Genomic DNA, 57,671 nt, shown 5'->3' with positions numbered 1-57,671 from the left:
TATAATTCAACTTCGTCTTTCATATATTTCACTCTATCAAAGGTAATAAACACTATTTTAAAAAAGCTTCCAAATTGAGTTTAATTTGGGGCTTATGTTTTTTATCTTCATTAAAAAATATTTGTTAATTAATTATTGTCATTGCTATGATGCTTTATTGCTTTAGCCACTTGTAGAAATGGCATTTTTAGTTCATGATATTCATGATTTCTAATTTTATTATGAAAAGAATTATTGAAGGGCGAATAGATATCTACCTCGGATAGCCAAATCATAGTTTCATAACCAACCCGACCCATTTCTGGCTCTAAACCCATAGGCATCTCTAGTAAATAAACCCAGCTACCCGACTGAGGCCGGTAATTTTTGATGATGCCTTCTTTGCCGATAAACTCTACCTTTTGACCGCTATGAAACTTAGGTAGTGATAAAAGACTTGCATTCATTACTCGTAATTCCTTCGACTAATAGACTGATAAATAACCTTATAGCTAATATAAAACTTGCGGTTATCCGTCACAGGTTTCAATGTATTCTCTGTCAGTCGTTTTAATAGTAAGTTTGACTTTTTATATCTAAAGTCGTAATTTTCATTAAATCTATTAAATTTTTCAAAAAAAACTTTCAAAATCAGAAACTTTACTACTTAATTTATTTCCAATGCCTACACTTATCGCACTACCTATTTTATTGGAAAAACTCTGAGATAGAAAACGCGATCGCTCCATCATTAAAAGCGATCGCGTGAGGTTTATGAATTGAATTATTATCAATCTTACACATAATCAAAAAGCTTTTATCCTACCCAAGGTTGAGATAATATCTATATCATCAGAGTGAAATTTATAATACTTATTTACCAAAACTAACAATCAAAGAAATTACTTCTGCTACTATGATTTATAAAATAGTTGTTACAATAATATGTATTCAAGATAACAAATTAATATTTTGTTTTAGAAAAATACTGTTTTAATACTTAAAACCAGGCAATTGTTTATATAAATTTAGCGTGAAATATTTACTCTAAGTTACCAAATAAGCTGAATTGATTAATTTTAATAGTATTAATAATTATTTTAATTGTACTGTGTACGAAACCGAACAGACAAAAACAACTATACTTGCATGGTTTTCAATATAAATATTTATTTGTGTTACATAAGTTAATAATCTATTTTAGATAAAATAAAAATATAGTGCTTAAGACTTAATCAAGAAAGTAATTTTATATTTATTTTGGTAGATGAAAAAATTAGACATAAAACAGTATTTTCTTAAGTAGTGAACCAGTCAAGCCAAGTATTGATTATACCGATTCGATATTGAAAAGCAGCAAAATATATTGCAAGCTTTTGCCTGAAAGTAAGCTTGATGCTGCCTTACAAAGAAAAGGTATTAGCGTTTAGCTAGTCAGAATTAATAATTTAAATAACGAGACAAACTATGGCAAGTGAAAAATCTCAAGTCAAAAACAACGGTGTCAGCAATGTTATTTCGTCGAAGCAGCGTAAAACAAAGCGATCGCAGCTAGCCCAAACGCAATCATCGAGTACATCACTGTTGGATTTAACTTCGTCTAATAAAAAAGTTCAATCAACAGAAACTTTTAAAGATACACCTGATATAGTTTGCTTATCTCATTTACGTTGGAATTTCGTCTATCAAAGGCCACAACATCTTCTTAGTCGCTGCGCTCAAGGAAAGCGAGTCTTCTTTATTGAGGAGGCAATTTTCTCTGAAGAACCGTTGGCAAGGTTAGATGTAAACCAAGATTCTAATGGAGTAGTTGTGGTTGTGCCACACCTACAACAAGGTTTAAGCGAAGAAGCAATCAACGCAGATTTACAAGTACTAATTAATAATTTATTTGCAGAGCATAATATCAACAAATACATTTGTTGGTATTACACACCAATGGCGATCGCTTTCACGCGCCACTTGCAACCCCAAGCTGTGGTGTACGATTGCATGGATGAATTATCTGCATTCCAGGGAGCATCACCCACTTTAAAGAATTACGAAGCCGAACTATTCAAGCGTGCAGACTTAGTATTTACAGGGGGACAAAGCCTTTACGAAAGTAAAGTGAACCAGCATCCCAACGTTTATGCCTTTCCCAGCAGTGTAGATGTCCCCCACTTTGGCCAGGCGAGAAATCTTCAAGAACCAGAAGATCAAGCTCATATTCCCCATCCTCGCCTTGGATTCTTTGGCGTAATTGACGAACGGATGGATATTGAACTGCTTGCTGGTATTGCCGAAGCCCGTCCCGACTGGCATCTAGTAATTATTGGGCCAGTTGTCAAAATCGATCCCGCAGCTTTGCCCCAGCATGAAAATATCCATTATCTTGGTGGCAGAGACTATAAACAGCTACCTGCCTATTTAGCAGGGTGGGACTTAGCAATGTTGCCATTTGCGCGTAATGAGTCAACACGCTTTATTAGCCCTACCAAAACTCCAGAGTATCTTGCCGCAGGTAGACCTGTAGTATCTACTTCGATTCGAGACGTGGTGCGTCCTTATGGAGAGTCAAAACTGGTGCGAATTGCAGACACAATTTCTGAGTTCGTCACCGCCGCAGAACTTGCAATGCAAGAGGATACCCCAACCTCAGAATGGCTGAGTCGAGTAGATGCCTTTTTAGAAAAGATTTCTTGGGATCGCACTTGGGCATCCATGATGAAGCTAATTGACTCTGCCATTGCAGCGCGTGATGGTGAAGACAAAGCTAACTCCACAGGCGCGGCTGGTAAACAAGCACCAAATGTCATTACCAGAGATTTTGTCTTCGATTACTTAGTCGTCGGCGCTGGTTTTTCTGGTAGCGTCATTGCTGAACGTTTGGCAACTCAAGGTAAAAAAGTGCTGGTTGTAGACAAGCGCAACCACATAGGCGGCAATGCCTACGATCATTACAATGATGATGGCATTCTTGTACACAAATACGGCCCCCATATCTTTCACACCAACTCCCGCGAAGTCTTTGAATACCTCTCGCGCTTTACTCAGTGGCGGTCTTACGAACATCGCGTCCTTGCCAGTGTAGACGGGCAACTTGTCCCGATTCCGATCAACCTCGACACCATCAACAAGCTGTATGGGATGAATCTCAATTCATTTGAGGTGGAAGAGTTTTACAAATCCCTTGCTGAACCCGTAGAATCCATCCGCACTAGTGAAGATGTGGTGGTCAGCAAAGTTGGTCGAGTACTGTATGAAAAGTTTTTCCGTAATTATACCCGTAAGCAATGGGGACTCGACCCATCGGAACTTGACAAATCAGTAATTGCCAGAATTCCCACCCGTACCAATCGTGACGATCGCTATTTTACCGATAGCTACCAAGCGATGCCGCTACACGGCTTTACCCGGATGTTTGACAATATGCTAAATCATCCGAACATCAAGGTAATGCTTAACACTGATTATCAGGAAATTCAAAAAGCTATACCTTGCCGCGAGATGGTATATTCCGGGCCAGTTGACGAATTCTTTGATTATCGCTACGGCAAACTACCATATCGTTCGCTTGATTTCAAGCATGAGACGCATAACACGAGTGTGTTTCAATCAGCGCCAGTCATCAACTATCCCAATGAACAGCTTTATACTCGTGTGACAGAGTTTAAATACTTAACTGGTCAGGAACATTCCAAAACTAGTATTGTTTACGAGTTTCCCAAAGCTGAGGGAGACCCTTATTATCCTGTACCGCGTTCTGAGAATCAGGAAATTTACAAGAAATACAAGGTGCTAGCAGATGAAACTCCAGGGATCTATTTTGTGGGGCGATTAGCGACCTACAAGTACTACAACATGGATCAATGTGTTGCTCAGGCTTTGTCTGTGTACAAGCAAATTGCGGTTAAGGCTTAAATAATTCGTAATTCACGCCGTCTGTGCCGTCTGTGTACACAACTTTCTTTGAAACCTAACCCCCAGCCCCTTCCCTACAAGGGAAAGGGAGCAAAAATCAAAGCCTCTCTACTGTTGTATATGCAAGTCGAATTACCCCCCTTAATCCCCCCTTGGAAAGGGGGGAAATAAGAGAATCTTGTTCCCTCACCTTTACAAGGGGAGGGCTAGGGTGGGGTAATTCGAGGACTGGTAGTGATTCGATAACTTGTGTGTACACCGTAGCCCTGTGGGGGGAAACGAATCGAAGCGGGGTTCTAAGAATTAAGTTGTACATCGCGTTCATTCGTAATTAGGGCTGCGCTGTATTTAGTAGGCTGCTCATTTTTATAAAGCACCGAAAATCTAAGATGGTGCGGTGCGTTAGCCTCTGGCATAACACACCTTACAAAACTGAAAAACAACGCATCAAATAAAATATCAGCTTGAGTTGTAAATTATGACTTCTGCTTTCAACTCGACACTCAACACTAACAAAGCACAACTTCCTCTAGAAGTGTGGGCTGGTGTAGAGTGTACGGTTAATCGTGTGGGTGAAGAGTATTTCGATCAATTAGAACGCAATGGTCATGCAACCCGCTTAGATGACCTAGATTTATTCGCTGAACTTGGCATACACGCCATCCGCTATCCAGTACTTTGGGAAAGGATAGCGCCCAATGGTTTGGAAAATGCTGATTGGTCGTGGGCGGATGAACGGCTGGGACGCTTGCGCGAACTCGGCATCCGTCCGATTGTGGGGCTAGTGCATCATGGCAGTGGGCCGCGTGATACCAGCTTAGTAGATCCAGAATTTCCTGAGAAACTAGCAGTGTTTGCTCGTGCGGTTGCAGAACGCTATCCTTGGGTAACACATTACACACCCATCAACGAGCCATTGACAACAGCACGATTTAGTGGGATGTATGGTCACTGGTATCCTCACGGACGGGACGATTTAACCTTCGCTCGTGCTTTGTTAGGAGAGTGCAAAGCGATCGCTCTTTCGATGCAGGCAATCAGAGAAGTCAATCCCAACGCCCAACTCCTACAAACTGAGGATTTGGGTAAAACTCATAGTACGCCAAAGCTGGCTTATCAAGCAGAATTTGAGAATGAACGTCGCTGGTTGAGTTTGGATTTATTATGCGGCCGAATCAACCCAACTCATCCCATGTGGGATTACTTGCGCGACTGTGGTATCAGCGAGACTGAACTTGAAGAATTTTTACAATATACCTGTCCACCTGACATTATCGGCATTAACCATTACCTGACAAGCGAACGCTTTTTAGATGAAAACCTAGAAAACTATCCAGCTTGGACGCATGGTGGTAATGGTCGAGACAAGTATGTAGATGTAGAGGCAGTGCGAGTTTGTGCTGAGGGTTTGGCAGGCCCCCGGACATTGCTCAAAGAGACATGGGAACGCTACAAACTACCCTTTGCTGTCACTGAAGTTCACTTGAGTTGTACCCGTGAGGAGCAGCTACGCTGGCTCAATGAAGTGTGGAATGCAGCCCAAGAATTACGAGACCAAGGCGCAGATGTTCGGGCTGTGACTGCTTGGGCACTTTTGGGCAGCTACGATTGGAATAGTTTAGTGACTCGCTCCGCAGGATACTACGAGTCAGGCGTATTTGATTTGCGCTCTCCACAGCCTAGACAGACAGCGATCGCTAAAATGGTGCGAGATTTAGCCACTGGGCATAAACCCAACCATCCACTACTTGATACACCAGGATGGTGGCATCGACAAGAGCGTTTGGTCTATCCAGCAGTCAGTTGTCGTAGCAATAATTACAAAATATCGGAAACTGATGAGTCAAGCAATAATCTAAAATCCAAAACTTGTACTGAGCGAAGTCGAAGTATCCAAAATCCAAAATTGGTACGTCCCTTGGCGATCGTCGGAGCCACAGGAACTCTAGGCAAGGCTTTTGCTCGGTTGTGTGAAGTCCGAGGAATTTCATATTGTCTGCTAAGACGCCAAGATATGGATATTGCCAATCCTGCTTCCGTCAATAAAGTACTTACCGAATTGCAACCGTGGGCAGTTGTGAACGCTGCGGGATACGTGCGAGTAGACGATGCCGAACGCGAACCCGATGTTTGTTTAAAAGTAAACGCTGAAGGGGCAGCGATTTTAGCTGCTGCTTGCGCTCAACATAATGTGGCGCTGGTAACTTTCTCTTCAGATTTGGTATTCGATGGTGCTGAGTCTAATCCTTATGTCGAAACTGATACTGTTGCGCCCCTCAATATATATGGGTGCAGCAAAGTTTTGGCAGAAAAGCTAGTATTACAGGCTCATCCGGCATCACTAATAATTCGCACCAGCGCATTTTTCGGCCCGTGGGATGATTACAACTTTGTGACGATCGCCCTGCGGCAATTAGCTGCTGGAAATACTTTTGTTGCTGCCGAAGATGCGATCGTTTCGCCTACTTATGTACCCGATCTTGTTCATGCCAGTCTTGATTTATTGATTGATGGCGAGAAAGGTTTGTGGCACTTGGCTAACAAAAGTGCTGTAGCTTGGGCTGACTTAGCCCGATTAGCAGCGAAAAAAGCAGGTGTGAGTGTCAGCAGTCTAATTGCTCGTCCGACGCAAGAGCTTGGTTTAATTGCTCCCCGCCCAGCTTACAGCGTTCTCGGTAGCAATCGAGGTGAATTAATGCCAAACCTTGACAGTGCAATTTCTCGCTACTTGGAAGAAAGAAATTAGTTGGCTGGCAATCTAATTTTAACGTGAGTTCGACGAGTGCTATTTTGACCTCTCCCCCAGCCCCTCTCCTACCAGGAGAGGGGAGCAAAAACCCTCCTTACTCCGTTACTCCTCCCTCTCCTTACCCAGACGCAACGCGTTCGCCTTTTAAGAAAGGGAGGCTGTCCGGGAGAGGTCTGTTGAACTCACGTTAATTTTAAGGGGAGCAGGGGAAAAAGTCCTCTCCTCTGCACCCTTCCCCCTGCCCCTCTGCCTCTTCTCAATGCCCCATTCCCCATACTTCGACTGCGCTCAGTACAAGTTCCCCATTCCCAATTCTCGATTGGAAAATTATGGCAACTATTTTAGTCACGGGAGGAGCCGGATATATTGGCTCCCATGCTGTATTAGCTCTGAAAAATGCAGGTTATAAAGTAATCGTTTTAGATAATCTATCGAACGGACATAGAGAACTTGTAGAAGAAGTTTTGCAGGTAAATTTGATTATTGGAGATATGAGCGATCGCACTCTTCTCGATGACATATTTTCAACTCACAACATAGCTGCGGTTATGCATTTTGCTGCTTATATCGCAGTCGGTGAATCTGTCACAAATCCAGCCAAATATTACCATAATAATGTTGCAGGCACTCTGACACTTTTAGAAGCAATGATTGCTGCATCTGTTAACAAATTTATCTTTTCTTCTACTTGCGCTCTTTATGGTGTACCAAAGTTTGTTCCCCTTACCGAAGACCATCCGCAAGATCCCATTAGTCCCTATGCTACTAGCAAGTGGATGGTAGAACGAATTCTATCTGATTTTGATGCAGCCTACAATTTAAAGTCTGTACGTTTCCGTTACTTTAACGCCGCAGGTGCTGACCCTAATGGGTTGTTGGGTGAAGACCACGAACCTGAAACTCATCTCATCCCATTAGTACTGCTAACTGCTTTTGGTAAGCGCGAATCGATTTTGATTTTCGGCACTGATTATCCTACCCCGGATGGTACTTGTATCCGCGATTATATTCATGTGACTGACTTGGCACAAGCTCATATTTTAGGTTTGGAATATCTGCTCAAAGGGGGAGAAAGTGAAGTATTTAATCTAGGAAATGGCAGTGGTTTTTCAGTCAGAGAAGTGATAGAAACAGCTAAAGAGATAACAGGCAAAGAAATTAAAATAGAAGAACGCGATCGCAGACCAGGCGATCCTCCTATTTTAGTTGGCAGCAGTGACAAAGCAACTAAAGTTTTAGGTTGGCATCCAGAGTATCCTAATCTGAACGAAATTATCGCCCATGCTTGGCAATGGCATCAACAACGACATAAGTAAAGACTATAGCAATCCGATTTGATTCGGAGAATTACTCGTAGAGATTAGGGACTGGGGACTGGGGACTGGGGACTGGGAAGAAGGAATAAAGGTGTACTGAGTTTTTTTCTACGCAATCAAATATGAGTCTTATAATTTAAAAGATCCTGTAAGGATTAGAAATTCATTCTTTCGGTACTCGTAAGCTAATGAAAGAACTTGTTTAAATTAAAGAATGGCTTCAAACAAGTATCAGTTAGTATTAGTTAATGAGCGTAATCGAGTTTCAAAATTTACCTAATGCACAGCAGTGCCAAAAAAGTACACTGCCCTCTTTAGGGCTAGTTTGCATCACCTCGGACAAACAAGTGCGCTTTCGGACAATGACGCGCACCCGATACTTAAAACTTTCCCTTAGCGATCGCGAAAGTGCCCTGAGTGAACTGTATCGCCATAATTTGCAACGCTTACATGATGCCCTCTCCTTTTGTCAGCAAAATAAAATTCAGCTTTATCGGATGTCTTCTAATTTATTTCCCCTAAGTGACTTAGAAGACGAAATCGGCGCAAATATATTAGAAGCAATGAGCGCTGATTTAGCAGCAATTGGTCAACGAGCAAATGCATTGAACATCAGAATGGTGTTGCATCCAGATCAATTTGTAGTGCTAAGTTCTGATTCCCCTGAAGTAGTACAGGCAAGTATTAATAATTTAGCAGGACACGCACGTATACTTGACTTACTGGGATTACCGCGATCGCCTTGGTCATTGATGAATATTCATGGTGGCAAATCTCAACGGACTGAACAACTAGTAAAAGTAATTTCCGAACTACCAGAAAATATCAAAAGCCGCTTGACTTTAGAAAACGATGAATACGCCTATAGTGCCGATGAAATTTTAGCAGTATGCCAGCAAACTGGTGTGCCGATGGTATTTGATGCCCATCACCATATTTGTCACGAAAATTTGGATAGCTACGATCATCCGAGTGTAGCATCCATGTTTTACGCAGCGCGAGAAACTTGGAAAAATCCAGATTGGCAATTAGTGCATATTTCTAATGGTGAGCAAGCTTTCAATGACCGAAAACACAGCGATTTGATTACCGATATGCCTAACGTTTACTACCAAGCACCGTGGATCGAAGTCGAAGCCAAACAAAAAGAAGAAGCGATCGCACTTTTGCGTTCTGGGTGGCTAATGAACAATAATTGTACATAAATTAGAGACATCTAGTCTATGTTGTCTGCACCTCTGGTGTTGTGTCTGGGTTAACCACAGTGAAACTTAGAGGATGTTTGAAAAGTTTTATTCTCGGTAACAAAACGTTCTAGATTCCCCTAAATCCCCCAATAAATTGGGGGAGTTTGATTCCAGTTCCCCCTTAAAAAGCTACAGTATACACACAAGTCTTTTAAAGTTGCTATGTAACGTAGGGTGGGTTAATTTTTGTAGGTCGATGCAACAAAAATGCAGGACGATGCAACAAAAATGTAGGACGATGCAACAAAGATGCAGGACGATGCAACAAAGGTGCAGGACGATGCAACAAAGGTGCAGGACGATGCAACAAAGGTGCAGGTCAATGCAACAAAGGTGCAAGACGATGCAACAAAGGTGCAGATCAAGAGACTTGTGTGTACACCGTAGCCTTAAAAAGAGGGGCTAGGGGGATCAGTTAGTGCCTAAATATCACATAACCACTTTTCAAACAATCTCTTACACGTTTACAGCCTCATTTATGGTTAATACCTCACTTAATTGGTCTATAAACCATTTTATAGAAGCTTGATTTTGATGTGATTATCTATAGCTAAATTGCTTATTTCTATTGGTAGATTAAATCAAAATTTAAAAAGACCAAAATGAAAATATACAGACATAAAAATAACCTGTAAATTATTAGTTTTATGCAAAAAATTTATGGCAATGTTCAGGGAATAAAAGCTAGTCAGATTAAACGACTGCAAGAGCTTTATGAGCAAAATCAACCAGCAGATAGATTTCTTACGCCAGAATTTGCTCAAGCTTTAGCTACAATTAGTCAACAAATTCATCACCCGATTTGTTGTTATATCAACCGGCGTGGGCAAGTTATCCGAATTGCTGTCGGAACACCCAGTCAAACTCAAATTCCACCTGAAGAATTACCCCGCCGCAGTGCAGAACGTTTGAGCGGAATCCGTTGTGTTGCTACTCAACTTAAATCAAATTCACTTGATGAAGCCGCGTTGGTTGCAATGATACGTCAGCGCTTAGATGCTCTTGTCATGTTAACTGCAATTGATGGCAAAGTAAAAGAAGCTTTTTTAGCTTACCTTTTCCCTGACTCAGAAAGTCCTTGGGTAATTTCACCTCCTTTAAGTTTGGACGATGTAACCGAACAGGAATTTGATGAATTAATTGAAGAATGGGAGAGAGAAATTGTTGACGCCGGAGATGGAATATTCTTATCTCAAGAAATTGTTTCCGACCAAGACAGGGTGCTGCTGGTAGGAGTGCAGACAGAAGATGTCTCAGTTCAACGATTTGAAGATGGACTTGCAGAACTAGTGCGTTTGGTTGAAAGTGCTGGAGGAATTGTACTTGATACAATGCGGCAAAAGCGCGAGCGCGCCCATCCCCAAACAGTGGTCGGTAAGGGAAAAATTGAAGAAATCACCCTTTTAGCTCACAAACTAAGAGCTAATCTAATCGTTTTTGACCGAGATATTTCTGCATCTCAAGCCCGTAATTTAGAACAAGAGATTGGCATCCGAGTTGTAGACCGCACAGAAGTAATTCTGGATATTTTTGCTCAACGCGCTCGCACTCAAGAGGGTAAATTACAAGTAGAACTGGCGCAACTCGAATATATGTTACCTCGGTTGCGCGGTCGCGGTCAGGAAATGTCTCGATTAGGTGCGGGAATTGGTACGCGAGGCCCTGGTGAAACAAAACTAGAGACGGAACGGCGAACAATTCAACGACGAATTGCTCAACTACAGGAAGAAGTAAATCAATTACAAGCACATCGCGCCCGAATTAGACAACAACGACAACAGCAAGAAATTCCGGTTCTGGCATTAGTTGGCTATACCAATGCTGGTAAATCTACTTTGCTGAATGTGTTAACCAATGCGGAGGTTTTCACCGCAGACCAACTATTTGCTACCCTCGACCCAACAACCCGCAAGGTGGTAATTACAAAACCAGAAACACAAGAACGCCGCTCAATTTTGCTCACAGATACTGTAGGGTTTATTCACGAACTCCCACCACCACTGATGGATGCGTTTCGCGCCACATTGGAGGAAGTTGTTGAGGCTGATGCGATGATTCATGTCGTGGATTTATCCCATCCAGCTTGGGAAAGTCATATTGCGAGTGTCCTAGAAATACTCGAAGAAATGCCTGAGATTCCAGAAAAAAGTTTGGTTGCTTTTAACAAGGTTGACAAAGTAGATAGCGAAACCTGGGCTAGGGTTCAACAAGATTATCCCGAAGCTGTGTTTATATCAGCAACCCAGCACTTGGGTTTAGAGACTTTAAAAATGCGATCGCTACAACTAATTGACGAACCTGTAAAGGCGATTGCAGTTCCACAAAATTCATACTAAACAAGAAGGAATTATATGACACCGACTATCATTGTTCACGGTGGAGCAAAAACCATCACGGACGATAAAGTTGCAGCCAACAATGCAGGCTGTACAGCAGCAGTAGAGGCTGGTTGGGCAGTGCTAATCAGTGGAGGTACGGCCGCAGAAGCTGTAGAAGCAGCGATTCGAGTTCTGGAATCCGATCGGACATTTAACGCTAGCCTCGGTGCAACTCTCAATAGTGATGGAGAGGTGGAATTAGACGCGGCGATTATGGAAGGCTCATTAAGTTGGGGAGCAGTTGCAGCAGCTCAGGGCATCCGTCATCCAATTTCGGTTGCACGGAACATTATGGATGATAAACCCAGACTACTAGTAGCGCGGGGTGCAGAACGCTTCGCCATAGATTCCGGGGCTGAAATGTGCAAAAAAGAAGACTTAATAGCTGAGGAACAGTTGGAGCAGTGGAAGGAAGATCAAGAAGTAATCGATCGCCCCAACACCGTAGGTTGTGTAGCTTTGGATGCTGGCGGCATCCTAGCTGCTGGCACTTCAACTGGCGGCACTACCAAGCAGCAACAAGGTCGCGTCGGTGATACTGCACTTGTTGGTTGTGGCTTGTATGCTGATAATAAAATCGGCGGTTGCTCAACAACAGGTGATGGCGAGTCGATTATCCCGGTGGTTTTGGCTAAAACTGCGATCGATTTTTTGAGTGGCGATCGCCATCCAGATGAAGCCGCACAAATGGCAATAGACGCTTTGGTTTCTAAGGTTAAAGGTGAAGCTGGGTGCATCCTCATAGACCGTCAAGGACGCGTTGGCTGGGCGTATAACTCATCACACATGGCTTGTGCTTATATGACCGCAGGACAAGATAAGGTGGCTGCCTTTACTAAGAAATAACTCATACCAATTCGGAATGGGCTACGCTCAGGTAATGCGTAATTAATGAAGCCAAATTACATCTGAGTTTTCAAGTTTAAATATACAGCTTTATTTTTTAAAGTTGGTATTATTTGGAAATGCAGGAGAATCGTTTTCTATAAACAACCGTATCCCCAAGGGGGATGCGGTTTCTCGGAGGACTAAATGAATTCAAAATATAACTTTCAATACTTTCAAGGGAATTCTCTTTCTGACTTGTTTGCTCTTGATATCACAGATGCATCTTATGGGTTTATTTTAAATTACCCTGCAACTGCCAGTTGGGCTGCTTATCCTAACCGAAAAAAATATTTTATTCAAGATGGCAGTAGTGAAGCCACCAAAACCTCCTTCGACAAGATTTGTCAGAAGGAACCGTGGAAAAATCTGGCTGTATTAGGCGATCGCATTCCTGGAATTGTGATTATTCCGCCGCCAAAGTCGCTGCTTGAATACTGGCAAGAGCATTTCGGCTTCAGCCAGTCCAATATTGAAATGATGGATTGCTCGACTTATCTGGACGATCTTAGCCACAGCGAACGCTTTGACAAACTCATTAGTCTATTTCCCTTCGATCGCCTCAAACCTGAAAAACACGCTGTTGATCCAGACACTCATTACCGCTTACTCAGCAAAGTAACCCTAGCCGAATTGGGGGTGCAATGTCCAAAATACGAAAGCTACAATCTGCACCAAGTAAATATTGAAGACATTCAGTTACCACAATATCCCTACTTAATTAAAACATCCCACGGACTCTCAGGAGAAGGCACTTATATCATCAAAAGTCCCAGCGATTTGAACTACTGCCTTGAAGAAATTAGGAAGTATCTTGATATTAAGTTGCTCAATACGATTATTGTCTCGGAGTTCGTCAAGAATGAGGTGCAAAATTACTGCGTACAATTCTATGTCAACAAGCTAGGAGAGATAACCCTTATTGGCACTACCGGCCAACTCGTCACTCCAGAAGGTAACTATTTAGGTGGACTGATTGACTACCGCAACACTGACATGAGCAAGTTCTTTGAGATGATTGCTAACGTTGGTCAGTATGCTCACAAACAGGGTTATTTCGGCGTGATTGGCTTTGATGTGCTGGAAGATCGAGACGGACAATTTTATGCGATCGATGCCAATTTCCGAGTCAATGGCTCGACTCCGTTGTGCTTGCAGCGTAATACCCTACTGAAGCTAGGAAAGGGAGTAGCTAAATATTCCAGTGACTACCGCATGGAAGGAGCGTTGGATTCAATTTTAGCCACTTTAAAACCAGAACTAGATCGCAAGGATTTAATTATTCTGTCGGCTTTAGAGAAAATCAAATACGGAAAAATCTACACAGATATTTATGCGATCGTGACTGGAGAAACTATCCAGGAAATGCAGCATATCGAGCAGAAATTACAGGATAAGGGATTACAATGGCTCCCTTAAACACCGCCTCTGTTGATATCTGGCATTATCAATTTTCATTTATCGTAGAAATTTGGGAGTAGCTTTATAGCAGGAGGCAGAGGGCAGGAGGTAAAACTATTGCTAACTCTAGCATTCACTCTTTCCAAATGTCCTAATTTGTGTGACTACGGCTATAAAATATTTCAAAATATCCTGTTTCAGGGTTTAAATAATCAAATTAAAGGTTAAAAAGCAGAATTATTTGAGATAAAAATCAATAATGATACTTCTAGTCGCTACATTGGTCACACAGTTAAAACAAACTAATAAAGCATAAAATTTATTTTTGAATACTTTTTTATAGAAAAAAGTATTCAAAAAATACAAAATACATAATTTACACTTTATTTAAATATATTTAATTAGGAGAATAGACATGAAATTCCAAATAGAATGTAATACAGGTAAAACTAGTAAAATATGTTTAATTTGCCAGCAAAGTTCTCAGACAGATCGAGCCAGGTTAATTGTATGCAATGACCAAGGCGAAGGTTATGGAGATATATGCCATCAATGTATAAGTAAAGGTGGTGATTGGGTTCAACTTCAACTCCAAAAATTCAGCCATCAACTACTAACTTGAAAATTATTTTAAGGATCATCAAATTTTTATAGTAAGCGGCTGTAGCCCTTAAAATAGGGCTGTAGCCGCTTATTACGAACAAATTTAATTAATTTTACATTGCATAACATCAAAAGAATAATATAACTGAATGAGTAAGCTACAAATTGGTACTAGTGGTTGGGTTTATAAGCATTGGATGGATATTTTCTATCCACCACATTTGCCTAGCGATCGGCAATTATCATTTTATGCTCAACATTTTTCCACTGTAGAAATTAACTTTTCCTTTTATCGTTTGCCAGAACGGTCTGTCTTTGAAACTTGGTGCAAGCAAACACCATCTAATTTTATTTTTGCTGTTAAAGGTAGCCGCTATCTCACCCACATGAAGAAATTAAAAGACCCGATAGAGCCGCTATCTCGCCTAATGGAACGCGCATCTGGATTGCAAGAAAAGCTCGGCCCTATTTTATTTCAATTTCCTCATACTTGGCAGATTAATATTGAACGTCTTCAGCCCTTTTTAGAATTACTGCAAATCTACCCTCAACAAAGATTTACAGTTGAATTTCGTCATTCAAGTTGGCTGATTCCACAAATTTATCAACTACTAGAAAGTGCAGGTGTAGCTCTTTGTCTACCTGTCAGCCCAACAGTTCCTCTTGATATCTGTTTGACTGCCCCTTGGACTTATATCCGTATGCACAGTGGGCAATGGAACGTAGGTTATACCGATGAAGAATTATCTACATGGGTTGAACGTATCCATTTATTTCTAATGCAGGAGATTGACGTTTACATGTATTTCAACAACGACCCCGATGGAAACGCTATTCGTGATGCTCAACGACTCTATAGTTTGCTGGGATGTTGTTGAAATACATAATTGAAAACTTATTATTCCACTTCTATCAGATCGGTTGACTGCTTCATTGGGAATAAGAATCGCATTAGCTGGCCTAGTGGTATAGAGCGTTGCTCCTGAACAAAAACTAAGGGTACAAGTGCAGCCATGCGTAGTAAGCTTGAGAGAACAAATAACCCCAGCAAACCCGCAATACCGGGCAGAGTTGCTAAAAAGCTACCGACAGTAATACCCATTGCTCCAGTGATACCAGCAATTGCAGCTGCGATCGCAAAATAACTCGACTGATGACCCAACGGTGCTATTCCCATCATCAAATTGTTGGTACACAAATCAATTGCTGCCCACGTTGCGCCAGCTAGTATGTGTAACAAGGGTAGCCAGATCCAAAAAGAAATGCGATCGCTTCCAACCAAAAGCCACAGCAGAGGTGTCACCGCCACTAAGATTCCCACTAATAGTAGTAGTGGACGATTCCCAATTCGGTCGGCTAGTTTGCCCCACAAAAGCAGCATTAGCATATTTGCGCCAGTTCCTAAGCCGTGATAAATCGTTACTATACTAATATCTATATCCAGATTATCCAGCATATAGAGGTTAAAGAAAGGATTGCTGATGTTAACAGCAAAGCACCAGATGCTCAGGTAAAGCACAAACTTCAAAAAATTAGCATCTTTAAACAAGCTCAAATCTATTCCTTGGGGTTGTGGGTGTGATGTGTCTGAATCTCCAACTTTTAAAAGCTGCGGGTTTATATCAGTCATCCACAACTGGCAGCCCACACTGATTAGCCCTAAAATGATTCCTAGAATCAAGACTGCACCATAACCTTGAAGGGTTCCACCAGGCCAAGCTGATACCGCTAAACCTAGCAGAGGCACACCAACAAGGTTAGTCAAGCCGAGAATACTGTTGCGAAAGCCGAAATATCGCCCCCGCAACCGTTGAGGTACTAACACAGCTGACCACCCAAGCCAAGGCGCACGACCAAAAGCTTCGATGATATTAGCTACTAAGAGAATTGCCAATGTCAACTGTACTACTTGGTATCCAGTAATACGAGATGAACTAACCAACCAAATCGCTGGCAGAAGAATCAACCATAGCAGCCGCGACGGGATGAAAATACACATGAAATACCAACGGAAGCTGGTACTTCGATTTATCAAATACGCTCCCAGTGGTTGGAGTAGATTCACCATCTGAGGGATAGCCGCGAGTAGACCAATTTCGGCTGCCCCAGCGCCTAACTCTAGCAAGAAATTACTGAGCAACGCGCCGCCGATGATACTATAAAGAACCGCAGCAAAGACACTTTCAAAAGTTAATGCCTTGAGACTTTGGCGAATTTTTGGCTTAGGGATTTTTAGAAACAGTTTTGGAGTTGGGAAAAGTACCGTCTCTGTTAATGCCCTATCCTCTGAGATTTCTTGAATGGGGACAGGGGGAAGAGAACTAGCTTCTATTGAAATGTCATCTTCTTGGGGCTGAACCATATTATTTAGTCAATATTTAAAGAATTAAATTGTTATAGCTACTATTACCCACAATTAGTAAAATTTATATAAGATTTAATCAATAAGTTCTAAAGCATTGCAATTGCTTACTTATCCTGAAGAACTAGTCTATAGTAAGTGTTGACTATAAACTGCTTGAACAGAAATAACTAACATATAGCCGTAGTCATATAGGTTAGGACAGTGTTAATTGCTCAAAGCCTTAAATTGACTGGGTTTTTACTCACCACGGGCTAAACGCCCCGCTGACGCTAACAGCACTTTGCTATATAACTGTGGTTAGGCTTCTATCTCACAAGTAAATTCTTTGGCCTAAAGTTAATACGATTTTCCTATAGCAATCCTAAATCATTCGTGAGAGAGAAAATCGCTGAAAGGCTTTAAAACACCCACTTTTAATCTCAGTGTTTTCTCACGTTTCAATTCTGATTGCTATATAAGCTTTAGTGTAATAAATTTAGCAGTTAATTATTATTTTGTCCTCACAAAATAATAGGATATTTTCAAAATCATTCTTGAGGATTAATACCTTTACAGAAAGATATAAAAATTTAGCTTCTACGAGTACACATAGACATAAAGAATGCTGATTTATCTAGCCAATAGTTATGATTGGGGTTAAATTCAAATTATTTAAGTACTCTTTTTAGATAATGTGGAGATAAAATTTACCATATATGCTGTTTGTCTATTTAACCTTTTAATTTCAGTGATGCCAAATAAGTAATCTAAAACCAATTGCATAAGTCTTGAGGAAATTATTTCACTGAAAATTTCTATCCTAAGGTATCATTGCTCATGCTACTGAATGTGTCACGATGAGCTACGCCCCGATAGAGGCGATCGCAACATGAATCAAAAACTCTTTTATGGCACAGACAGAAATTAACGATATATCGGCAGATAGCTCCTTAGTCGATCCTGAAAAAGACCTGCTAGGAAATGCGAACTTTGCCAAGCATCTAGCAGACAGCATTTGTAAAATGAGCTTTCCTGAAGGTTTCATTATTGCAGTTTACGGTTCTTGGAACTCTGGCAAATCTACATTATTAAACTTTGTAGTTCACTATCTTCAGCAAAAGCCAGAGGAGGAGAAACCAATCATCATTCCTTTTAATCCCTGGTTATTCTCTGGACACGAAAATATTACAAGGCGCTTTTTTGACCAATTAAAAAACGTTTTAAGCAAAGAGTCATCTGTGCCAAAAGGTTTGAGGGAGAGAGTAGCTGATTTTGCCGCCATTATTTCAGATATTCCTCTACCTTATGCTCAAACTGGCAAGGCATTAGCAGCATTATTGGACGATAGGGACAAGGAAGCTGGCGAATTAAAAGAAGAAGTAGAAGACACGCTAGTACAGCAGCAGAGGCGAATAGTTGTAACAATTGATGATATCGATCGGTTGGCTGCGGAAGATATCAAGCAGTTATTTCGTATTTTTAAAGCAATGCGAAATTTTACTAATCTTGTCTATCTTCTGGTTTTTGATAAAGAAATTGTCATGAGAAAAATTGCAGATACTAAAGAAATATCTGAAGAAACATACTTAGAAAAAATTATTCAAGTTAGTTTTGAGTTACCTATTGCTGATAAAAACTCACTCCGCAGGCTGCTTTTTGAAAAGCTCGATAATATATTTGCGGAAACTCCAAAACAACAAATAAACCAAAGTCGCTGGGGTGATATTTACTTTCAAGGAATAGAACACTTTATTACTAACATCCGCGATATTACTCGTTTTATTAATACTTTAACGGTGACGTATCCAGCAGTAAAAGATGAAGTAAATCCTGTTGATTTCCTTGCCATTGAGTCTTTGCGAGTCTTTTGTCCAAAAGTTTATAGTATAATCCATCAAAATCCTCATATTTTTGTAGGAGAGATAAACCTTTCAATAGACGAACTCAAGAATCTTCTGAATACTTGGATTGCTCAACTGCGAGATGAAGACAAGCAGCCTATTAAAAACCTGCTAATGCACCTTTTCCCTAAATTAAAATTCATTTTGGGTAATACTTCTCTAGATGAAAAGCAATTGGAATGGCGCGAACAGCTACGTGTGTGTAGTTTAGAAATATTTCCTATTTACTTTCGTCTGTCGTTATCAGCAAGTGAATTGTCTAATATTCAGATAAAAATTATCCTTGGTTTGGTTGAAAATAGAGAGAAGTTTAGAAATTCTTTGATAGAACTTACTAAACAAAAGCTTCCAAACGGCACAACGCAAGCCAGGGTGTTTATAGAACAGCTAGAAAATTCCACTGAAGAAATTCCTGTAAATTACATCCCTTCAGTTGTAGAAGCTTTGTTTGATGTCAGCGAGCAATTATTATCTCAAGATGATGAATCTCATAGCATTCTTGCTTTTAGCAATGAAGTTATTATTAGTCGTTGTATCTCTCAACTCTTGCGTCAAATTAATGAAACATCACGGTTTGAGTTGCTAAAAAAAGTAATTACCCAAGGGAAAGCGTTACCAATAATTAATCATGAAATTGCAATACTAAAAGAGCAACAAAGTCAATATGGTACAGATAAATCTAACTATGAAGAGAAATGGCTTGTGAACGCACAGCACCTTAAAGAACTAGAAGAAATGACTACAAGAATATAGGTAAAAACTGATACTAGCTATAAATAATATGAACTCTGGATTTATTTATAGTGTTTCTTGGTTGCGTACAATAAAGTGGGTTAAAAATAAATTTACTTCTTGGTGATAAAAATACTACTACTAGATATATAAATATTCTATAACCCACGAAAGATTTAGATATCTTCAGCACTTTCTAATATCAGGGAATATACTTTAATCCCCCCATTGCACTCATGGAATCGTATGACGTTGTAATTATTGGCGCTGGTCATAATGGCTTAGTTTGTGCTGGCTACTTACTAAAAGCTGGTTACAGCGTTCTGTTATTAGAAGGGCGATCGCTCCCCGGCGGCGGTTCTACAACTGAAGAACTTATGCCTGATGAAGCACCTGGTTTTAAATTTAGTCCTTGCGCCATTAACCATCTGTTTATTTTCTTAGGGCCAGTCATCCAAGAGTTGGAACTGCATAAGTACGGCTTGGAATATCTTAGCTGCGATCCAGTTGCCTTTTGCCCTCATCCAGATGGGAAGTACTTCTTAGCTCACAAATCCGTGGAAAAGACTTGTGCGGAAATTGCCCGTTACAGTCAGCGTGATGCCCAAAAATACGCTGAATATGCCGATTTTTGGCAGCGCTTTATCACAGGGATTGCTCCTTTGTTCAATGCACCACCCAAATCAATTGTTGATATTGCTGGTAATTACAATCTCAATAGTCTGCAAGACTTATTTTCCCTTCTAGGTGGCTCTAACACAACCCTTGATTTACTGCGTACCTTACTCAGCAGTGCCACAGATAATATTAACGAGTACTTCGATTCTGAGTTTGTCAAAGCACCTCTGGCTAGACTCTCAGCCGAACTAAGTTCCCCTCCCTCACAAAAAGCTATGTCCTTTGGGGCGATGATGATGATGTTACGTCATAATCCCGGTATGGCAAGACCGCGTGGTGGTAGTGGTGGACTTGTGGAAGCTTTGGTGAAAATGGTAAAAAGTGAAGGTGGTACGATTCTCACCGACCAAAAGGTAGAAAAAGTATTGGTAGATAATGGTAAAGCAGTTGGTGTGCGGGTTGCTGGTGGCAAAGAATATCGTGCGAATAAAGGTGTAATTTCAAGTATTGATGCCAAGCGCCTATTCTTGCAACTAATGGATAGTAGCGATGTCGATAATGCCGATAACAACTTGCGCGAAAGGTTAGACCGCCGCATCGTCAACAACAATGAAACCATCCTCAAAATTGATTGTGCTTTATCTGAACCGTTGCGCTTTGTCCACCACAATCATCAAGATAACTATCTGATGGGTTCTATTCTGATTGCTGATTCCGTAAATCATGTGGAACAAGCTCATAGTCTGATTACTCTGGGTAAAATTCCTGATGAAGACCCATCGATGTATGTGGTAATGCCTACCGGACTCGATCCATCAATGGCACCAGAAGGCAAGCATACATTATGGATAGAGTTTTTTGCACCTTATCAAATTGCTGGTGCAGACGGTACAGGTTTAAAAGGTACGGGTTGGACAGATGAACTGAAAAACAAAGTTGCAGACAAAGTGATTAATAAACTCGCGCAGTATTCGCCCAATCTGCAACATTCAATCATCGCCCGTCATGTAGAAAGTCCGGCTGAGTTGGGAGAACGGTTAGGGACTTACAAAGGTAATTATTACCACATCGATATGACTTTAGAGCAGATGCTTTGCTTCCGTCCGTTGCCGGAATTAGCTAACTATAAAACACCAATTGATAACTTGTATCTTACTGGTGCTGGAACTCATCCGGGTGGTTCAATTTCTGGTTTGCCGGGACGCAATTGTGCGCGTGTGTTTTTGCATAATGAGCAACCCATCGCCCAGAAAATCAAGGAAGCCGGAGGTTCAATCAAATCTGCTCTTACATCTGTCTTAAGGAGTGAATCAGACTAAGAGACTGTTGATAAAAAAAGTAAATAGCATTAGGAGATTGCGTCATTTGAAAGTTGATTCTGAAATAGTGAAACGGCTACAGATGAAGTTTGGTAAGCTTTTTGGTGCAAGTTACTAATGCTTTTTAGTCAAAACTATCAAAAGTCTAGACAATGCCCTGAGATACTTCCCGTGACGCTTTCAGATTCCCCAATAGACAGAGAACTGAAACCGTAATAGTAACTAATATGTGGATGTAGGAAAGTTATTAAAGAATATTTGCAATGGCAACTGAAACTAACAAAGTGGTTGAATTATCTACTGAAGCTAAAGCCTATAACGGTGTCGATCGCAATGCTTGGATTTTTGGATGGAATCCGCAACAAGAGTTGTGGAATGGGCGTTTAGCGATGATTGGCTTTATTTCTTACGTACTTTGGGATTTAGCTGGTTATAGCTTAGTGCGTGACGTACTCCACTTGGTTCGCTAATTCTTCACTGATGAATTATCCCCCCTTGGGGAAAGAATTCAAGAAATAACAATTTAGGAGCGTTGTAATAAACCTACTCGTGAATTAGAGTCTAATACCGAGGTTATATATGGACGCACGAATACAATAATCTAAAGGAGAAAAATATGATAACTAAAAACACAATACATGCATTAGGAGTATTTGCAAATTCTCAAGGAATAGAGCAGGCAATTAATGAATTGAAAACTGCAAATTTTCCTATGGAACAACTTTCTGTTATTGCTAAAGATGTAGAGCAAGGTGAAAACTTAGGTGAGGCGCAGATAAGCGATCGCATTGGCGATCGAGATGTCGATACAACTGGAGCCGTAGGAGACACACTGACAGCAGCTACTTGGGGTAGCGTGTTAGTTGGTTTGAGTAGTTTGGCACTTCCCGGTTTAGGAGCAGTACTCGCAGCAGGTTCCGTAGGTGTAGCACTAGTCAGTAGCGTGGCAGGTGTTGCTGTGGGAGCCGCAGCAAATCAGAATTTACTGAAGGCATTAGGCGATTTAGGTATTCCTGAAGAAAGAGCCAGAGTTTATAGCGATCGCCTCCAACAGAGTTATTATTTGCTCATACTAGAAGGCTCAGAAGAAGAAATTCATCGCGTTGAACCCATATTACGCGATCGGGGTATTGAATATTGGGGCGTTTATAATTCTCCGCAGGCTTCAAATGGTGGGGCAAATTAGCGTTTTTTTCAAACATTTCAAACATCCTCTTAGGTACGATCTATTGGCTCGAAGAAAAACAGATGTGAGAAGGAATTTGCGAGATGCTTGAGATGCCGATTTGAAATCAGGCCCATGAAAGTTATACCAATTTGAAAAAAGAATGCGACAGATACATACGGACATACCTTTGTTCTGTCTGACTTTCTTAATGCATGAATTTTTAATTTTGAATTGGTATTAGGTTCAATTACATCTAGTTATTTCTACCTTTTTTATTAATCCTAAAGTTAGATGTAATTTTTCGGATTCAAGGCAAAATTGTAATAAATAATCAAACAGGATAAAACCATGAAAACTGACAACATAAACAATTCTAACAACACCGAACGGACAACACTTGAAGGTGGAAGCAAAGAAGCTCTAAATCAAAAAACCTCTATCCAATTTGTACTTAGCATAACTTTGGGAGTATTAACAATTGTTCTAGTTGCTGCAAGTGCTTATTACGGAGTTATTCGGTTTTAATCCGATTTATATAAAGTAAGAAGTTTTGGTTTTTTTGAGCGCATTAAATAATTTCAAATATAACAAGATCCTCAGCAAAATGTATGGCGGTGCTTTTAGTTTATCAAAAGCCCTTATTGGGTTAAAAGCACTGTCATACTTTTCTTATGATGGAGGAACAGTTCTAGTTTTGGCAAATAAGCTGTTCCACATTTAACTTGCATATATTGGGCGGGCGAGACGCCATTGGTGTCAACTTAACGTAAAACCGATGTCCCGCAAGGAACTTCAGTTCCTTGCTCATAGCAAAAGTCATCTAAAAGATGACTAAATATCCCGGAAAATCTTTAGTCATCTTTAGATGACTTGAGCTGTTAGCCTGGAACTTTAGTTCTAGGCGGGTGATGAAGCCAACAGTGAAGCCATTTCTAGCTTAAGTTGACACGTATGGCGAGACTACGATTGTATTGTAAAAAACTTATCTATTGAGGGATGTTTGAGTTTAGAATTTCTAACAAAATACAAATATAATCTAGTAGTGATTGATTGAAGAAACGCTTAAGCCTCTAAATTAGAGATTTAAAAATAACCTTTTTATAAGTAGGAGTATTGATGAGTTTACCAGTTAAAGAAATTGTGTTAATGCCAGGAGAAGGTAATCATCTAACTACTGGTAATAGCGAAATAACATTTAAAGTAGTTGGTGCTGATACTCATGGTCACTTGGGATTGTTTGAAAACTTAATACAACCAGGTGGAACTGCCCCGGTACTGCATATTCATCGACAAATGGAAGAAATGTTTTATGTATTAGAAGGAGAAGTAGAAATTCAAGTTGGAAATCAGATAGTGCAGGGACAACCAGGGGCATTTGTATTAGTTCCACGTAATACGCCTCATACATTCGCTAATCGAGGAACTCAGCCTGCAAAACTATTAATCATGTTTTGTCCAGCAGGAGAACGCGAAAAGTATTTTGAAGGGTTAGCCGAACTGCTCAAGGAAGGACAGACTCAAGACCGAAATGCTCTTGTAGAATTGATGCGAAAATTCGATCAGGAGCCAGTAGAGATTTAATTCTTGGCGGTGTTATATCATGTGCGCTTGATTGCTTATTAAACCCGAAGAACCCCACCCCGCCAAAGCTGTGCTTTGTCTCCCCTCCCGAAAAGCGGGGAGGGGTTGGGGGTGCGGTTCTTTTATTATGGGTAATTTGGCGGACATGATATTACTTGAAAGTATGAACCGAAGAAGAACAACACTCAATACGGTTCGGTTAAAGGGGAAAGGGGAAAGGGAAAAGGTATTGGTTTTGAATATCTTAGTGGCATTCCTGTCTTATATGTGCAGCCTGAACGAGAGCTAGAAAAAGTTTTTGATTACTGGGATCGAGAATTGAAAGCTCAGGATGCCATTGTACACCGATTGCCCAAGGATGATGTTCGTGCTCCACAGCTTCAATAACTCCATCATCCCAGGCATGAGCAACAACCCGCCAACCAGGCGGTACTTTATCTACTGCTTGATGATGCCAAGAAACTACAGATATGCGAAAATTCTGTAAACACTCAGCTAAAAGGCTCTCTCCATCTATCGTGACGAGATGTTCTGTATGTAAACGTCGTCCAGGTTCAGGCTCTAGACGATGTAATGCAGATGTACCGTAAACATCTGGAATGTGAGGAATTAGAGTACCTCCACTGGCAACGATGAGAATTTGTAAACCCCGACAAATACCTAATATCGGCAAATGACGTTCAAGAGCTAACTTGCCAAGCTGCAATTCAAAAGCATCACGTTCGCGATCGACAGAATAAATAGTCGGATGAGCAAAACCATTGTAGCAAGCAGGGTGAATATCTCCACCACCAGAGATGATTAAACCATCCAAAGAATCTAAAAGTATTCCAAGTTCAATTTCTCCTGGTGGTAATAATATGGGAATGCCACCTGCTTTACGGACTGCATCTATATATTCGCTTGGCAGAGAAAATGGTAATGCTGCAAGGCGACCGTAAGTTGTAATTCCAATCAATGGTTTTCGATATTTTCTACTCATCATTCCTCAAATAAACGATCGCCTTTATGTAAACGATAAGCGATTTGATAGGTTTGTGCTTGCGATCGCATTGTGGGAGAATGGGCTGCTAGATACCGAGCAGCAGCAACTAATACATGAACCCCAGCAGGAGTGTCACCTAATAGGGAATACTGACGAAAAGCGGCTTCTATTTCTTGAATAACATGAAAATCACGGTTTTCTCTGAGCATCATTTTTCCTAGCATTGCCATCAGTCTTTCAGGCTTGCCACCACTATATAAATAATTAGCCACTAATTGACCTGTCTGGTTAACTTGCTGTTGACGATTTAATAAATCAGGTAGCTGCTGGAGCAATTCTTCGGGATTTGGAACGGAGTCTTTGGGTTCTGGAAGTCGTGCTGGTGGTACATTCAAAAAACGATTCAAATAAACACTCATCGCCGCATCAAACACCCCTCTGAGTAGTTCTACTGTTGGCACTCGTCGTAAGCCTTGATGCACAGCGTTTGCAAAAGTGAATGGATGATGTGCGGAATTCCAATCTCCAAAGTCATTGTTAGTATTAAAACGAGCTACACGCAATGCCGCCGTATAAGTAACTACACTTGCTAATTGTTCTTCTGTACATCCAGCTTGTAGGGCATTCAGTAGCGAGTCGGCGATCGCTTGTGGGTCTTCACCTAATAAGATTGGTATTAATTGCTCCGAGTTTGCCCAAGTTCCTCGTTGAGATTTTCCCGCATTTAAAACATTGGGTAATTGCTCAAAAGCCGACTCTAATATTGCTACCAAATCTACAGGGTAGCGCCAGGAATTAGATTCTTCCATCCGGGATGCACTAGCTAAACCCGAAACTAAGCTAGGTAGAACAGATTCTGCTGCTTGCCAACCAACAATATCAAGTGCTTCCAGTGCTTTGTTAATAAAATCAAGGGTATGCCCAATGTCGAGATAACGATGATCTGTAGCCGATGAAAACAGCATATCCGCAACTTGCTCTAAATTAGCCCCTGAGCGAATCGCAGATACCAGACATCTTTGTGCGGCTTCAGCATCCCGTACCTCAATAAACTGACAAAACCAGCTTTTAAGAGTCGGAAAATCAACTGTAGAGTTGGGCAACGGCTGAACGACAAACAGAGGCGGCGCGCCTGCACTATCATTAGCGACTGCCGAAAGTCCGTGAAATAAAGCACGGGGTTTGTCTTCTTCATCGAGATAAGGTAAGAGATTGATCGTGCAGGTATGGATAGTTAAACCTGTACTCCAACCTGTTTTGTTGTAACGAGTGCCAAATTGTAGCCCGATTTGAAATGGTTCAGCCGGATTTACTCCTATATCTAACAGTGCGATCGTTGATTTGGCAATCACCAAGGAAATACTCTGCTCTAAACCATCTTCAAGGCGTTGGCGGTGGTGGGCATGAAAATTAACTGGCGGTGCTAAATTCACCCAAACTTCACCATCACGGATTTCTACAGGAAACGCCGGCACATCATCTGCCCAAGAGTCAAAGGTTCCACCACTAGCTATATCAAAGCGGGCATAATGCCAAGGGCAGGTAACAATACCATCTTTGCAAGTGCTACCGTGTAGGGGAAAACCCATGTGGGGACAACGGTTATCAATTGCATAAACTTTATTGTCTGAGTAAAACAAGACAATAGTATGCTTTTCTTTGCGGATTACCAAACTGCCTGCTGCCTGAACATCTGTAAGTTGAGCAACACGGGTATAATTGTCTTTCTTGGTCGTTTCTTTAAATATTTGAGTCATTTAATTTACACACAAGTAAATATCAAAAGCCTTGCTTCTACTCTGACAAATTTTTTCTTTTTTCGACCATTTGTACAATACTAATTTTTGTTAATATACTCGAAGCGACTGAGTACGTACTGCGACTACAAAGCGCATGACCGAATTTTGGCTGGTGATATCAAAGGTTGTCAGGTTTATTACTTAACTGACAAAATTAGCTGTGTTTCGCTGCACTAATATATACTCTGATTAACCTCTCATTCAAACTCCTATGAGCTGCGAACATTTAGATAATCTGACTGCGGAGACTCTGATTTCTAAAGCAAACTACCCAGTATTTCGTTGTGAAGAGTGTATCAAAATAAATAGTCGCTGGGTACATCTCCGTATTTGTCAAAGTTGCGGTAAGATGCTGTGCTGTGATTCTTCTCTTCATCAACATGCCCGACGGCATTATGAAGAAACTGGACATTCAGTAATTAGCTCGGCTGAGTTAGGAGAACAGTGGTTATGGTGTTTTTTGGATGAGCAGGCAAAAAACTATTAAAGTGAGGCAATACAGGATCGAAAGAGTGCAGAGGAACTGGAGACGCTTGCAGTTTCAGGAAAAAGTAGCTCCTTCGGTGAGTGTTGAATCGCAGATGTTACAGATGATGAACTCTGACACCCTCAAGAGAGGGGATCGCCCTTTCAGGGAAACCGCTTTCAACTGTCGTTGAAAACCAGTATCATCCGAAATTTTATGCGAAGAATTATTATTGGGGTTATGGGTAGGGGAGAAAATGCGACAGCAAATGATTTACAAAATGCTTATATATTAGGTCAACTTATTGCTAAACAAGGATGGATTTTACTCACTGGTGGTAGAAATGTAGGGGTAATGGATGCAGTAAGTAAAGGTGCAAAATCTGCTGATGGTTTAACTATTGGTATTCTTCCAGGTAAGAATCAGGATGGTATGTCCTCTTGGGTAGATATTGCTATTTTCACAGACATGGGTAATTCTAGAAACAATATTAATGTTCTTAGCAGCGATTTGGTGATTGCTTGCGGTATAGGTGCAGGAACTGCTTCAGAAATTGCTCTAGCTTTGAAAGCAAATAAGCAAGTAATTTTGTTGAATAATGATGAAGAAAGTAAACTTTTCTTTAAAAAATTGTCGCCAGAAAATGTTTATATTGTGGAGAGTGTAGAGCGGGCGATCGCTACTGCCAAAACAATTTTATACTAATTGGTAAATCAGTAAATTCTTCTCACGTACATTAACTACAGCATATTTCAAGTGCATGAGGTACAAATTCACTGGTTTTGAGGCAGGAGGCCTACTGTATAGACACAAGTCTGAAATAGCAACTAGCCTTTTACCCCACCCTAACCCTCCCCGTATGTATTGGGGAGGGAACTAAATTCTCTTGTTTCCCCCCTTCACAAGGGGGGATTAAGGGGGGTAATTCGATTTGTGTGTACACCGTAGCCTTATAAAGGGGAGGGAACTAGATTCTCTTGTTTCCCCCCTTCACAAGGGGGGATTAAGGGGGGTAATTCGATTTGTGTGTACACCGTAGCCTTATAAAGGGGAGGGAACTAGATTCTCTTGTTTCCCCCCTTCACAAGGGGGGATTAAGGGGGGGTAATTCGACTTATGTGTACACCGTAGCCTTATAAAGGGGAGGGAACGAGATTCTCTTGTTTCCCCCCTTCACAAGGGGGGATTAAGGGGGGTAATTCGATTTGTGTTATAGAGCGATCGTACCGGGAATAAGCGATCGCAACTCATATAGTATTTCTCTATCCTTTTCTGCTCAAATTTGTAGTTCACCTTGTCACAAACACAAACTAGCCTATAATCGATAGATTTGGTAATCTGATGTCTGTCTATGCCTGCTAACACTACTGATTTAGAAAAACGCCTATGGGAAGCAGCAGATGAGTTACGCGCTAACTCTAGGCTAAAGTCCAGTGAGTATTCCATCCCGGTACTGGGGTTAATTTTCTTGCGCTACGCTGACTGGAAATTTACCCATGCTGAGGAGGAACTGAAAAATATAGGTAGTAGAAGACGTGGAATTACCAAAGCAGACTACCAAGCAAAGGGTGTCATGTATCTGCCTGATGCTGCCAGATTCTCTACACTGTTGAACTTACCAGGAGGGGCAGATATTGGCAAGGCAATCAATGATGCCATGCGTGCCATTGAAGCGGAAAATGAAGAATTAAAGGATATTCTCCCCAAAACTTACAATCGCCTCGAAAACGATCTGTTATTTGACTTGCTGAAGAATTTTAACAAAGTCGAATTAGGAACAGATTTATCAGGTGATGCTTTCGGGAAGATTTATGAATACTTCCTGGGTAAATTTGCCATGAGTGAGGGACAGAAGGGAGGAGAATTTTTTACTCCTACTTCTGTAGTGAAATTAATTGTCGAAGTGATTGAACCTTATCATGGACGAATTTATGACCCTGCTTGTGGTAGTGGTGGTATGTTTATTCAAAGTGCATCTTTTGTAGAAAAACATAAGAAGAACCCAAGTACAGAAATTAGTATTTATGGGCAAGAAAAAGTAGGTGAAACTGTCCGCTTGTGCAGGATGAACTTGGCAGTACATGGACTTGCAGGAGATATTCGCCAGAGCAATACTTATTATGAAGACATTCACAAGTCAGTAAACAAGTTTGACTTTATGATGGCAAACCCACCTTTTAATGTTGATAAGGTGGACAAAGAAAAAATCAAAGGAGATCCGCGTGTTAGCAAGTTTGGAATGCCGAAAGCAGATAATGCTAATTACTTATGGATTCATTTTTTTTGGAGTGCATTAAATGAAACAGGTAGAGCAGGATTTGTGATGGCGAATTCTGCCAGTGATGCGCGAGGTACAGAGTTAGAGATTCGGCAGAAACTTATCCAATCCCATGCAGTGGATGTGATGATTGCTGTTGGTTCTAATTTTTTCTACACTGTGACTTTACCCTGTACCCTGTGGTTTTTGGATAAGGGGAAAGTAGATACTATCCGCAGAGATAAGGTATTATTTCTTGATGCTAGGCACATTTACCGTCAAATTGACCGCGCCCATCGGGAGTTTAGCACAGAGCAAATTGAATTTTTGGCGAATATTGTCAGGTTGTACAGAAGTGAAGCAGTAGAGACAAGCAATGGTAGCCAAGCATTGCTGGCGGAGAAATTCCCGCAAGGACAATATATTGATGTACCTGGACTTTGTAAGGTAGCAACTTTAGAAGAAATCGCCGCGCAGGGATGGAGTTTAAACCCTGGACGTTATGTGGGTGTTGCGGAACGAGTAGTGGATGATTTTGATTTTGCTGAGAAGTTGGAAGAGTTGAATGAGGAATTGGAAGTTTTGAATCTGGAAGCGAGGGAATTAGAAGAGAGAATTGCTGAGAATGTGGCGAAACTGTTAGAACAAAGTTAATGCGTCCCTTCTTTTAGTTGAGGTAATAGTTATGAATATCACACTTAAGGCAGAAATCGAGAAATTTATTCAAGCGCAAATTGCTACAGGTAGATATGCAAATGCTGAGGAAGTGATTAGTCAAGCATTGAAATTGCTGGAAAAACAGGATAAGGAGTATCAGGAATGGGTAGAAGAAACTCGGCAAAAAGTTGATGTTGCAATTGCAGAACTTGAGCGTGGTGAAGGTTTAGATGGTGAAACTGTAGTAATGCAAATACTCGACAGATTCCAAAAAGCGCGTGAGGGTCAGGAATGAGTAATTACATTATCGCACCATCTGCAAGTCGAGATTTAAACGAAATTGCTGATTACTTTCTTACCAGAAATCTGGAAGCAGGAGAAAAGTTATTTAGAGAATTTAATAAAAAGTGCCAAAATTTAGCCAACTTCCCCAGCATGGGACGTAGTTATGCTCATATTAAACCCTAATTGCGTGGTTTACCTTTAGATGGATATGTAATTCTTTATCAAGTTCTTGATGATGGGGTGGAAATTTTGCGTGTGGTGAGTGGTAATCGAAATTTGGAGTCTTTGTTTGCAGATAATGAGTAAAACAGTGTTTAATTCTTGGCTCAGAGTTCCAATTGAAAGTGTTTGTTTAGGTATTTATGATGGCCCACATGCTACTCCGAAACCCACTAATGCTGGAGCAATATATTTAGGAATTAAAAATCTGACAGAAGATGGGAAATTAGATTTATCGGAAATTAGATATATCTCTGAGGAAGAATTTACTAAATGGATTAAGCGAGTTCTTCCTCAACAAGGCGATATCGTAAAAAAACCAGCGATCGCCCGGCGTTTTTTTTTGTAACTTTTTTACCAATTCTCAATTAATTGTAGCGATCGCCTTTGTGATGCCCAGTTAGCTAAACTTATACATAGCAAGCTTTTTGCGCTTTACTATCCATCGAACTCACGTTGTTTTAGATGTTGAAGACGAATAGTAAAGTCACTTTGATAATGATAAAAGGAACAAATCAACTATCATAAAAGCCAAGTTATAGCTAAAACCTCCCCAAGTCATGATAGTGACTTGGAGAGTTTTATACAAAACAAACGACATTGAAAATCAACGCTGTAAGTGAAACAATAAAATTTAATTGTCCACCAGAAGCTAAAAAGAATACCAGCTAATTGAAGTCTCAACTAGAAAAGTCCGTTATTATGACAAATCATACTAAAAATTATCTGCCTAATAACGTGAGAAATCGAACTATTTTTGGTTAAGATGAAATTATGCAATTCGTCGGATTTTTAGTTGTATAAGATTTTAAAATTCTCAATTAAGGTGTACTATTGAATTGCTATTGAGCAACGAGGATCAGAGGCGCGACTTTTATCAAAAATGAAATAAGCATTAATTTCTTCATTACCTTGTACGTAGTAGGGACCACCTAAGTAATGTTGCTGGTTATCTTGGATAGCAGCATCTCCGGTACTGTATTTTAAGTCCGATCCAGGTCTGGAAGCAATGTAATCAACATTTGCGCGATTACCACCGTCATTACTTCCCTTGTCAATTTGATAGTTGATTCTGTTTACGAAACTTATTTTTCCGGTTGATGAGTTTGTCTCGTAATCGATTATAATTCTGCCTGTAAAACCGTCTGCTCTACATAAATGGGTTCGGATAACGGCATCAGCAGTAGTTGGAGTTAAAGCAATGCCACTACAAGTAACAGCCATAACCGCAGTACCAATAACAAAACGGTTTGTTGTTTTTCTAATTTGACGACCAGTCAAAGTATTAAACATTTTTGCCTTCCTTTTTGATGTAAGCGTTTAGGGGGACAAAGTTAATAGGTTTTTCGGCACAATCAAGTCCATAAAATTGACGAAACGATGCTAAATCATTTGATTAAATGACTTGAACTCCTTATTTCTCGTTATCCTTTATTTCTCCATAAAAACACACTCAATTTACGCAAAATCTGCTCAATATTGTGTATTATACAGCCCTCAAAATATTTTTATATTTAAATAATAACTTGATATTTGATAGCTAAAACAATTGATTAACAATCTTTTATATTATGTTTATGCTAAGTAACATAAAAGTAATTAACACTACTGAGTTAATGACAGAACTTACGCATTGACAAAAAAGATAATAAATGTGATATAGGAAATCAGAAAATAATAGGCGATCGCTAGTCAGCAGGGGACTGGAAAGACGGATAATTTACACTGTCTCTATTGAGGATATGGGCAATCAGAGCGACAACCAAGCCATCGACCGCCAAGTGTGATCTGAACACTTATACTCTGTTTCTACTGGCAGAATCAAAATATCCAGGCTGCACACGTTTGGCAGATATCATGGAAGATTTGTCACATGATAGTGTCAACAGATTTTTGCTGCGTGAGCGATATGAGCCAAGGGATTTATTTGATGAAGTCAAGCCATATATCAATTTAATAGATGGCACATTAAGTGCAGATGATACAGTAATTGACAAGCCTCATACTAACCCAAAACTTACAGAATTACTTGGTTATATTTATTCTGGAAGACATCATCGTACAGTTAAAGGAATTCAGCTAATTACCTTGTATTACACGGATTTATCAGGTAAGTCTGTACCTGTAAATTATCGCATTTATAACAAACATGATGGTCAAACAAAAAATGATTATTTACGAGAAATGATTACTGAAGTTTTGGAGTGGGGTCTGAAGCCAAAGGCAATAACTACTGATGCTTGGTATTCAAGCCGAAAAAACCTAAAATTCTTTAAAAACAAGGAATTAGAGTTTTTAACTGGGATAGCCAAGAATCGCTTATGTTCTGTTGATGGTAAAAATTATACCCAAGTTCAAAACATAGAAATTCCAGAGAACGGTTTAATAGTGCATCTGAAAAAGTTTGGACAAGTGAAAGTATTCCGGCGAATTTTCAAAAACGAAATTCCCAGATATTACGTCATATATGTGCCTGAAAAAGATGCACTATTTTTAATTTATCTCGTCGAGTTTAAGGAATTACATTCGATTCATTGGGGAATTGAATGTTACCATCGAGCCATCAAACAAGTGTGTGGAATTGAGCTATTCATGGTGAGGACATCTGAGGCAATTAAAACTCACTTTTTTAGTGCTATGCGTGCCTTCACACAACTAGAATTAATGCGAACTGAGGAGTTAATTGAAAACTGGTATGAAGTCCAGAGAAATTTGTCTCTTCAGGTGGCTCGTGACTTCATTCTGGAACATCTTGAACAAAAGATGGGCTTGATTACACATAGTCAGATTCCTGTCAATGCGTAAGTTCTGTAAGTAACAGATACCTAAAAGTCGTTTTGAGGTACCTAAAAGTCGTTTTGAGGTACCTAAAAGTCGTTTTGAGGTACTTCAAAGTCGTTTTGAGGTACCTAAAAGTCGTTTTGAGGTACCTAAAAGTCGTTTTGGGGTACCTAAAAGTCGTTTTGAGGTACCTAAAAGTCGTTTTGAGGTACTTCAAAGTCGTTTTGAGGTACCTAAAAGTCGTTTTGAGGTACCTAAAAGTCGTTTTGAAGTACCTAAAAGTTGTTTTGGAGTACTTCAAAGTTTGTCGCACTGCGATCTATCTGTGTAGATTGGGTTGAAGCTTTGCGACTGTGTATAAGAAAATCACCCCCTCCATCCCAACGCTGAACTTTTGAGTTAAAAATGGAGTAAATCGATACTCCATACCTATGCATCCACCTCACCCAGACTCAGAAGCAGCGCTAGAAAACTCCACCATAGAGCTATTCTCGCAACTACAATGGCAAACAGCCAACTGTTACCATGAAACCTTTGGTACAAACAGCACACTGGGTAGACAAACAAGGGATGAGGTAGTTTTAATTTCCAAACTCCAGTCAGCTTTACAAAACTTAAACTCTGACTTACCCACAGAAGCTATCCAACTGGCGATTGAAGAATTAACTCGTGACAGAAGCACCTTGAGTTTAGCCAATGCGAATGCAGAAATTTATCAACTCCTCAAGGATGGGGTAAAAGTCAGTTTCAAAAATGATGAGGGAGAAGACCAAGCAGAAACAGTTAAAGTCATAGACTGGAATCACCCAGAAAATAATAACTTTTTTCTCGCTTCCCAATTCTGGGTGACAGGAGAGATTTACACCAGAAGAACAGATTTAATCGGGTTCGTGAATGGTTTACCTCTAGTATTCATCGAACTCAAAGCACATCACCAACGCTTGGAACTTGCTTATAAAAATAATCTTACAGATTACAAGCAAACTATTCCGCAACTATTCTGGTACAACGCATTTATCATCCTCTCCAATGGCATAAAAAGTCGCATTGCTAGCTTAACTGCCAAATGGGAACATTTCGCTGAGTGGAAGAAGATAAACTCAGAAGGAGAAGAAGGGATAATTTCTCTAGACACAATTATTAGAGGTACTTGTGAACCTACCAAATTACTCGATATAGTTGAAAATTTTATCTTCTTCTACGCTGCCAAAGGCGCTTTAGTAAAAATCGTTGCTAAAAATCATCAATATTTAGGTGTTAACCAAGCAGTTACCGCAGTTGAGAAAATCAAAACCAATCAAGGAAAATTAGGAGTATTTTGGCATACCCAAGGTAGCGGTAAAAGTTACTCAATGGTTTTCTTCTCCCAAAAAGTGCTGCGTAAACTCTATGGAAACTGGACATTTGTCATTATTACCGACAGAGAAGATTTAGACGAACAAATCTATAAAAACTTTGCCTATGCTGGTGCTGTGACAGAAATCGAAAAAAATGTCCGCGCCAAAAGTGGAGAACACCTCAAACAACTTTTGCAAGAAGATCATCGCTACATTTTCACGATGATTCAAAAATTCCGCACCGAAAAAGGCGGAACCTATCCCATAATTTCAAATAGACCAGATATTATCGTCATTGCCGATGAAGCACATCGCAGTCAGTATGACACATTCGCGCTCAACATGAGGAATGCTTTACCTCATGCAGCATTCATTGGTTTCACTGGTACACCTTTAATGTTAGGAGAACAAGAAACTAAAAAAACCTTTGGTGATTACATCAGCATTTATAACTTCCGCCAATCAATAGAAGATAGCGCCACAGTTCCTCTCTACTACGAAAACCGCATTCCCGAATTGCAACTCACCAATGATGCACTCAATGAAGATATGGCAGAAATCATTGAATCTGCAACAATGGATGAGGAAGAAGAGGATAAATTAGCCAGACAATGTGCCAGAGAATATCAATTAATTACCAGAGATGACCGATTAGAAAAAATCGCTCAAGATATTGTCAGCCATTTACTAGGTAGAGGATACCAGGGTAAAGCAATGATTGTCAGCATTGACAGATTTACTGCTGTCAAAATGTACAACAAAGTTCAGCACCACTGGCAACAACACCTGCAACAATTAAAAAATCAACTTGCTGAATCTAATTTGAGCGAATTTGAACGCAAAAAATTATCAGTCACTATTAAATATATGGCAGAAACAGATATGGCAGTGGTCATATCTCAGTCTCAAAATGAAGTAGAAGCATTTAGGCAAAAACAATTAGCCCTTCGGCTCCGCTCAGGGCTAACGGTGAGCGAAGCCGAACCGTTAGACATTACGCCTCACCGTCAGAGGTTAGTGAGTGAATCTCCTGCACTGGATGAAAAATTCAAAGATGCATCTCATCCCCTACGGATCGTATTTGTCTGCGCTATGTGGATGACTGGATTTGATGTTCCCAGTTGTTCCACCATTTACTTAGACAAACCGATGAAGAACCATACTCTGATGCAAACCATCGCCAGAGCAAATCGTGTCTTCCCAGGTAAAGTCAATGGTTTAATTGTTGATTACATTGGTGTCTTCCGCGATTTACAGAAAGCACTAACTATTTATGGTTCTGCATCTGGTGGTGGTGTTGAAGAAGGAGATACTCCAGTTAAAGCAAAAACTGCTTTAGTGGCACAATTGAGAGAAGCGATCGCCCAAACCACAACATTCTGTACTCAAAAAGGCATTGATTTTGCTGTCTTGGAGTCAGCACAGGGTTTTGCACGCACCAAGTTTTGGGCAGATGCAGTGGAATCGATCGTTATTAATGATGATGCTAAAAAAACTTATCTTTCTCTAGCAGGTAACGTTAACAAACTCTACAAAGCGATTCTCCCAGATCCTACTGCTAATGAATTTACCGCGATCGATGCTCACTTGCAGACAATCAAAGACCAAATTCTCGCGGAAGTACCAGAAGTTGATGTCTCCGAAGTGATAGAACAAGTGGAGGAACTGTTGGATCTGTCCATCACTGCTGGAGAGTTTGTTATTCAGGAATCCCACTCTCAACGCATCGACTTAAGTCAAATCGACTTTGAAGCATTAAAAAATAAATTTACAAGTACTGACTACCAGAGAACAGAGACAGAAAAACTCAAAACTGCGATCGCCCAAAAACTCCAGCAAATGGTGAGGTTAAATAAAACTCGCATCAACTATCTGGATAAATTCCAGCAGATGATTGCAGAGTACAATGCTGACTCCCGTAACGTGCAGATATTCTTCAATGATTTGATTAACTTTGCTCAGGAATTGGGTGTTGAAGATAAAAGAGCGATCGCCAAAAATCTCACTGAAGAAGAACTAGCAATTTTTGATTTACTGACTAAACCAGAAATTCAACTGACTAAGCAAGAAGAACAGGAAGTCAAACAAGTTGCCAGAGAATTACTGAAAACTCTCAAACACGAGAAGTTAGTTTTGGATTGGAAGAAGAAACAGCAAACCAGAGCATCGGTGGAAGTGGCAATTAAGGATAATTTGGATAAGTTACCTCAGAGTTATTCTACTGAACTGTACGAACAGAAATGTCAGGAAGTTTATCAACACATTTATGAGAACTACTCTGGACAAAGGAGTATCTATGATGCTGGTTGAATACTGCAAAAGTTACTTTTATCAGATCGCCGTATTTTCTGATACAACACAATTGCTTTGTAGGCGATCGCCTATATTTACCCAAAATTACCTCAAAAATATTGAAAGGCTCTGGAAACAAGCCCTACAACAACTATTAAAAAAGGGCTATGAATTTATCTGTGGTAACTATTCTATTGCGGATGTTGCAACTTATCCGTGGGTAGCGATTTATGAATTTCTTGGTTTAACACTCGACAATTACCCAAATCTTAAACGCTGGGTGGAGATAGTGCAGCAACGTCCGGCTGTGCAACGCGGAATGCAAGTTCCTTTAATACAAGACCAGGGATAAGTCAACAAGGGTGATGATAAATTATTAAATAATTCAACCTGTTCTCATTCCCAAGCGTACTCATACTGCGAAGAAATAAATTGAACGGGTTTTTAGGCGATCGCATTATGTTACCAGTCCAAGAACAGTATTATCCAAGGCTTGATGCAATCAGGTGGCATTGAGACGAATTTGTGAAACGAGCAGCGTAATTGTTAAAAATAGGTAGAGATTACTAGGGCGTGCATATTAAATTTATGTTCTAAAGTTAGAAATAGGTTGATAAAATGCGCCTCTTAATTAAACCAAATCGGCAAACAAGGAATGTTGAAAATTTTAGTGACGGGTGCGACTGGGAATGTTGGCTGTGAGGTTATTCGCTTGCTACTATCCCACGATTGTCATGTCTGTGCCGCACTCAGAAATCCCGACAAAGCTCAACAAATATTAGGCAGCAACATTCATTGTGTCTGGTTCGATTTTATTAACCCCGACACGTGGGCAAGCGCTTTTGAAGGAGTCAACAAACTTTTTTTAGTACGTCCGCCTGCATTTGCCAATGTGAAGAGGCAATTTGCCCCAGTCCTAAATGCTGCAAAACTTGCAGGCGTTGAACATATCGTGTTTGTTTCAATACTAGGAGCCGAACACAACCGTTTTCTGCCACACTCCCAAATTGAACGCTATATCAACCAATTAGGTATTAAAGCTACCTTTTTACGCCCCAGCTTTTTTATGCAAAATCTTAATACCATACACAGAGAAGACATCAAAGTTCGTGGTGAATTGCTTCTGCCATCTGGTAATGGTAAAACCAGTTTTATTGATGTGCGCGATCTTGCTGCCGTTGCGGTACGTGCTTTGGTTGAAGATGGGCATTTGGGAAAAGCTTATGCGCTCACGGGTAGGGAAGCCTTGACTTACTATGAAGTAGCAGAAATTTTTACAGAAGTTTTGGGCAAACCAATTCGCTATACTTATCCCTCATTGCTGAAGTTTATTTGGCAAATGCGCGATCGCGGGCTGTCGTTGGACTTCATTTTTGTAATGGCAGCAATTTATACAACCGCTCGTTTAGGATTGGCAGGTGGCATTACACCAGATGTAGAGCAATTACTCGGTCGTCCGCCACTGACGATGCGGCAATATGTTGAGGATTATCGAAAGTTTTGGTTGTGAGAATATAGAGCGATCGCTCTTTATCGGCATCACTTTTTACCAATCAAATCCCGCTTCACAGCAAGAGTATATCACCCGCCGCAAATACTTCACTCGTTCTTCATTACTTTTTAAGAGATATCTAAACTCTCGAAGTGCGATCGCTCTTGACTGCTTCTTGGCAAGTAACGTTACTGCAATTAAACACTTTTAGTGTAAGTATACTGCACAAACAGTATCTTATCGCTGCTTTTCTTATCTGAAGGTTCTCTTTTAAATTTCTTTTATAAATAGCTTCTCAGTAATGGGAATATAAATTATAAATTCTGTTCCTTTTCCTAAAACAGAATTAACTTCAATTTTACCCCCATGTATTTCTTCCACAATTTGTTGTGCGATCGCTAGTCCTAGTCCTGTGCCTTTTCCCACTTCTTTTGTAGTAAATAAATGGTCGAATATGCGTGCTTTTACATCTTCGTTTATTCCTGTGCCATTATCAGCAATTGATATTTTTAAGGTATAATTTTCAATGATAGCTCTAACTATAATTTGATGTGGATTTAGCTTAAAATGCTCAAAGCTCCGACCTCTACTCGACTCATCTAAAGCATCAATAGCATTAGCTAAAATATTCATAAATACCTGATTTAATTGTCCAGGAAAACACTCGATTGGCTGTAAATTTTCGTATTCAGTTACAACTATAATTTCTGGACGTTGGTCATTCGCTTTCAGGCGATGTTTGAGAATTAAAATTGTACTATCAATGCCTTCATTGATGTTAAATGGCACTTTATAATCTTTATCGCCCCGGGAGAAAGTTCTTAAGCTGGTGCTGATATTTTTTAATCGCTCAGAAGCTATAACCATTGCATCAACCATGTTTGGTATGTCTTCTAAGTTATAGTCTAAGTCAATTTCTTCAGCATGTTCGAGAATTTCTACTTCTGGATTCGGTAAAGCTTTTTGATATAATTTTAGGTGTTCAGTGATATCAGCCAAGATAGGTTTAGCTTGTTGGAGGCTAGTCGAAATGAAGCCGAGGGGATTGTTCATTTCGTGAGCTACTCCAGCAACTAAGTTACCTAGTGCAGACATTTTTTCATGTTGGATCATTTGCAGTTGGGCTTGTTGCAGTTTTTGCAGAGCATTTTCCAGTTCTTGAGATTTTTGCTTAATGGCAGCTTCAGCACGTTTGCGATCGCTAATATCAATTAGAATTCCATCCCATACCATTTCACCATCCTCGCCGCGTTCTGGTTGAGAAGCAGCTTTTACCCACTTGATATTCCCATTGGGTGTAACAATGCGCCACTCATGCTGAAATGGGGTAAGATTTTGTGCTGACTCAACAACTGCCTGAAAGGCCTCTGCTCCATCGTCGGGATGTTCAAAATCACGCATGCTACATTTCCCTGACAGGAAATCTTCTGCTGGGACTTCGTAAAGAGGTTGACACCCAGAACTGACGTAGGGTACTGAAGCTGCACCATCGGCTTTAATTCGGATCTGATAAATCATGCCAGGAATATTATCTGCTAGTTTCTGAAAGCGGGCTTCACTAAGCCGTAATTTTTCTAGAGATTGTTCTAACTTTTGAGTATAAATTTGTGCATCTTGATAAAGACGGGCGTTTTCTAGAGAAATGGCCGCTTGGGTACAAAGAAAGTTGAGAATGAGGATGCGATCGCTTGTAAACACACTACTAGTAGAACGATTCTTTAAATACAAAATTCCAATTAAGCGTCCTTGATTGAGAATTGGCAAGCACAACAAACTTTTTGGTTGTCGTTGACTTAAATACTCATCAATTACAGGTAAATTGGTTTTGAGTTCGTCAATCATCACAATTTCTTCGGTGTTTTTGACGTACTGGATCAACTTAATTGGTAAGTTAGGGTTGCCCTCTAAAGGTTCGGCACAAAGTTCTGTGTTTTCGGGTGTAGCAATGGCTCTTACCAACCATTTTCCTTGAGTATTAGGTAGGATTAAAGCACAACGTTCGCCCCCAGAATGTTGCAGAATAATTTGTGTTAATCTGTGCAGTAGTTCGTCCAGTTGAATCGTGCCGGAAATGGCTTGAGAGGCTTTGAGGATAGCAGCAAAATCAAAGCTACTAATGTCAGTGCTAGAAGAACGACCCAAATGAGTGGAATTATGAACCGAGAGCGGGCGACTAACGCTGCTCGATATCGTTTCCAGCATTTGCAGTGATTGTACTCTCTGCTGGAGAATAACGCGTACTAAATCGGGATAGCGGTTTTCCAAATCCTCGGTTTTGGCTTTTGCGCCCCAACGAGCGTAACAGTAGTACGCCTCCTGCATATAGCCTGCTGCCACCTTCTGTTTGCCCCAACTTAGATAAAATTTAGCGGCCAGTTCATTGCTGAGTGCTTCATCTTGCAGATAACCATGTGTTTTGGCTTGGGCAATAGCTAAATCGTAATGTTCCATCGCCTCAGTAAATTGACCAAGCACTCGATAGCGTTCTGCTGCTACAAGTTGCCAACGATGTTGATGATTGAATGGAGCATGAGTAGCCCAAATTTGTAGTTTTTCTTGATGGGTATTGATTCGCTTTAAAATGGCTGATTGTTCTTCGGCATTAACATCGGTGTAGCGTGCTAAATGAATTAAAGCATCATAAAAAACTCGGACAACTACGACGAAATAGCCAGTTACAGCATTACTATACTGTTCTGCTAAGGCTGCTTGTTGTGAGGCTGCTTCGTATTCTCCGAACAAATAACAGAGAACAGCTTGATTGAGATGAAGATAGAATAACCCCGTGCGATTGCTGGCAGCTTGGAAGCTGGGTAAGATTTGGGCGGCATTGAAGACTTTGCCCTGTAAACAATAGGGAACTTCCGCTTGTCCTAATAAATTGAGAATCGCTTGCTGGTAGCATTCATAATATTTTATCGTTGCTTCTTGTTTGACCTGGCTGATGACTTGCTGATGAATTTCCATTTCCTGTGCCAAATCATTTAATTCTCGACCACTCCAATAGCTACACTGACTATATGACACTAAGTTCAACGCTACGCATACCCAATCTCCAGTTTCTAAACCGCTCTGATAAGCTTCTAGTAAACATGGGATACTGTGATGTAAAGGTTCTTTCCAATGGCGAATAAAGCTGTTGACAATAAAATAAGCTCTGCTTTTAAAAGCGTTAATCTGGTGTTGTTCTAGTAACTTTAATGAAAGTTGTCCAAACTCATACCCAGCATCAATATCTCCGATAAAACCACAAAGAGTCACTCCATAGTCTGCATAGGAAAAAATGGCAATAGATGAATTGCCAAACTGGATAGCCATCTCCACTTGCTTGGATGTGAGTAGTGGTAATAGTGTCGGTTTAGCAATGTACGCAGAGGAAACCAGTGTAGTCATTATTTGCATAGCTGCAAGTTGATGCGGATCGCTCATCGCAGGCAAATCCAGCAAACTTAAGGGTGCGCGCCCCATCCATAGTTGCCTTGTCTGTTGGACTGCTGCGCTAATATCTGCCATCATTGGCTGTTCGGGAAATTCCACACCGAGTAATTTCAACACTTGCAACCCAGTATCAATTACTTTGGCAAATTGACCTTGAGACCGGAATGCCGTCATTCGGGTTTCATAGACTTTGATAGTATCAAGCAAAGAACTAGCAGATTGCAATACAACGTCACCCCATCCTGCCAGCTTGTCAAAGTCTGTATTGAGGCAGGCAGCTTCTAAACGCTCATTATGCAGATTCAGGGTTAATCTGTAATGTTCTGCCCAGGTATCAAAGGGCAGTAAGTCAATACCTTGGGTACAATATTTGACAGCAGCATTATAGGCGATCGCTGCTTTGGCTTTGCGCCCCGCTAGCAAATTCAGTTGTGCTAACTCCAATTTTTTGTCAAGCTGAGTTATCAAATTAATGCCTATATTCAAGTGATTGACAATTTCAAAGATATTGTCTAGTTGAGTTGTAGGCGTATTAGCGTGCAATAATTGACCGATCGCCAAATGAGTAGCTTGTTTTTGGTCTTCGGGAATTAAATAATAAGCAGCTTGTTGGACGCGATCGTGCAGAAAGCGATAAGCAACTTTTTCGATATTGTTAGTATTAGCTTCTTGCTCATGGCTGAGATAAAACTTATAAACTTGACTTTGCGGTAAAATCAATCCTTCCTGTAAAGCCTTCCACAAAGCATCTGCCACTTTCTGTGGCGATTGTTGTGAAACAATTGTCAAAGTAGTTAAATCAAAAGAATTACCAATACAAGCAGCTAACTTCAGGATATTTTGCGTTTGCTGAGGCAATTTCTGTAACTGAGTAGCCATAAATTCCACCACATCATCAGTCACAGATAGCGCATTAACTTGGGCAAAATCGCATTCCCAGTAACCTTGCTCGCGATTAAATTTAATTTGTTTATCTTCGTATAAAGCCTTGAGAAACTGCGTGGTAAAAAAGGGATTGCCTTTAGTTTTGCGATTGATTAATTCTGTTAGAGGGCGCGATATCTGTGTCGTACAATGTAAAGTATCAGCCACTAACTGATTGGTATCATTCAAGTCAAGGGAGGCAAGAGTAATAGTATTAATAGTCTTACCAGTTTTCTTGAGTTCCTCCATCTTCAACATAAATGGATGTACGGCTGACACTTCATTATCTCGATAAGCACCTAACAAAAGTAGATATTTTTGATTCTCCGTCAGCAGTTTAATTAACTGGAGAGATGCCAAATCTGCCCACTGTAGATCATCCAGAAACATCACTAATGGATGTTCCCTTGTGGTGAAGACAGCAATAAACTTTTGAAAAAGTAAATTAAACCGATTTTGTACCGCCGTTCCCGATAGTTCTGGTGCAAGTGGTTGTTTACCAATTACCTGTTCTAATTCTGGAATTACTTCAATCAAAACTTGCCCGTTCTCTGCAAGAACTTGAAGAATTTGATTGCGCCAGTGTACCAATTGTGCATCTGATTCTGACAACAATTGCGCCATTAAGTCGCGTAAAGCTTGCACAAAGGCGGATAAGGGAATATTACGATTGAATTGGTCAAACTTACCTTTGATGAAATAACCCTGCTGACGGGTAATTGGTTTGTGGACTTCATTCACGACAGCAGTTTTCCCAATCCCCGAAAACCCCGCTACTAGCACGATTTCTGATGTGCCGTGAGCCACACGCTCAAATGCTTGTAATAAGCTTGCTACTTCTGCTTCTCTGCCATATAACTTTTCCGGGATCAGGAAGCGATCGCAGACATCCCACTGACCGATTTCAAAATCTCTAATTTTTCCTGTATCTTGGATTTGGGCTAAACAAAGTTCTAAATCATGCTTTAATCCCAAGGCACTTTGATATCTATCTTCGGCGTTTTTTGCCATTAACTTCATGACAATATTCCATAAAACCTTTGGTATTTCTTTGCTTATGGCTTCTAGCTGCGATGGCATTTTTGCCAGATGACAATGTACCAATTCCATCGGATCATCACAATTAAATGGTAACTTTCCAGTTAATATTTCATAGAATGTTACACCCAGAGAATAATAATCGCTGCGGTAGTCGATACCACGGTTCATTCTGCCTGTTTGTTCTGGGGAAATATAGGCGAGAGTTCCTTCTAAAACATTTGGATTTTTAATTTCTTGGGTTTCTTTAGGTAATAATGAAGCAATACTAAAGTCAATGAGTTGAATTTGTCTTGTATGGGGATAAATCAGAATATTTGCTGGTTTAATATCTTTATGAATAATGCGACTTTCGTGTAACTCGTGGATAATACGGACTAGTTGAATAGCAATATTTAAAACTTCTATTAAGGATAAACTTGAGTTTTTAATGTATTCTCTTAAAGAAATTTCTCCAATATCTGCCATCACCAAAATATAGCTATTGCCATAGGTTTCCAGCGATAAGGGATGAATAATTCCAGCAATGTTGAGATTTTTACTGATTGTATACTGATGGCGAAATTGTAGTAATTCGTTAAAACTGGGATACTCTAAGGTCAAAAGTTTAATAACGACTGGAAGTTGGTCTGATTGGCGGATAGCTCGATACACGTTGGTTATAGAGCCAGCATACAGTTGAGAGTTAATTTGATATCCTGGAATGATGGGGATAGAGTTCATAGTCGTTATCTATACATACCTTATGACAGGATTTTGTTTTCCTTACTGACATTAGTATTCCCATCAACTTGATGTTGTATAACGCTATCGAGAGGAATTGATGGTTATTTTCGGGAAAACCAATACTTTTTGGTCAGAAGCAAATCATAGCCGCAATGAATTAACTTAAATTATTCAGCGAGGTGGAAAGTGAAAAAGGAGTACGATTCTCCCTATCAGTAATTCATGCGCTCGACGACAGTGGGCGTTTACACCGAGAGCAAAGACGCAAAATAGTCCCTCATAACAATTTGCTGCTTTTCCCAATTCGCAATGCCAGAAATTTATACCAAGTTGAAGTCAAAGATATTAACTTCGCTGCAGCAGTAGCCGTGCATTGTTAATTTTCGTATGCTGCTTGATTGTTATTCATTTTCCCCTTTCCTAACTAGGGGTAGTAATGCTAGATTTTCTGCAATACTTCAGGGTAATTTATGAACAAAGGCGAACTAGTGGATGCTGTAGCAGCAAAGACCAACATCACAAAAAAGCAAGCTGATGAAGTAATCAGTGCTTTTTTGTCAGCTGTTACCGAGGCTGTAGCTAATGGTGAAAAAGTAACGCTCATAGGGTTTGGTTCATTCGAGCGACGCGTTCACGAAGTGTGCCGAAGGTATCGCTCAGAACGCGAAGGGCGTAATCTCAAAACGTGAACGACACAGACGAGGTGGGGGTTATGTGAATGGAAAAGACAGTTATCGCACTCTGGAAGTTTCGGCATAGTACTATAGCAATCTGATTTGATTTCTGAATTAATCGTAGGGACTAGGGACTAGGGACTGGGGACTGGGGACTGGGAAGAAGGAATAAAGCTGTACTGAGTTTTTTTCAAAAATCAAATATGAGTTTTATAGTTTATCCACTATAGTTAGGGTTGCCTACCGTAAATGCTTGTCTACGCACTTCCAATGTTTCTTTTCTATGAGACATGAGCGCTTGATTTTTTAAGGATGGTCGGATTATCTAACCCTCAATCATGTTGACTTTGGAACAAGCTCTCCAGAAGTGTAATTTTGACTAGAAAATAATTTTTTATCAGATGCTAGGGATTTATGAACAAAAATAAAACTGCTGGATATCTTCTTATATCTGTTGGCGCGATTGGCATATTTAGCCTCGTTATATTAAGCATCTTTGGTATACAGATTCTACTTTTCTCGTGTTCGTGGAGTACAACTCAAGGAAATTGCTTTCTCCCAATAGCGATTTTATTAGTTATTACTTCTGTCCTTAGTATTGTATTCATAATGATATTTAAACGTGGGCTAAAAAATTTGAAATCTAGAAAAACCTCTTTTGAGAAAGACAGCTAATCTTCAATACTTTCTAATTGTTTAGAGAGTAAGAATTGCTTGATTGTAGTTCTTCAAGACAACCAGTGATTTATAGCGCCAGCCAAGATGAAGCATGGGGTTTATATTGATTTTCTCTAAGAGGATGTCTGAAAAGTTTTTGAGAGGTAATTTTAATCACGCAAGTTGTTTGAGCATCAGACGAATCATCGCAACGTAAACAAAGGTTTCTGTCGTTTCCGGTAAGATTTCATAATCTTTACTTAATCGTCGACACCAATTAAACCAACCAAAAGTCCTCTCAACAAGCCAGTGTTTGGGTAATACAACAAAACCCTTCTGTTCTTCGTGGCGGGTGACAACACTTACAATCCATCGATAGATATCAATCACCCAATGCTGAAAACCCTTACCACGATAGCCGCCATCAACCCAAATTGTGATTAAACGACGGAAGCGATGCCTACGGCGGGCTACGCCTACGCGGACTTGATCGAGTTTGGAAAAAACTAGTTTGGCACCTGCTTGCTCGCTAACATTGGCAGCAGTGATGACAACAACGATGAGTAAACCAAGTGTATCAACAAGTATATGGCGTTTTCGTCCCTTAATCTTTTTGCCAGAGTCATAACCAACTTCTTGCGATACCAAAGTTGGCTGTTTCAATGCTTTTAAGGTCTATTCAGCTTTCCCAACGACTGTAACAGACTTTTGACTGTCTCTTCCAACGAATCGGAATATACCCGACCAATGCGACACCGAACAGCCCCGCCGCAGGCATCGCAAATCATCCGCATCTGCTCACACTCGGCAGGCAAGTAGTTGTACGACTTCAGGTACTGCAATCCAACCGTATATTCCCCATCCCAAGTTCTGACGGTGCAACTGAATTCGCTCACATGGTTGACAATTCCCCAACACCCACCTTTACCTCTCAGTTCCGGGTTTTATGCGGCAAGGGTTTGGCACACTTCAACAATCTAGTAGCTGTTTATGTATCACATGTAGACAAGATAGTTTTTACCGTCCTGTTTCACCTATCTGATCTGCATCGTCTGCTACTCCATTGCGAAAGCGTACTTCTAAGCCGTGTTCTTTTTCCCAGTCACACTCAGCTATCAACTCAAAGGTAGCAATATGCAGGTCATACTCAACGTGGGGCGGCACATAGATATATGAGAAAGTGACCTGCTCCCAGACCTGAATGGGATTAGCCAACAGAGGCATATATTCATCTCCAATCATCTCACGATATACATTATAATTTTGCAACACCAGAGGAGCAGTGATGCGTAACACATCGGGTGGCAAGGCTAGAGCTTGCCGAATAGCTTCACGCTGAAGCGATGAAAGTTCCCCAACCTGCCCCTGTTCAAAATCCACACAAATCGGTACACGGCGATCGCCTAAAACAGCACATTGTGCTAAAGTCCAGTGGTTATCTTCGATTATAATCTGTCCAAATTCAGCATCGTAGTAACTCTTTGGGGGTTTCATCATCGAATGGTACTACCTTTATTCATCAAAATTATGAAAAAATATGTTGATCTTTGTTCGTAGTTAGCTGATGACAGTACTGGCACCTATCCTTGAAAAAACTGTGGGTAAGATTCGCTTTTGTGTAGATGATGTCAAAAGCCCAGAGGAGCGATTACCTGTAAAAAGTGCGAAATTTCAGTTAGAAAAGCAATTAGGGAAACAACTGCTGGCATTTAGCCATAATGATACGTTTGAGGTAATTCCAGACCAAGGTATTCATTCGCTGGCGCTTGCTGTTCACACTGCCTTTAGCGAACACCGCCCGTTATTGTTAACACCTGACATTATTTGGATAACATTATCACAAGGATTTGCTCAACATATCAACAATCATGCAGAAACATTGCGATCGCGCTTGGTTAATCACCAGGGGAAACAACAACTGATAGTTGAAACTCGACAAATACCCAGCCATCCCCAGCACTGGAGTCAAGCAGTTCAAGAATGGGCATTGCATATCCGCAATTATGTAGGAGCGGATTTATATCGATTGCTAGAGTGTAACTTCAGTACTACAACACCCATCACTCACATAGCTAGTCATGTCGTAATTATCAATGCCTTCCAAAAATATTTTGACTATGTAATGTACTGCGTGTGTGGCATTCCTGAGATTACGCTGTTGGGTACTGTAGAAGATTGGCAAAGTATCAGCGATCGCGTTCAAATGATGGCTGAGTATGATTTAGACTGGTGGACTGCTCGTTTAATGCCAATTTGCCGAGAATTTGTGGAAACAGCTTCAGGCAGCACATTACACAAGCACCTATTAATTGGTCGGAATTTTATACAAACTTTTCTGATGCAGTTCCCAAAGAACACATTCAAATCCTGGAGCGATTTGATGGAGCCATACTTTATGCTAATAGCGGTCATTCTTGGCAAATTCCAAGTTCTCGTTTTCCCGTAATCTACTGATGCGTAAGCGTAGCCCGCCGCAGGCATCGCTGATTAGTTGCATCTGCTGACATTCCGACTCCAGGTAGTTCAGTGGCTTCAAGTGGTCGATTCTCACGGTGTATTGTCCATTCCACGTTGTCACTGTACAGCTGAACTCGCCTACATGGTTGACAATGCACCAATTCCCGCCTTTTCCTCGTAAATTAGGATTATCCTTAGCAATGATTTGGCACACTTCTCCGACACAGTAAGGATTTGGCGCTTTGGTGCGCTCCATTATTCGATCCACCACATCTTTTACAATTCTACAGTGGTAGGGTGCAAAGGTGAAGAAAATGCGGCTTTCTCTGACCCTTTTAGTTAAATTGATAAACATTGATATTTATATTACAGTACAATTTTGATTAACCCAATTATCAGGAATTCTTTCTAAAATACCAGAACCAAATACCTTATTCATTTCTAAATATTCTAGATGAACATAACCAATATGACAGTGACAAGTTTGGTTGGTACAAGGTTGTTCAAACAAAGCTATTTCCCAGGTAGAATCGTAAATATTACCAATTGCTGTTTTAATAAAATGACATCGGTACATTGTCCCGTCACCATCAACAGAAATCACTGATTCTCCAGCCCGACAAGAATACCCAAAGCTAGGATAATGTTGAGTGTTTAATTCATATAACGGGTCAATAGATTGAAAGAATTCTCGATTTTCTGGTGATAAATTAGGAAGTTCAGCTTTCACAGCATTAATCCACAAATAAACGTGGTTTGGTAACTCCTGACGTAAAGCGGCTATTTCTGTTTTAAACTTGGGAAAACCGACAACTCCAACGCTGAATTTTATATTTTTGTTGTCTAGATTGAGGCATTTTTGTAAGAAGCGATCGCGTGACACCCATTCTGAATGAAAAGTTGCCCAAAGCGCCAATTTATCTTTGTTACATTCCTCTACCCAATCTAAGTGACAAGATAGATTAGTTTGAATTGCTGCTTTATTAACATTGGGTAATTGCGTTAATTTTATCAGTGCTTGCTGATAGTAAGAATGGATTAATGCTTCTCCCCAAGGAGTAAACAGAATTGAAAATTGATGTTGGGAATGTTGGAAAATAAAATTGACAAATCGTTCTAAAGATTGTTTATCAATTGCCAATTCTGCGGCTGTTTGTTGGCGTTTAGCAAAGGGGCAATATTCACAACCGTAGTTGCAACTCATTAAAGGGCCGCGATAGAGGATGGTGAGGTGCATATTAGTTTTAAAGTTTAAAATTTAGTTTTTAGGATAGATGTTTACCCTACTATTTTAGAAAAATTTATATTTAAATTATTCGGCTACTGTGCAGTAGCGATCACCTTCATATTCATAAACTCGATTACCTTCTGCAATGACACGAACATCCATTTCCCAAAGCAATTCAAGCATTTCATCAGTTACATAAGTTTCTGATATATTGAGGATATCCAATTGGTTGATTATAGGAGAATTAAGTAAAAGTTCTGCTCCTTCATCAGTTAAATTTCCGAGAGAAATGTCAAACACTTGAATTTTTTGCAAAACTGGTGCTTGAACTATTTCACGAACTATCTCATTACTATATTCACTATTGCGTAGCCCTAAATATATAAGATTAGGGAATAAATCTCCATAAAGAAGAGGAGCTAAATCTTCAACAGAACAAGTGCATCTATAGTTAAGGCTACCCAACCATATTTCCAGATGTTCTAATGCTGGCAATTGAAGAGAGTACAATTGTAATAGAGATTCTTTCCGCAGTCCTCCTGTTTCTATGATCAGAGCCTTTAATTTATTATGTCGTGTTGGATTGAACATCCTATGAGTATTACCACCACGAATCTTTAATATTTCTAAATTAGGGTACGCTTCTAATACTGGGCTGATATAGTTATGGCTCATTTGAGAAATCATCCACTCATCATCTGTGACATCGCCTATGAATACAGCCTTGAGATTAGTTAATTTATCCTGAGCATTCACAAGAAAATTAACAATATTTTGTGATGAATCACTTTCAAAAACGTCTGAATGCCACATTCCGAAAACTAACGCTTCTACCTGGTCAACTCGTGAATCTTCTAAAAGTAATTCAAGTTTATCTGCAATAAATTCGTCTCCATCTCGATTAGTTCGGAAAGCGTATGCAGTTCCTACAGGGTCAGTTATACCAACCTGTGGATCATACTCTTCTACTTTGCGATTTGCAAATTTTTGGGAGTGCGATGTTATGAAACTCGATCCTTTACGTTTCTCTAGTTCCCAGCGTTCTTTTAAAAACCAAGGTTTATAACTTTGCAAAGCCGCTATAGCTTGAGGTTCATTTCTTTCACTTAGTAAAACACAAGCATATCTTCGTAGCCTTCCTGATTTATCTTGTAAAGATTGAATTATCAAATCTAGACCTGATGCACCATATTGAAGTGCATCATTCAGTGCTTCTTCTCGGTCTTCTATAAACTGACTCAATAAACGTCTCTTGACACCTTCGATACCACCTAATACAACATCATAAATAGGTGCTGTTTCTCCTCCAAGCACTGCATCAAATTCTCTGGGTTGATTTTGATTGTTTGTCATATTTTCTCCAACGGTAGATGTAATGTAAATATCTGTAAAAACGCGATCAATTGCTTCTCTACAAATATTTTTTAAACCCTACTATTTCAATTCATAATTCTGCATTAATTCCTGCACTTTCTCAGAAAATAACCACGCGCCAATAGTGTCAGAACGCTCAATTCCAAATTCAGTTAACTGCAAAATATCCTCATTTTTTATCGCCAAATTCAAAGCAAGCAGTTCTGAAAAATCTGGAAAATCAGCGTATACTTCACTACCAAATTGCCGACGATAAATGGCACAATTCAATCCTTTATCGGAAAGCAAAGATAACAAAATATACCGCCGACGTTGTTCTTCAGCATTTAGTTGAAAGCCATAGTGCGCGTATTCAAATAACTCATCGGCTGTTTGAATATATGCTTGTAAAATCTCGCTGATTCCCTTTGCTCCCACTGCATATTCGTTGGAATAGTGCAAAGTATTAGTATAGGAACGTGCGCCACAACCTAAACCAATCATACTGTCGGCTTGACAGCAGTAGACGGGAGATAAGGGAGAAAGATTGCTAGATTGTCCCTCTTCTAAGCGTCGAAACATCCGCATGGAAACTTGCGTATATCCTTGTGACAATAATAGCGATCGCCCTTCCCGATAACAAGCTAAACGAATATCGTCCCATTCTCGATCTGTGCGTCCCAAACCTGTGAGCGATCGCACGTATAATGGATATAGATAAATTTCCTCTGGTTTAAAGCGCAAGGTAGCTTGTATTGATTGCAACCAACTATTTACTGTTTGTCCGGGTAAACCGTAAATCAAATCAATATTTAGAGTGGGAAATCCCATTTCTTTTATCCTTGTCAGCGTTGCTTCTACCTGAGTAGTAGATTGACGGCGCTGGGTTGCTAAGACTTCCGAATCGATGAAGCTTTGGACACCAATGCTAACACGATCGACGGCGTGCGATCGCAACAACTTTAACTTATCCTCAGTGGCGGTTTCTGGCGAAACTTCCACAGAAATGGGAATTTCCTGTAACTTTGCACCCATCGTACTTTCAGCAATATTGAGAATAGTTTCGAGGTGCTGAATCGGTAATTGGGTGGGAGTTCCGCCACCAATAGCGAACCTAGCAAATGACGCATCACCCAACACCGCCTTCATTCGTTGCGCCTGTCGCTGTAAGGTGCGGACATATTGACTCATAAAATCTTCATTGTGGCTGACTGTGGTAAACAGGTTGCAGAACCCACAACGCATTTCACAAAACGGTATATGTATGTAGAGAAACAGCGCTTGTCTATCTTGCTGCGCCCAAAGTTCTGGGAGATGCACAGGTGGAGTGAGGGGACGGTAAGCTGTTTTGTGGGGGTAAGAATAGACGTATGCTTGATAAGGAGACTCGGTAATTTTCGATTTAAGATTTTGGATTGTCAGCATAAGATTTAAAAGAATTTAGAACTCTGCGCCGGTCACTGAGCGTAGCCGAAGTGCTGCGCCTTTGCGTGAGTTTTCATAAAATAAACTCTGCATAGGGAACAGTCCAAACCACAGGATGGCTAAGTCGATGTCCAGTGTAACCATCTTCACCATAAGTTGTCCCGTGGTCGGAACACAGAATGCAAAAAGTAGAATGCCTTTGTCGTATAATATTCCAGAGTTTGGCTAATTGGCGATCGACATATTCCAAAGCTGCGGCGTGAGATTCAATGGTATCGATTTTATCTTTGGTATTGGGAAGATAGAAATAATTTGGTTGATGCAAAGCAGAAATATTTATAAATAAAAATATGCGTTGATTATTTGGCGTTTTTTCTAAAATTTCTCGCGCCAAATTTACCTGATTTTCTGTAGATTGGGGGTTAGTAACACCTAATTCTGGACTCCAATAACTTTCAGCAAACATTGAGGGAATTACATTACCTAAAGGGTTGCGTTTGTTGAAAAAACCAACTCCACCAATGCAAACTGTATGATATCCCTTTGCAGCTAATCCATTAACAATATTTGAGCTATCTAACACACAAGTTGTATCAGTTGTCGTAGTACTTCCTTCAAATCCCAAAGCAAAAAGACGGGGGTGAATTCCAGGTGTTACAGGTGTGGGTAAAAAGCCTGCGAAAAACGCATGATGAGAAGCATAAGTGAAGTTTCCGGGTGAATGACGTTCTTCCCAACCTGTTTTAGGGAGTACTTTTGCTAAGTTTGGAGTGCGTTTTTCTGCGAGTAAATCTTTGGCTACGTCGTAACGTAATGTATCTAAGGTGATAAATAAGATATCATGAGTTCCGACGATTTGATTGATGTTGAACATGGTAATAAAAATTATGTTCTATAAATTTTAAAATTACCTGTTTTGTATTTATGGATGATAGCGTTGATTTTATCTTTGTCATACTCCAAAGATGTGCGCTCTTTAGAGTTAGTGTAACTATATATTGCATCTCGTTCAAAACATTCTGCGATTGCATACATTAGAGTTGTCAAACTTGAGAAGAATGTCCTTCATTTTAAATGTTGAATAGAAAAATTTTCATCCTTATCATTGAAATGAAATACAGGATATGTTATTTCATCTATGCTAACAACATAATAATCACCTCCTAATTGATGAGAAAATAAAAAAATACGAAGAAAATTAGATAGACAACCACGTATTCTTAAGTTTTGAAAATCAGTTATTGCTTCTTCTAAAGAGCTAAATCCTCCTATAATACCATTCCATGTAGCAAAGCCAAATCCTATATCATCAGATAATCCATTTCGCCATTGATATAGCTCATATAGTTCTTCTGGTAACTTAAAAGGTAAATCTTTAGTTATTTGATCAATTTCTTTACGGGTTAAACCTGGTTGTAAAAGCAAAGCAATTTCTGGATCTTTTTCTTCTAAGCTTTTTAATATTCTGTTTAAAGATTCTGTTAAAATAGAGCTTTTTACCCTTTTATTTCCTCCTAAAACTACACCATAAATAGGAGGTGGCGCTTCTCCACCAAGTACTGCATCAAATTCCCCAGGTTGATTTAAATTGTTGTTCATTTTGGTTAATCCTAATTTATAGTCACACCCTACATTTATTTTGCCAAAATCGCCTTAATTTCACTGGTATAAGTATCCATTCCATTCCATAAAATACCCGGTAACAAATCGCCAAAAGCATTAATCTCTAAAATCGCGTGAGTTTTCCAATCTGGTAAAATTAGTAAATCAACTCCACAATATAAACTATTAGGAAATAACGCTGCTGCTTGTTCGCAAGTTCGCTTCATTATCTCCCAATTTTCTACACCAAGTTTTGCTAAAAATTCCTCAGTATTTCCCCGTTCATTTCCCAAATGCAAATTTGTCATGGGACTTTTACCAAGGCGAACAACGATATGCTGTGCTTCACCATTAATAACCACCACACGCACATCAAAACCACATTCTTGTAAATGTGCTTTGGGTAGCCATTCTTCAGCTTGTACGCCTTCTGCTGTCAAAATGTTGATAATATCGGCAATTTCTTCGCGGTGAGTATAGTGCCTAATTTTCCGGGAGTTGTAAAGCAGAGTTTGCCCATTTTCTCGCACTCGTTCAACAGTGGTAATAGCTGATTCAAAACGCGAATTTGCACGGTAAGCAACGACTCCAGAAGCGGCGGAACCGTGAGAAAGTTTGACGAATACTCGTTCTATTCCCTGCATTTGCATTTGTTCGCGTAAATGTTCGTAATTGTGGATTTTACCAAGCGATCGCGGAACGGGGATATTATGACGGCTGAATCTTTCGTGACAAGCAGGTTTGTCAAACATCACAGCGATATCTTGGGGATGGTTCATAAACTCGCCATTTGTGAGAAGGGGAGTAAGCTGTGTTTCCCATTTTTGCAACAGATACCGCCAGCCTAAATACCACTGTCGCGGATAGAGGATGAGTCCTTTATCAAATTCTAATTTTGTCGCGGCTTCTGCACTGATATGTTGATGACTGGAAGTAGAAAAAATTTCCCTACTCCCTTCTGCAATGATGGCTTTATCAACATCAAAGTTTTTTTCTGGAGAGTCGAAGCGGATAATAGTGTTGGGTGTATTGAATTGTTCGAGAGTTTGTTTTCCTGCTATTAAGTCGGCGTAATCTACTACCGTGGCTGGTGGTAAGTTGAAATGGGCGATCGCTTGTTGGAAGAAACCGACACGGCGGTTTTCGGGGTTAGCGATGAGGATGAAGTTTAGCATTATCTAATATATTATTTATTCGTGGAGGGCAGAATAGCGATCGGCAAATTCAGATTCTTCATTACTCATGCAAAGCAGAGTATCGCGATCCTCCACATCCTCTTTCGATTTCATCCTCTTGATCGTCTGCAATCACCTGACAATTAAGCTGTAACAATCGTTTAACCATACTTTCTGATACACAATTTTTAGAAATGTTGAGGGTGTGAAGTTGATTTTTGTTCATGACTTTAAGTTATTATTATGAAATATGTTTATTAACGCTAAAAGTTATGGCGATAAGACTTCTGTGATTCCGCAATTACTCGACACTTCAGTTTAGATAACTTATCCACCATGTCTGGAGATAAATGATTCTTACTAACGTTGAGAGTATGTAAACGATTTATCACTCGACTATTAAATAAAGTTTCAGCACCTTTATCTCCCAAATCTCCATCCGAAAAGTCAAGTCCAATTAGGCGATTTAGTATGCCTGAATTGACCAGGGAAGAAGCAATATCGTTATAATCTTTACCACATCTCAAGCCTAAATATCTTAATTTAGGAAAACAAGTAGCAGAGTAAATATGTTTTAAATAATTTATATCTATATTTCGTCGTATGTTAATGGAACAAAATTGTGACACCCTAAATCAAGATACTCTAATCCAGGTAATTCAAGTTTGCCAAAGTTCTGAATAAAAGCACTACTATCAATAATTAATGTCTTCAAATTATTGTGTTGTACGTTGTCAAAAATAATGCCACAACACCCTCTTATTTCTAGTAAGTTGAGGTTAGGATAAACTTTTAAAACTCTGCTGTGATCTCTTATCACTCTAGAATTATTACCAAGAAAAATGGACAAAGCTTTGAGTCCAGTCAAATACTTGTAATTCTCTAATAGAATCTCAAAAATTATACGATTTTCTTCCCCGTCAATTTTTATAGCTATTGCTTGAAGCTGATTAACTTGGGAGTATTGTAATAGTAAGTTAAATTCTTCAATAGTCTTCAATTCATATCCGATACTTGCTGTATTAATAAGAGGATATCTAGGGTTAAAATCCTGAATTACCCAATCTTTTAAAGTGGTAAATAGCTCTAGCTTATCAAAATTAGATAATACTTGTTTTATCTTGATTCGTGAACCTTTCAAGAATGGCTCTTCTACCTTTTCTTCCAATAAATTATAGGCAAGACTCCGCACCTGTCCAGAAGAATCATTTAAGGCTTCAATTATTAAATCTAAGCCTTCCTTACCGTAATTTGCTGCCTGAGTAATGCCTATACATCGTATTTCTGCAACCGAATTTCTCAACAGAGTTTTTACCCCTCCGATTCCTCCTAAAACTACACCATGAACTGGTGGTGGCAATTCTCCACCAAGTACTGCGTCAAATTCTCCGGGTTGATTAGAATTATTATTCATAGCTAAAATTGAACTAATTAAGAGAAAGTTTCTGAACCCGCGCAGGCGGGTTTTGTCTGTGTAGCCGCGACTTCCAGTCACCCATTACTGTAAATTTCACTCAGAAACAGAACAATAGCGGCCATCGATATAGCGATCGTCATCTTCTTTTTTCTGATTATTTGCCAAAACACGTACATCCAAACCAGAGAATTTATCAATCATTTCCTGGGATAAAAAGTTTTCTGAAATATTGAGAATATCAAGATTATTTATCGCCGAACAATTTAGTAATTCTTCCGCACCAGCATCAGTCAGCGTTCCCATTGAAAGGTCAAGTACGCTGATATAATCAAGAATTGGAGAACCTACAATAACGCTGACTATTTCATCGGTAAATTGGCTATTGCGTAATCCTAAATAAACTAGATTGGGAAATTTTTCTGCAAAAATAATCGGATTTAAATCTTCAACCCAACAATCTCCGCCGTAATCTTCACTACCAAACCATAATTCTAAATGTTCTAAAGCTGGCAGATTCATCTGACAAATTTGGGCAACAGTATCCCGACTTAAACCCCCAGTTTCAACAATCAACGCTTTGAGATGATTGTGTCGTATCGGCGGACTAAATTGTAAACGATCGCCTCCACGAATTTGCAAAATTTCCAGTTTAGGATAAGCTTGCAAAATGGGACTTATATCGCTTTGTTGAATCCAAGATATTTCCGAATCCTCAGAAGTAAGATCGCCAATAAAAACCGCTTTGAGATTAGTTAAACGTTGTTTAGCATCAACTAAAGCTTGGACAATACTACTTGAATCACTCTGTGATGTTTCTGCCCACAAACCAAACACTAAAACTTCTAATTTGTCGGCGTTGGTTT

45 protein-coding genes and 2 pseudogenes (1 of these 47 only partly in view) are annotated in these 57,671 nt (G+C 40.0%); 28 read left to right on the top strand and 19 right to left on the bottom strand.

The features are described 5' to 3' along the window. Positions 1-128: 128 nt before the first annotated feature. Positions 129-446 carry a hypothetical protein gene (locus tag RMZ42_RS19940; protein WP_322673025.1) on the bottom strand — a complete coding sequence of 106 codons (318 nt, stop codon included), beginning with the start codon at positions 444-446 and terminating at the stop codon, positions 129-131. A 1,000-nt stretch (positions 447-1,446) separates the two neighbouring features. Between RMZ42_RS19940 and glf the strand changes: the two genes are divergently transcribed. The 4 genes from glf to uvsE all read left to right on the top strand — a co-directional run bounded on the left by glf (position 1,447) and on the right by uvsE (position 9,152). Then, the gene (glf, locus tag RMZ42_RS19935; protein WP_322673024.1) at positions 1,447-3,882 is read left to right on the top strand and encodes a UDP-galactopyranose mutase; all 2,436 of its coding nucleotides are present in this window, start codon (positions 1,447-1,449) and stop codon (positions 3,880-3,882) included. Between the two features lie 478 nt (positions 3,883-4,360). After that, positions 4,361-6,628: a family 1 glycosylhydrolase gene (locus RMZ42_RS19930; protein WP_322673023.1), complete on the top strand. Its 2,268-nt coding sequence runs from the start codon at positions 4,361-4,363 to the stop codon at positions 6,626-6,628. 332 nt (positions 6,629-6,960) lie between these two features. Continuing rightward, the gene (gene galE, locus RMZ42_RS19925) at positions 6,961-7,947 is read left to right on the top strand and encodes a UDP-glucose 4-epimerase GalE (protein ID WP_322673022.1); all 987 of its coding nucleotides are present in this window, start codon (positions 6,961-6,963) and stop codon (positions 7,945-7,947) included. A gap of 248 nt (positions 7,948-8,195) precedes the next feature. Continuing rightward, a complete protein-coding gene (gene uvsE, locus RMZ42_RS19920; protein WP_322673021.1) occupies positions 8,196-9,152 on the top strand; it encodes a UV DNA damage repair endonuclease UvsE in 957 nt (318 codons plus the stop codon). A 202-nt stretch (positions 9,153-9,354) separates the two neighbouring features. Here the strand turns inward: uvsE and RMZ42_RS19915 are convergent, their stop codons facing one another. Beyond that, complete coding sequence (locus RMZ42_RS19915; protein WP_322673020.1) at positions 9,355-9,504, bottom strand: hypothetical protein; 150 nt, start codon at positions 9,502-9,504, stop codon at positions 9,355-9,357. A 337-nt stretch (positions 9,505-9,841) separates the two neighbouring features. Here RMZ42_RS19915 and hflX point away from each other — a divergent pair, with 337 nt between their 5' ends. The 5 genes from hflX to RMZ42_RS19890 all read left to right on the top strand — a co-directional run bounded on the left by hflX (position 9,842) and on the right by RMZ42_RS19890 (position 15,339). Continuing rightward, positions 9,842-11,530 (top strand): GTPase HflX, encoded by a 1,689-nt coding sequence (gene hflX, locus RMZ42_RS19910; protein ID WP_322673019.1) that lies wholly within the window; start codon positions 9,842-9,844, stop codon positions 11,528-11,530. Between the two features lie 15 nt (positions 11,531-11,545). Continuing rightward, the gene (locus tag RMZ42_RS19905; RefSeq protein WP_322673018.1) at positions 11,546-12,418 is read left to right on the top strand and encodes an isoaspartyl peptidase/L-asparaginase family protein; all 873 of its coding nucleotides are present in this window, start codon (positions 11,546-11,548) and stop codon (positions 12,416-12,418) included. Between the two features lie 186 nt (positions 12,419-12,604). Continuing rightward, entirely contained in the window at positions 12,605-13,876 is a 1,272-nt protein-coding gene (locus RMZ42_RS19900) for an ATP-grasp domain-containing protein (protein WP_322673017.1), read from the top strand. 397 nt (positions 13,877-14,273) lie between these two features. Continuing rightward, a complete protein-coding gene (locus RMZ42_RS19895) occupies positions 14,274-14,480 on the top strand; it encodes a hypothetical protein (RefSeq protein WP_322673016.1) in 207 nt (68 codons plus the stop codon). 130 nt (positions 14,481-14,610) lie between these two features. Then, positions 14,611-15,339 carry a DUF72 domain-containing protein gene (locus RMZ42_RS19890; protein ID WP_322673015.1) on the top strand — a complete coding sequence of 243 codons (729 nt, stop codon included), beginning with the start codon at positions 14,611-14,613 and terminating at the stop codon, positions 15,337-15,339. Positions 15,340-15,359: 20 nt separating this feature from the next. Here RMZ42_RS19890 and RMZ42_RS19885 read toward each other — a convergent pair whose 3' ends face one another. After that, positions 15,360-16,823: an MFS transporter gene (locus RMZ42_RS19885; RefSeq protein WP_322673014.1), complete on the bottom strand. Its 1,464-nt coding sequence runs from the start codon at positions 16,821-16,823 to the stop codon at positions 15,360-15,362. Between the two features lie 890 nt (positions 16,824-17,713). Between RMZ42_RS19885 and RMZ42_RS19880 the strand changes: the two genes are divergently transcribed. The 6 genes from RMZ42_RS19880 to RMZ42_RS19855 all read left to right on the top strand — a co-directional run bounded on the left by RMZ42_RS19880 (position 17,714) and on the right by RMZ42_RS19855 (position 24,124). Next, positions 17,714-19,459, top strand: a complete 1,746-nt coding sequence (locus RMZ42_RS19880; protein WP_322673013.1) for a KAP family NTPase — start codon at positions 17,714-17,716, stop codon at positions 19,457-19,459. Between the two features lie 215 nt (positions 19,460-19,674). Beyond that, positions 19,675-21,375 carry a beta-carotene ketolase CrtO gene (gene crtO, locus RMZ42_RS19875; protein ID WP_322673012.1) on the top strand — a complete coding sequence of 567 codons (1,701 nt, stop codon included), beginning with the start codon at positions 19,675-19,677 and terminating at the stop codon, positions 21,373-21,375. 263 nt (positions 21,376-21,638) lie between these two features. Then, complete coding sequence (locus RMZ42_RS19870; RefSeq protein ID WP_322673011.1) at positions 21,639-21,845, top strand: high light inducible protein; 207 nt, start codon at positions 21,639-21,641, stop codon at positions 21,843-21,845. Between the two features lie 146 nt (positions 21,846-21,991). Beyond that, entirely contained in the window at positions 21,992-22,561 is a 570-nt protein-coding gene (locus RMZ42_RS19865; RefSeq protein WP_322673010.1) for a hypothetical protein, read from the top strand. Positions 22,562-22,891: 330 nt separating this feature from the next. Further along, the gene (locus RMZ42_RS19860) at positions 22,892-23,068 is read left to right on the top strand and encodes a hypothetical protein (RefSeq protein ID WP_322673009.1); all 177 of its coding nucleotides are present in this window, start codon (positions 22,892-22,894) and stop codon (positions 23,066-23,068) included. Positions 23,069-23,659: 591 nt separating this feature from the next. Beyond that, positions 23,660-24,124 carry a cupin domain-containing protein gene (locus RMZ42_RS19855; protein WP_322673008.1) on the top strand — a complete coding sequence of 155 codons (465 nt, stop codon included), beginning with the start codon at positions 23,660-23,662 and terminating at the stop codon, positions 24,122-24,124. A gap of 244 nt (positions 24,125-24,368) precedes the next feature. Here the strand turns inward: RMZ42_RS19855 and RMZ42_RS19850 are convergent, their stop codons facing one another. Together RMZ42_RS19850 and RMZ42_RS19845 are read right to left on the bottom strand one after the other, a co-directional pair. Next, on the bottom strand, positions 24,369-25,109 hold the full coding sequence (locus tag RMZ42_RS19850; protein ID WP_322673007.1) for a gamma-glutamyl-gamma-aminobutyrate hydrolase family protein: 741 nt from the start codon (positions 25,107-25,109) through the stop codon (positions 24,369-24,371). Continuing rightward, entirely contained in the window at positions 25,106-26,866 is a 1,761-nt protein-coding gene (locus tag RMZ42_RS19845; RefSeq protein WP_322673006.1) for a Rieske (2Fe-2S) protein, read from the bottom strand. Before RMZ42_RS19845 ends, RMZ42_RS19850 begins: the two co-directional genes overlap by 4 nt. 253 nt (positions 26,867-27,119) lie before the next feature. On the opposite strand from RMZ42_RS19845, the gene RMZ42_RS19840 reads away from it, so the two are divergent. From RMZ42_RS19840 to RMZ42_RS19815, 6 genes are all read left to right on the top strand, one after another. After that, complete coding sequence (locus RMZ42_RS19840; RefSeq protein WP_322673005.1) at positions 27,120-27,395, top strand: UBP-type zinc finger domain-containing protein; 276 nt, start codon at positions 27,120-27,122, stop codon at positions 27,393-27,395. 195 nt (positions 27,396-27,590) lie between these two features. Continuing rightward, positions 27,591-28,079 (top strand): TIGR00725 family protein, encoded by a 489-nt coding sequence (locus tag RMZ42_RS19835; protein ID WP_322673004.1) that lies wholly within the window; start codon positions 27,591-27,593, stop codon positions 28,077-28,079. 646 nt (positions 28,080-28,725) lie between these two features. Continuing rightward, complete coding sequence (locus RMZ42_RS19830; protein WP_322673003.1) at positions 28,726-30,285, top strand: class I SAM-dependent DNA methyltransferase; 1,560 nt, start codon at positions 28,726-28,728, stop codon at positions 30,283-30,285. Between the two features lie 31 nt (positions 30,286-30,316). Next, entirely contained in the window at positions 30,317-30,583 is a 267-nt protein-coding gene (locus RMZ42_RS19825; protein WP_322673002.1) for a type II toxin-antitoxin system ParD family antitoxin, read from the top strand. After that, positions 30,580-30,756, top strand: a complete 177-nt coding sequence (locus RMZ42_RS19820) for a type II toxin-antitoxin system RelE/ParE family toxin (protein WP_322673001.1) — start codon at positions 30,580-30,582, stop codon at positions 30,754-30,756. The genes RMZ42_RS19825 and RMZ42_RS19820 overlap by 4 nt, the downstream gene beginning before the upstream one ends. Before the next feature lie 127 nt (positions 30,757-30,883). Beyond that, positions 30,884-31,141 (top strand): hypothetical protein, encoded by a 258-nt coding sequence (locus RMZ42_RS19815; RefSeq protein ID WP_322673000.1) that lies wholly within the window; start codon positions 30,884-30,886, stop codon positions 31,139-31,141. A 482-nt stretch (positions 31,142-31,623) separates the two neighbouring features. On the opposite strand, the gene RMZ42_RS19810 is transcribed toward RMZ42_RS19815, so the two are convergent. Further along, positions 31,624-32,085 (bottom strand): hypothetical protein, encoded by a 462-nt coding sequence (locus tag RMZ42_RS19810; protein ID WP_322672999.1) that lies wholly within the window; start codon positions 32,083-32,085, stop codon positions 31,624-31,626. A gap of 456 nt (positions 32,086-32,541) precedes the next feature. On the opposite strand from RMZ42_RS19810, the gene RMZ42_RS19805 reads away from it, so the two are divergent. The 5 genes from RMZ42_RS19805 (at position 32,542) to RMZ42_RS19785 (ending at position 38,905) form a co-directional block, all read left to right on the top strand. Beyond that, complete coding sequence (locus RMZ42_RS19805) at positions 32,542-33,597, top strand: transposase (protein ID WP_322673038.1); 1,056 nt, start codon at positions 32,542-32,544, stop codon at positions 33,595-33,597. 407 nt (positions 33,598-34,004) lie between these two features. Next, positions 34,005-37,220 carry a type I restriction endonuclease subunit R gene (locus tag RMZ42_RS19800; RefSeq protein WP_322672998.1) on the top strand — a complete coding sequence of 1,072 codons (3,216 nt, stop codon included), beginning with the start codon at positions 34,005-34,007 and terminating at the stop codon, positions 37,218-37,220. Then, positions 37,207-37,554: a glutathione binding-like protein gene (locus RMZ42_RS19795; protein ID WP_322672997.1), complete on the top strand. Its 348-nt coding sequence runs from the start codon at positions 37,207-37,209 to the stop codon at positions 37,552-37,554. The genes RMZ42_RS19800 and RMZ42_RS19795 overlap by 14 nt, the downstream gene beginning before the upstream one ends. A 303-nt stretch (positions 37,555-37,857) precedes the next feature. Further along, a complete protein-coding gene (locus tag RMZ42_RS19790) occupies positions 37,858-38,712 on the top strand; it encodes an SDR family oxidoreductase (RefSeq protein ID WP_322672996.1) in 855 nt (284 codons plus the stop codon). Then, positions 38,681-38,905 (top strand): hypothetical protein, encoded by a 225-nt coding sequence (locus tag RMZ42_RS19785; protein ID WP_322672995.1) that lies wholly within the window; start codon positions 38,681-38,683, stop codon positions 38,903-38,905. The genes RMZ42_RS19790 and RMZ42_RS19785 overlap by 32 nt, the downstream gene beginning before the upstream one ends. 59 nt (positions 38,906-38,964) lie before the next feature. Here RMZ42_RS19785 and RMZ42_RS19780 read toward each other — a convergent pair whose 3' ends face one another. Next, entirely contained in the window at positions 38,965-44,817 is a 5,853-nt protein-coding gene (locus RMZ42_RS19780) for an AAA family ATPase (RefSeq protein ID WP_322672994.1), read from the bottom strand. 473 nt (positions 44,818-45,290) lie between these two features. Between RMZ42_RS19780 and RMZ42_RS19775 the strand changes: the two are divergent. Beyond that, positions 45,291-45,506 (top strand): annotated as a pseudogene (locus RMZ42_RS19775) (HU family DNA-binding protein); the annotation flags it as partial. A gap of 819 nt (positions 45,507-46,325) precedes the next feature. Here the strand turns inward: RMZ42_RS19775 and RMZ42_RS19770 are convergent. The 3 genes and pseudogenes from RMZ42_RS19770 to RMZ42_RS19760 form a co-directional block, all read right to left on the bottom strand. Beyond that, positions 46,326-46,793, bottom strand: a pseudogene (locus tag RMZ42_RS19770) (transposase); the annotation flags it as partial. A gap of 26 nt (positions 46,794-46,819) precedes the next feature. Continuing rightward, complete coding sequence (locus tag RMZ42_RS19765) at positions 46,820-47,047, bottom strand: hypothetical protein (protein WP_322672991.1); 228 nt, start codon at positions 47,045-47,047, stop codon at positions 46,820-46,822. A 121-nt stretch (positions 47,048-47,168) separates the two neighbouring features. Next, on the bottom strand, positions 47,169-47,648 hold the full coding sequence (locus tag RMZ42_RS19760; protein ID WP_322672990.1) for a DUF6985 domain-containing protein: 480 nt from the start codon (positions 47,646-47,648) through the stop codon (positions 47,169-47,171). 67 nt (positions 47,649-47,715) lie between these two features. Here RMZ42_RS19760 and RMZ42_RS19755 point away from each other — a divergent pair, with 67 nt between their 5' ends. Next, complete coding sequence (locus RMZ42_RS19755) at positions 47,716-48,597, top strand: DUF4419 domain-containing protein (RefSeq protein ID WP_322672989.1); 882 nt, start codon at positions 47,716-47,718, stop codon at positions 48,595-48,597. Here RMZ42_RS19755 and RMZ42_RS19750 read toward each other — a convergent pair. The 9 genes from RMZ42_RS19750 to RMZ42_RS19710 all read right to left on the bottom strand — a co-directional run. After that, the gene (locus RMZ42_RS19750; RefSeq protein ID WP_322672988.1) at positions 48,550-48,864 is read right to left on the bottom strand and encodes a hypothetical protein; all 315 of its coding nucleotides are present in this window, start codon (positions 48,862-48,864) and stop codon (positions 48,550-48,552) included. The genes RMZ42_RS19755 and RMZ42_RS19750 overlap by 48 nt on opposite strands. A gap of 105 nt (positions 48,865-48,969) precedes the next feature. Then, positions 48,970-49,845, bottom strand: coding sequence for an STM4011 family radical SAM protein (locus RMZ42_RS19745; RefSeq protein ID WP_322672987.1), 876 nt, complete (start codon positions 49,843-49,845; stop codon positions 48,970-48,972). A gap of 75 nt (positions 49,846-49,920) precedes the next feature. Next, complete coding sequence (locus RMZ42_RS19740) at positions 49,921-51,189, bottom strand: HEAT repeat domain-containing protein (RefSeq protein ID WP_322672986.1); 1,269 nt, start codon at positions 51,187-51,189, stop codon at positions 49,921-49,923. 81 nt (positions 51,190-51,270) lie between these two features. Beyond that, positions 51,271-52,614, bottom strand: a complete 1,344-nt coding sequence (locus tag RMZ42_RS19735; protein WP_322672985.1) for an STM4012 family radical SAM protein — start codon at positions 52,612-52,614, stop codon at positions 51,271-51,273. Positions 52,615-52,687: 73 nt separating this feature from the next. After that, on the bottom strand, positions 52,688-53,488 hold the full coding sequence (locus tag RMZ42_RS19730; protein WP_322672984.1) for an STM4013/SEN3800 family hydrolase: 801 nt from the start codon (positions 53,486-53,488) through the stop codon (positions 52,688-52,690). Between the two features lie 191 nt (positions 53,489-53,679). Beyond that, the gene (locus RMZ42_RS19725; protein WP_322672983.1) at positions 53,680-54,213 is read right to left on the bottom strand and encodes an SMI1/KNR4 family protein; all 534 of its coding nucleotides are present in this window, start codon (positions 54,211-54,213) and stop codon (positions 53,680-53,682) included. A gap of 35 nt (positions 54,214-54,248) precedes the next feature. After that, positions 54,249-55,391 carry an STM4014 family protein gene (locus RMZ42_RS19720; RefSeq protein WP_322672982.1) on the bottom strand — a complete coding sequence of 381 codons (1,143 nt, stop codon included), beginning with the start codon at positions 55,389-55,391 and terminating at the stop codon, positions 54,249-54,251. A 589-nt stretch (positions 55,392-55,980) separates the two neighbouring features. Beyond that, a complete protein-coding gene (locus RMZ42_RS19715; protein ID WP_322672981.1) occupies positions 55,981-56,805 on the bottom strand; it encodes a hypothetical protein in 825 nt (274 codons plus the stop codon). A gap of 96 nt (positions 56,806-56,901) precedes the next feature. Further along, positions 56,902-57,671: the 3' portion of an STM4015 family protein gene (locus RMZ42_RS19710; RefSeq protein WP_322672980.1), read on the bottom strand. 499 nt of this gene lie beyond the right edge of the window; 770 of the gene's 1,269 nt are visible here — the last part of the coding sequence; the start codon falls outside the window, past its right edge; the stop codon is at positions 56,902-56,904.

The sequence above is a fragment of the Nostoc sp. DedQUE05 genome (assembly GCF_034530955.1).
Lineage (GTDB): Bacteria > Cyanobacteriota > Cyanobacteriia > Cyanobacteriales > Nostocaceae > Nostoc.
Note: the sequence above shows the minus strand (reverse complement) of the source record. Positions and strands in the feature narration are given on the sequence as shown.

Excerpts from the sequence above, each read along its gene's own strand:
- RMZ42_RS19940 (WP_322673025.1), bottom strand. The coding sequence starts at position 446 with ATGAATGCAAGTCTTTTATCACTACCTAAGTTTCATAGCGGTCAAAAG.
- glf (WP_322673024.1), top strand. The coding sequence starts at position 1,447 with ATGGCAAGTGAAAAATCTCAAGTCAAAAACAACGGTGTCAGCAATGTT.
- RMZ42_RS19930 (WP_322673023.1), top strand. The coding sequence starts at position 4,361 with ATGACTTCTGCTTTCAACTCGACACTCAACACTAACAAAGCACAACTT.
- galE (WP_322673022.1), top strand. The coding sequence starts at position 6,961 with ATGGCAACTATTTTAGTCACGGGAGGAGCCGGATATATTGGCTCCCAT.
- uvsE (WP_322673021.1), top strand. The coding sequence starts at position 8,196 with ATGAGCGTAATCGAGTTTCAAAATTTACCTAATGCACAGCAGTGCCAA.
- hflX (WP_322673019.1), top strand. The coding sequence starts at position 9,842 with ATGCAAAAAATTTATGGCAATGTTCAGGGAATAAAAGCTAGTCAGATT.
- RMZ42_RS19905 (WP_322673018.1), top strand. The coding sequence starts at position 11,546 with ATGACACCGACTATCATTGTTCACGGTGGAGCAAAAACCATCACGGAC.
- RMZ42_RS19900 (WP_322673017.1), top strand. The coding sequence starts at position 12,605 with ATGAATTCAAAATATAACTTTCAATACTTTCAAGGGAATTCTCTTTCT.
- RMZ42_RS19895 (WP_322673016.1), top strand. The coding sequence starts at position 14,274 with ATGAAATTCCAAATAGAATGTAATACAGGTAAAACTAGTAAAATATGT.
- RMZ42_RS19890 (WP_322673015.1), top strand. The coding sequence starts at position 14,611 with ATGAGTAAGCTACAAATTGGTACTAGTGGTTGGGTTTATAAGCATTGG.
- RMZ42_RS19885 (WP_322673014.1), bottom strand. The coding sequence starts at position 16,823 with ATGGTTCAGCCCCAAGAAGATGACATTTCAATAGAAGCTAGTTCTCTT.
- RMZ42_RS19880 (WP_322673013.1), top strand. The coding sequence starts at position 17,714 with ATGGCACAGACAGAAATTAACGATATATCGGCAGATAGCTCCTTAGTC.
- crtO (WP_322673012.1), top strand. The coding sequence starts at position 19,675 with ATGGAATCGTATGACGTTGTAATTATTGGCGCTGGTCATAATGGCTTA.
- RMZ42_RS19870 (WP_322673011.1), top strand. The coding sequence starts at position 21,639 with ATGGCAACTGAAACTAACAAAGTGGTTGAATTATCTACTGAAGCTAAA.
- RMZ42_RS19865 (WP_322673010.1), top strand. The coding sequence starts at position 21,992 with ATGATAACTAAAAACACAATACATGCATTAGGAGTATTTGCAAATTCT.
- RMZ42_RS19860 (WP_322673009.1), top strand. The coding sequence starts at position 22,892 with ATGAAAACTGACAACATAAACAATTCTAACAACACCGAACGGACAACA.
- RMZ42_RS19855 (WP_322673008.1), top strand. The coding sequence starts at position 23,660 with ATGAGTTTACCAGTTAAAGAAATTGTGTTAATGCCAGGAGAAGGTAAT.
- RMZ42_RS19850 (WP_322673007.1), bottom strand. The coding sequence starts at position 25,109 with ATGATGAGTAGAAAATATCGAAAACCATTGATTGGAATTACAACTTAC.
- RMZ42_RS19845 (WP_322673006.1), bottom strand. The coding sequence starts at position 26,866 with ATGACTCAAATATTTAAAGAAACGACCAAGAAAGACAATTATACCCGT.
- RMZ42_RS19840 (WP_322673005.1), top strand. The coding sequence starts at position 27,120 with ATGAGCTGCGAACATTTAGATAATCTGACTGCGGAGACTCTGATTTCT.
- RMZ42_RS19835 (WP_322673004.1), top strand. The coding sequence starts at position 27,591 with ATGCGAAGAATTATTATTGGGGTTATGGGTAGGGGAGAAAATGCGACA.
- RMZ42_RS19830 (WP_322673003.1), top strand. The coding sequence starts at position 28,726 with ATGCCTGCTAACACTACTGATTTAGAAAAACGCCTATGGGAAGCAGCA.
- RMZ42_RS19825 (WP_322673002.1), top strand. The coding sequence starts at position 30,317 with ATGAATATCACACTTAAGGCAGAAATCGAGAAATTTATTCAAGCGCAA.
- RMZ42_RS19820 (WP_322673001.1), top strand. The coding sequence starts at position 30,580 with ATGAGTAATTACATTATCGCACCATCTGCAAGTCGAGATTTAAACGAA.
- RMZ42_RS19810 (WP_322672999.1), bottom strand. The coding sequence starts at position 32,085 with ATGTTTAATACTTTGACTGGTCGTCAAATTAGAAAAACAACAAACCGT.
- RMZ42_RS19800 (WP_322672998.1), top strand. The coding sequence starts at position 34,005 with ATGCATCCACCTCACCCAGACTCAGAAGCAGCGCTAGAAAACTCCACC.
- RMZ42_RS19795 (WP_322672997.1), top strand. The coding sequence starts at position 37,207 with ATGATGCTGGTTGAATACTGCAAAAGTTACTTTTATCAGATCGCCGTA.
- RMZ42_RS19790 (WP_322672996.1), top strand. The coding sequence starts at position 37,858 with ATGTTGAAAATTTTAGTGACGGGTGCGACTGGGAATGTTGGCTGTGAG.
- RMZ42_RS19785 (WP_322672995.1), top strand. The coding sequence starts at position 38,681 with ATGTTGAGGATTATCGAAAGTTTTGGTTGTGAGAATATAGAGCGATCG.
- RMZ42_RS19780 (WP_322672994.1), bottom strand. The coding sequence starts at position 44,817 with ATGAACTCTATCCCCATCATTCCAGGATATCAAATTAACTCTCAACTG.
- RMZ42_RS19760 (WP_322672990.1), bottom strand. The coding sequence starts at position 47,648 with ATGATGAAACCCCCAAAGAGTTACTACGATGCTGAATTTGGACAGATT.
- RMZ42_RS19755 (WP_322672989.1), top strand. The coding sequence starts at position 47,716 with ATGACAGTACTGGCACCTATCCTTGAAAAAACTGTGGGTAAGATTCGC.
- RMZ42_RS19750 (WP_322672988.1), bottom strand. The coding sequence starts at position 48,864 with ATGGAGCGCACCAAAGCGCCAAATCCTTACTGTGTCGGAGAAGTGTGC.
- RMZ42_RS19745 (WP_322672987.1), bottom strand. The coding sequence starts at position 49,845 with ATGCACCTCACCATCCTCTATCGCGGCCCTTTAATGAGTTGCAACTAC.
- RMZ42_RS19740 (WP_322672986.1), bottom strand. The coding sequence starts at position 51,189 with ATGACAAACAATCAAAATCAACCCAGAGAATTTGATGCAGTGCTTGGA.
- RMZ42_RS19735 (WP_322672985.1), bottom strand. The coding sequence starts at position 52,614 with ATGCTGACAATCCAAAATCTTAAATCGAAAATTACCGAGTCTCCTTAT.
- RMZ42_RS19730 (WP_322672984.1), bottom strand. The coding sequence starts at position 53,488 with ATGTTCAACATCAATCAAATCGTCGGAACTCATGATATCTTATTTATC.
- RMZ42_RS19725 (WP_322672983.1), bottom strand. The coding sequence starts at position 54,213 with ATGAACAACAATTTAAATCAACCTGGGGAATTTGATGCAGTACTTGGT.
- RMZ42_RS19720 (WP_322672982.1), bottom strand. The coding sequence starts at position 55,391 with ATGCTAAACTTCATCCTCATCGCTAACCCCGAAAACCGCCGTGTCGGT.
- RMZ42_RS19715 (WP_322672981.1), bottom strand. The coding sequence starts at position 56,805 with ATGAATAATAATTCTAATCAACCCGGAGAATTTGACGCAGTACTTGGT.